The organism is Caulobacter sp. 10L414 (assembly GCF_056395525.1).
On record NZ_JBFTJR010000042.1, the window covers coordinates 1 to 49,992 of the forward strand.

General features: G+C 68.7%; 52 protein-coding genes. 27 read left to right on the forward strand and 25 right to left on the reverse strand.

Annotated elements, in window-relative coordinates:
* Positions 1-150: 150 nt before the first annotated feature.
* Entirely contained in the window at positions 151-609 is a 459-nt protein-coding gene (locus AC1DCG_RS16745; protein WP_477031006.1) for a DoxX family protein, read from the reverse strand.
* Positions 610-663: 54 nt separating this feature from the next.
* The gene (locus AC1DCG_RS16750) at positions 664-942 is read right to left on the reverse strand and encodes a BufA1 family periplasmic bufferin-type metallophore (RefSeq protein WP_477031007.1); all 279 of its coding nucleotides are present in this window, start codon (positions 940-942) and stop codon (positions 664-666) included.
* Between the two features lie 195 nt (positions 943-1,137).
* Between AC1DCG_RS16750 and AC1DCG_RS16755 the strand changes: the two genes are divergently transcribed.
* From AC1DCG_RS16755 to AC1DCG_RS16775, 5 genes are all read left to right on the forward strand, one after another.
* Positions 1,138-1,677 carry a sigma-70 family RNA polymerase sigma factor gene (locus tag AC1DCG_RS16755; RefSeq protein WP_477031008.1) on the forward strand — a complete coding sequence of 180 codons (540 nt, stop codon included), beginning with the start codon at positions 1,138-1,140 and terminating at the stop codon, positions 1,675-1,677.
* Positions 1,674-2,315 carry a DUF1109 domain-containing protein gene (locus AC1DCG_RS16760; RefSeq protein WP_477031009.1) on the forward strand — a complete coding sequence of 214 codons (642 nt, stop codon included), beginning with the start codon at positions 1,674-1,676 and terminating at the stop codon, positions 2,313-2,315. The genes AC1DCG_RS16755 and AC1DCG_RS16760 overlap by 4 nt, the downstream gene beginning before the upstream one ends.
* A gap of 80 nt (positions 2,316-2,395) precedes the next feature.
* On the forward strand, positions 2,396-2,665 hold the full coding sequence (bufA2, locus tag AC1DCG_RS16765) for a BufA2 family periplasmic bufferin-type metallophore (protein ID WP_101714470.1): 270 nt from the start codon (positions 2,396-2,398) through the stop codon (positions 2,663-2,665).
* Positions 2,666-2,723: 58 nt separating this feature from the next.
* On the forward strand, positions 2,724-3,554 hold the full coding sequence (gene bufB / locus AC1DCG_RS16770; protein WP_101714469.1) for an MNIO family bufferin maturase: 831 nt from the start codon (positions 2,724-2,726) through the stop codon (positions 3,552-3,554).
* Positions 3,551-4,303: an HvfC/BufC N-terminal domain-containing protein gene (locus AC1DCG_RS16775; protein ID WP_101714468.1), complete on the forward strand. Its 753-nt coding sequence runs from the start codon at positions 3,551-3,553 to the stop codon at positions 4,301-4,303. The genes bufB and AC1DCG_RS16775 overlap by 4 nt, the downstream gene beginning before the upstream one ends.
* 54 nt (positions 4,304-4,357) lie before the next feature.
* Here AC1DCG_RS16775 and AC1DCG_RS16780 read toward each other — a convergent pair whose 3' ends face one another.
* Genes AC1DCG_RS16780 through AC1DCG_RS16790 form a run of 3 tightly spaced genes read right to left on the reverse strand, consistent with a single transcriptional unit; the run spans position 4,358 to position 6,012 of the window.
* Entirely contained in the window at positions 4,358-5,134 is a 777-nt protein-coding gene (locus AC1DCG_RS16780; RefSeq protein WP_477031010.1) for a sulfite exporter TauE/SafE family protein, read from the reverse strand.
* Between the two features lie 4 nt (positions 5,135-5,138).
* Positions 5,139-5,684, reverse strand: coding sequence for a rhodanese family protein (locus tag AC1DCG_RS16785; protein ID WP_477031011.1), 546 nt, complete (start codon positions 5,682-5,684; stop codon positions 5,139-5,141).
* Positions 5,653-6,012: an ArsR/SmtB family transcription factor gene (locus tag AC1DCG_RS16790; RefSeq protein ID WP_180896950.1), complete on the reverse strand. Its 360-nt coding sequence runs from the start codon at positions 6,010-6,012 to the stop codon at positions 5,653-5,655. The genes AC1DCG_RS16785 and AC1DCG_RS16790 overlap by 32 nt, the downstream gene beginning before the upstream one ends.
* A 72-nt stretch (positions 6,013-6,084) precedes the next feature.
* Here AC1DCG_RS16790 and AC1DCG_RS16795 point away from each other — a divergent pair, with 72 nt between their 5' ends.
* From AC1DCG_RS16795 to AC1DCG_RS16805, 3 genes are all read left to right on the forward strand, one after another.
* Positions 6,085-6,939, forward strand: a complete 855-nt coding sequence (locus AC1DCG_RS16795) for an MBL fold metallo-hydrolase (RefSeq protein ID WP_101714464.1) — start codon at positions 6,085-6,087, stop codon at positions 6,937-6,939.
* A 318-nt stretch (positions 6,940-7,257) separates the two neighbouring features.
* Complete coding sequence (locus AC1DCG_RS16800) at positions 7,258-7,644, forward strand: response regulator (RefSeq protein ID WP_101714462.1); 387 nt, start codon at positions 7,258-7,260, stop codon at positions 7,642-7,644.
* Between the two features lie 181 nt (positions 7,645-7,825).
* Positions 7,826-8,032 (forward strand): hypothetical protein, encoded by a 207-nt coding sequence (locus tag AC1DCG_RS16805; protein ID WP_477036983.1) that lies wholly within the window; start codon positions 7,826-7,828, stop codon positions 8,030-8,032.
* On the opposite strand, the gene AC1DCG_RS16810 is transcribed toward AC1DCG_RS16805, so the two are convergent.
* The 7 genes from AC1DCG_RS16810 to otsB all read right to left on the reverse strand — a co-directional run bounded on the left by AC1DCG_RS16810 (position 8,029) and on the right by otsB (position 13,038).
* Complete coding sequence (locus AC1DCG_RS16810; protein ID WP_477031012.1) at positions 8,029-8,340, reverse strand: hypothetical protein; 312 nt, start codon at positions 8,338-8,340, stop codon at positions 8,029-8,031. The genes AC1DCG_RS16805 and AC1DCG_RS16810 overlap by 4 nt on opposite strands.
* Positions 8,337-9,689, reverse strand: a complete 1,353-nt coding sequence (locus tag AC1DCG_RS16815; RefSeq protein WP_477036984.1) for a chloride channel protein — start codon at positions 9,687-9,689, stop codon at positions 8,337-8,339. Before AC1DCG_RS16815 ends, AC1DCG_RS16810 begins: the two co-directional genes overlap by 4 nt.
* Positions 9,690-9,877: 188 nt before the next feature.
* A complete protein-coding gene (locus AC1DCG_RS16820; protein WP_477031014.1) occupies positions 9,878-10,294 on the reverse strand; it encodes a hypothetical protein in 417 nt (138 codons plus the stop codon).
* 2 nt (positions 10,295-10,296) lie between these two features.
* Positions 10,297-10,593: a hypothetical protein gene (locus AC1DCG_RS16825; RefSeq protein WP_180896941.1), complete on the reverse strand. Its 297-nt coding sequence runs from the start codon at positions 10,591-10,593 to the stop codon at positions 10,297-10,299.
* Positions 10,594-10,642: 49 nt separating this feature from the next.
* Positions 10,643-10,765: a hypothetical protein gene (locus AC1DCG_RS16830; protein ID WP_477031015.1), complete on the reverse strand. Its 123-nt coding sequence runs from the start codon at positions 10,763-10,765 to the stop codon at positions 10,643-10,645.
* A gap of 69 nt (positions 10,766-10,834) precedes the next feature.
* Positions 10,835-12,274, reverse strand: coding sequence for an alpha,alpha-trehalose-phosphate synthase (UDP-forming) (otsA, locus tag AC1DCG_RS16835; protein ID WP_477031016.1), 1,440 nt, complete (start codon positions 12,272-12,274; stop codon positions 10,835-10,837).
* The gene (gene otsB / locus AC1DCG_RS16840) at positions 12,271-13,038 is read right to left on the reverse strand and encodes a trehalose-phosphatase (protein WP_477031017.1); all 768 of its coding nucleotides are present in this window, start codon (positions 13,036-13,038) and stop codon (positions 12,271-12,273) included. Before otsB ends, otsA begins: the two co-directional genes overlap by 4 nt.
* A gap of 660 nt (positions 13,039-13,698) precedes the next feature.
* Between otsB and AC1DCG_RS16845 the strand changes: the two genes are divergently transcribed.
* Positions 13,699-14,091 (forward strand): MarR family transcriptional regulator, encoded by a 393-nt coding sequence (locus AC1DCG_RS16845; RefSeq protein WP_477036985.1) that lies wholly within the window; start codon positions 13,699-13,701, stop codon positions 14,089-14,091.
* Positions 14,092-14,100: 9 nt separating this feature from the next.
* Here the strand turns inward: AC1DCG_RS16845 and AC1DCG_RS16850 are convergent, their stop codons facing one another.
* Positions 14,101-14,865 carry a universal stress protein gene (locus tag AC1DCG_RS16850; RefSeq protein ID WP_477031019.1) on the reverse strand — a complete coding sequence of 255 codons (765 nt, stop codon included), beginning with the start codon at positions 14,863-14,865 and terminating at the stop codon, positions 14,101-14,103.
* Positions 14,853-15,707: a hypothetical protein gene (locus AC1DCG_RS16855; RefSeq protein WP_477036986.1), complete on the reverse strand. Its 855-nt coding sequence runs from the start codon at positions 15,705-15,707 to the stop codon at positions 14,853-14,855. Before AC1DCG_RS16855 ends, AC1DCG_RS16850 begins: the two co-directional genes overlap by 13 nt.
* 54 nt (positions 15,708-15,761) lie before the next feature.
* Here AC1DCG_RS16855 and AC1DCG_RS16860 point away from each other — a divergent pair, with 54 nt between their 5' ends.
* The 4 genes from AC1DCG_RS16860 to AC1DCG_RS16875 all read left to right on the forward strand — a co-directional run bounded on the left by AC1DCG_RS16860 (position 15,762) and on the right by AC1DCG_RS16875 (position 20,852).
* Positions 15,762-17,057 carry an SLC13 family permease gene (locus AC1DCG_RS16860; protein ID WP_477036987.1) on the forward strand — a complete coding sequence of 432 codons (1,296 nt, stop codon included), beginning with the start codon at positions 15,762-15,764 and terminating at the stop codon, positions 17,055-17,057.
* Positions 17,058-17,173: 116 nt separating this feature from the next.
* The gene (locus tag AC1DCG_RS16865; RefSeq protein ID WP_477031022.1) at positions 17,174-17,533 is read left to right on the forward strand and encodes a hypothetical protein; all 360 of its coding nucleotides are present in this window, start codon (positions 17,174-17,176) and stop codon (positions 17,531-17,533) included.
* 135 nt (positions 17,534-17,668) lie between these two features.
* Positions 17,669-18,844 carry a mechanosensitive ion channel family protein gene (locus AC1DCG_RS16870; RefSeq protein ID WP_477031023.1) on the forward strand — a complete coding sequence of 392 codons (1,176 nt, stop codon included), beginning with the start codon at positions 17,669-17,671 and terminating at the stop codon, positions 18,842-18,844.
* A gap of 103 nt (positions 18,845-18,947) precedes the next feature.
* Positions 18,948-20,852 carry a BCCT family transporter gene (locus AC1DCG_RS16875; protein ID WP_477036992.1) on the forward strand — a complete coding sequence of 635 codons (1,905 nt, stop codon included), beginning with the start codon at positions 18,948-18,950 and terminating at the stop codon, positions 20,850-20,852.
* Between the two features lie 14 nt (positions 20,853-20,866).
* Here AC1DCG_RS16875 and nhaA read toward each other — a convergent pair whose 3' ends face one another.
* Complete coding sequence (gene nhaA / locus AC1DCG_RS16880) at positions 20,867-22,045, reverse strand: Na+/H+ antiporter NhaA (RefSeq protein WP_477031024.1); 1,179 nt, start codon at positions 22,043-22,045, stop codon at positions 20,867-20,869.
* A gap of 263 nt (positions 22,046-22,308) precedes the next feature.
* Here nhaA and AC1DCG_RS16885 point away from each other — a divergent pair, with 263 nt between their 5' ends.
* The 3 genes from AC1DCG_RS16885 (at position 22,309) to AC1DCG_RS16895 (ending at position 23,833) form a co-directional block, all read left to right on the forward strand.
* A complete protein-coding gene (locus tag AC1DCG_RS16885; RefSeq protein WP_477041570.1) occupies positions 22,309-22,932 on the forward strand; it encodes a TetR/AcrR family transcriptional regulator in 624 nt (207 codons plus the stop codon).
* Positions 22,920-23,213 (forward strand): YciI family protein, encoded by a 294-nt coding sequence (locus AC1DCG_RS16890; RefSeq protein WP_477031026.1) that lies wholly within the window; start codon positions 22,920-22,922, stop codon positions 23,211-23,213. The genes AC1DCG_RS16885 and AC1DCG_RS16890 overlap by 13 nt, the downstream gene beginning before the upstream one ends.
* Positions 23,214-23,452: 239 nt before the next feature.
* On the forward strand, positions 23,453-23,833 hold the full coding sequence (locus AC1DCG_RS16895; RefSeq protein ID WP_477031048.1) for an NAD(P)/FAD-dependent oxidoreductase: 381 nt from the start codon (positions 23,453-23,455) through the stop codon (positions 23,831-23,833).
* Positions 23,834-23,878: 45 nt separating this feature from the next.
* Here the strand turns inward: AC1DCG_RS16895 and AC1DCG_RS16900 are convergent, their stop codons facing one another.
* Positions 23,879-24,112 carry a hypothetical protein gene (locus AC1DCG_RS16900; RefSeq protein ID WP_477031027.1) on the reverse strand — a complete coding sequence of 78 codons (234 nt, stop codon included), beginning with the start codon at positions 24,110-24,112 and terminating at the stop codon, positions 23,879-23,881.
* 73 nt (positions 24,113-24,185) lie between these two features.
* A complete protein-coding gene (locus tag AC1DCG_RS16905; RefSeq protein ID WP_477031028.1) occupies positions 24,186-24,470 on the reverse strand; it encodes a hypothetical protein in 285 nt (94 codons plus the stop codon).
* Between the two features lie 238 nt (positions 24,471-24,708).
* Between AC1DCG_RS16905 and AC1DCG_RS16910 the strand changes: the two genes are divergently transcribed.
* Positions 24,709-25,254: a hemerythrin domain-containing protein gene (locus AC1DCG_RS16910; protein WP_477031029.1), complete on the forward strand. Its 546-nt coding sequence runs from the start codon at positions 24,709-24,711 to the stop codon at positions 25,252-25,254.
* 77 nt (positions 25,255-25,331) lie between these two features.
* On the opposite strand, the gene AC1DCG_RS16915 is transcribed toward AC1DCG_RS16910, so the two are convergent.
* On the reverse strand, positions 25,332-25,511 hold the full coding sequence (locus tag AC1DCG_RS16915) for a DUF3008 family protein (protein WP_477031030.1): 180 nt from the start codon (positions 25,509-25,511) through the stop codon (positions 25,332-25,334).
* 149 nt (positions 25,512-25,660) lie between these two features.
* Here AC1DCG_RS16915 and AC1DCG_RS16920 point away from each other — a divergent pair, with 149 nt between their 5' ends.
* Positions 25,661-27,754 carry a catalase gene (locus AC1DCG_RS16920; RefSeq protein WP_477031031.1) on the forward strand — a complete coding sequence of 698 codons (2,094 nt, stop codon included), beginning with the start codon at positions 25,661-25,663 and terminating at the stop codon, positions 27,752-27,754.
* A gap of 69 nt (positions 27,755-27,823) precedes the next feature.
* The gene (locus AC1DCG_RS16925) at positions 27,824-28,723 is read left to right on the forward strand and encodes an SDR family oxidoreductase (RefSeq protein WP_477031032.1); all 900 of its coding nucleotides are present in this window, start codon (positions 27,824-27,826) and stop codon (positions 28,721-28,723) included.
* 25 nt (positions 28,724-28,748) lie between these two features.
* On the opposite strand, the gene AC1DCG_RS16930 is transcribed toward AC1DCG_RS16925, so the two are convergent.
* Positions 28,749-29,231: a hypothetical protein gene (locus tag AC1DCG_RS16930; RefSeq protein ID WP_477031033.1), complete on the reverse strand. Its 483-nt coding sequence runs from the start codon at positions 29,229-29,231 to the stop codon at positions 28,749-28,751.
* A gap of 99 nt (positions 29,232-29,330) precedes the next feature.
* Here AC1DCG_RS16930 and AC1DCG_RS16935 point away from each other — a divergent pair, with 99 nt between their 5' ends.
* Positions 29,331-30,131, forward strand: coding sequence for a transglutaminase-like domain-containing protein (locus AC1DCG_RS16935; protein ID WP_477031034.1), 801 nt, complete (start codon positions 29,331-29,333; stop codon positions 30,129-30,131).
* A 74-nt stretch (positions 30,132-30,205) separates the two neighbouring features.
* Positions 30,206-31,420 (forward strand): NAD(P)/FAD-dependent oxidoreductase, encoded by a 1,215-nt coding sequence (locus AC1DCG_RS16940; RefSeq protein ID WP_477041571.1) that lies wholly within the window; start codon positions 30,206-30,208, stop codon positions 31,418-31,420.
* A gap of 746 nt (positions 31,421-32,166) precedes the next feature.
* On the opposite strand, the gene AC1DCG_RS16945 is transcribed toward AC1DCG_RS16940, so the two are convergent.
* The 4 genes from AC1DCG_RS16945 to AC1DCG_RS16960 all read right to left on the reverse strand — a co-directional run bounded on the left by AC1DCG_RS16945 (position 32,167) and on the right by AC1DCG_RS16960 (position 38,786).
* The gene (locus AC1DCG_RS16945; protein ID WP_477031036.1) at positions 32,167-33,558 is read right to left on the reverse strand and encodes an amidohydrolase; all 1,392 of its coding nucleotides are present in this window, start codon (positions 33,556-33,558) and stop codon (positions 32,167-32,169) included.
* Positions 33,559-33,578: 20 nt separating this feature from the next.
* Positions 33,579-36,872, reverse strand: a complete 3,294-nt coding sequence (locus tag AC1DCG_RS16950) for a TonB-dependent receptor (RefSeq protein WP_477041572.1) — start codon at positions 36,870-36,872, stop codon at positions 33,579-33,581.
* Between the two features lie 487 nt (positions 36,873-37,359).
* A complete protein-coding gene (locus tag AC1DCG_RS16955) occupies positions 37,360-37,992 on the reverse strand; it encodes a flavin reductase family protein (RefSeq protein WP_477031038.1) in 633 nt (210 codons plus the stop codon).
* 8 nt (positions 37,993-38,000) lie between these two features.
* Positions 38,001-38,786 (reverse strand): GntR family transcriptional regulator, encoded by a 786-nt coding sequence (locus AC1DCG_RS16960; RefSeq protein ID WP_165255031.1) that lies wholly within the window; start codon positions 38,784-38,786, stop codon positions 38,001-38,003.
* 273 nt (positions 38,787-39,059) lie between these two features.
* Between AC1DCG_RS16960 and AC1DCG_RS16965 the strand changes: the two genes are divergently transcribed.
* The 6 genes from AC1DCG_RS16965 (at position 39,060) to AC1DCG_RS16990 (ending at position 48,147) form a co-directional block, all read left to right on the forward strand.
* Positions 39,060-40,238, forward strand: a complete 1,179-nt coding sequence (locus AC1DCG_RS16965; protein WP_477041573.1) for an ABC transporter substrate-binding protein — start codon at positions 39,060-39,062, stop codon at positions 40,236-40,238.
* A 3-nt stretch (positions 40,239-40,241) separates the two neighbouring features.
* Positions 40,242-41,120, forward strand: coding sequence for a branched-chain amino acid ABC transporter permease (locus AC1DCG_RS16970; RefSeq protein WP_477031040.1), 879 nt, complete (start codon positions 40,242-40,244; stop codon positions 41,118-41,120).
* Positions 41,117-43,588: an ATP-binding cassette domain-containing protein gene (locus AC1DCG_RS16975; protein WP_477031041.1), complete on the forward strand. Its 2,472-nt coding sequence runs from the start codon at positions 41,117-41,119 to the stop codon at positions 43,586-43,588. The genes AC1DCG_RS16970 and AC1DCG_RS16975 overlap by 4 nt, the downstream gene beginning before the upstream one ends.
* A gap of 73 nt (positions 43,589-43,661) precedes the next feature.
* Positions 43,662-46,382 (forward strand): ATP-binding protein, encoded by a 2,721-nt coding sequence (locus AC1DCG_RS16980; RefSeq protein ID WP_477036932.1) that lies wholly within the window; start codon positions 43,662-43,664, stop codon positions 46,380-46,382.
* 150 nt (positions 46,383-46,532) lie between these two features.
* The gene (locus AC1DCG_RS16985) at positions 46,533-47,135 is read left to right on the forward strand and encodes a helix-turn-helix transcriptional regulator (protein ID WP_477031043.1); all 603 of its coding nucleotides are present in this window, start codon (positions 46,533-46,535) and stop codon (positions 47,133-47,135) included.
* 10 nt (positions 47,136-47,145) lie between these two features.
* Positions 47,146-48,147: an alpha/beta hydrolase gene (locus tag AC1DCG_RS16990; protein ID WP_477031044.1), complete on the forward strand. Its 1,002-nt coding sequence runs from the start codon at positions 47,146-47,148 to the stop codon at positions 48,145-48,147.
* Here AC1DCG_RS16990 and AC1DCG_RS16995 read toward each other — a convergent pair.
* Both AC1DCG_RS16995 and AC1DCG_RS17000 read right to left on the reverse strand, forming a co-directional pair.
* Complete coding sequence (locus tag AC1DCG_RS16995) at positions 48,144-49,598, reverse strand: OprO/OprP family phosphate-selective porin (protein WP_477041574.1); 1,455 nt, start codon at positions 49,596-49,598, stop codon at positions 48,144-48,146. The two genes, AC1DCG_RS16990 and AC1DCG_RS16995, sit on opposite strands and share 4 nt — an antisense overlap.
* 94 nt (positions 49,599-49,692) lie before the next feature.
* The coding region (locus AC1DCG_RS17000) for a cation:dicarboxylate symporter family transporter (protein ID WP_477031046.1) at positions 49,693-49,992 on the reverse strand (300 nt) is incomplete at its 5' end.

Consider the following 49,992-nt stretch of genomic DNA (forward strand, 5'->3'; position numbering starts at 1 on the left):
CCTCCGGGCAGCTGAATCTCACGCGGCTCACCCGGCGGCGACGCGCTGCGCTAGCTGATGGCTACGCGCCTCGCCGCCAGCCCAGGACAACCAACAGAGGGGTCAATTTTGGACGCCGATAGGGGGTCAATTTTCAACGCCGTTTGACACCTAGGGCTGGCAACCCGGTCTGCCGCGCATCCAGATGCGGTCCGCCGACCAGGCGCCGCCGCCGCGCGCGACCAGAGGCAAAAGGATCGCCGCCCAGCTGAGATGGGTTGGCCAGGCGTCGGGATAGACAAAGATCTCGATCACCAACGTCATGCCCAGCAGGGCCGCGGCCGAAAGACGGGTCAGAAGTCCCATCACCAGCAGGATTGAGAAGACATGCTCAGACAGCGTCGCGGCGACCGCGGCGATCTGGGGCGGAATCAGCGGCAAGGCGTATTCGGTTCGAAAGAGCTCGAAGGTCGCGTCGGTGATGTGGAAGACGCCATCGACCTTGGTTCGGCCCGAGGTGAAGAAAACGGCGGCCGCGCCGAGCCGTGCGACCAGCAGCAGCAAAGCGTCGGGCGCCAGGCGATCGAGACCGCGGACCAGACGCGTGTGGACAAAGCTCAAGGATGACATGCCAGTCTCCAGCCATGATCTGACCGGGGCGTGGCCGCCCCGGCCACAGCGACATCACGTCTTGGGGGTCAGGGACCCGGCCCCCTTGGGCGTCTTGATCCCGGTGCAGGTTCCAGCCTTCACCAGCTTCCAGGCATTGCCCTGGTAGTCGACCTTCGAGGTGCCGGCGCAACTGGTGCCCGCGCCCGCCTTGCAGTCGTTCTTGCCGGCCAGCGCGACGCCGTAGCATTTTTCCATGGCCGGCTTGGCCTCGTCGGCGGCCGCGGCGTCGGCGAGCACGGTGGCGGCGGCGATGGCCAGGGTCGCGGCCAGGACGGCGTGGGTGTTGCGCATAGACTTCCTCCTTGGGATGGGCGCCTCGACAGACCGCGCGCGAAGCGACGGTCACGGCCCGGAACGAGGCGAATAGCCCGGGCCATGGCGCCAGTTCGGCGCCGTCCGCGATCCGGTTACAGCCGTCGCAAAATATCGGATCATGCCGCTGTAACCTTCCGGTCAGCTTCGCCGAACCCTTGTCGAGGAGCATGAATGCGGGCGGACGAGGACGTATTGCACAGCTTGATGGTCGATGGGCTGGACGGCGACGCCGCCGCCCACGCCGCCCTGCTGCGCCTGCTGGTTCCGCTGCTGCGCGGTTTCTACCGGCGCCGCGCCCGCGGCTCCGATGACGATATCGAGGACCTGGTGCAAGAAACCCTGATCGCGGTGCACACGCGGCGCGCCAGCTATGACCGCACCCGGACCTTCACGGCCTGGCTGTTCGCGATCGCGCGCTACAAGATGATCGACCATTTCCGCCGGGTCAGCCGCTTGAGGCCCATAGAGGGGCTGGAGGACATGCTGATGGCCGAAGGCGAGGAAGACGCCGTGGCCGCCCGCCTCGACGTCGACCGCCTGCTGGCCCTGCTGCCCGCCAAGCAGGCCCGCATGATCCGCGCCACGCGTGTCGAAGGGCTCAGCATGGCCGAAGCCGCCGAGGCCGGCGGCATCGGGGAGTCCGACGCGAAGGTGTCGGTGCACCGCGGCCTCAAGGCGCTGATGGCGCGCATCGTCGGAGATGCGCGATGAACACAGACGAGCTGATCACGACGCTGAGCCAGGAGGTTCGTCCCGTGCGGCGCGGCGCAATCGGGCGCCGCCTGCTGGTCGGCCTGGGTCTGGGCGCGATGGTGTCGACTGGCGTTCTGGCGCTGTGGACCGGTATTCGCCCGGACCTGCTGGCGGCCATGGCGGGTTTCACCTTCTGGATGAAATGGGCCTACACCCTGTCGCTGGCCCTGGCCGCCCTGACGATCTCCGTGCAGCTGGCGCGGCCGGACAGCGCCAAGCTGCATGGACTTTGGCTGGCGGCGATCCCGGTTCTGCTCCTGGCCGGGGTCGGCGTCCTCGATCTGCTGCGCACCCCGCCCGGGGAGTGGCTGGCCATGTGGCTGGGGCACAGCTGGAAGAGCTGCCCCTGGCGCGTCCTGGCCCTGGCCATGCCGATCTTCGCCGGCCTGCTATGGTCGTTCCGCCGCCTGGCCCCCACCCGACTGCGCGCGGCCGGCGCGGCGGCCGGGCTCCTGGCGGGAGCCTTCGCCGCCGCCGTCTACTGCCTGCACTGCCCCGAGACCTCGGCGATCTTCGTGCTGATCTGGTACTCGCTGGGGATCCTGGCGACGAGTCTGCTGGGCGCTCTGCTGGGGCCGCGCCTTCTGCGCTGGTGAGATGCGCGGGCTGTAACCGATCGCCCGCGCGCCGCGAACAGGCAAGGCCATACTGGCTGAACCCTGATCGGAGATCCCCCATGACCATCGCCCGCACCGGCCTGAGCCTTGCCGCCTCCGCCGCCGTCGTGGCCATCGCCGCGGCCTCGACGCCCACCTTCGCGGCCGAAGACGGCGCCAAGGCCGAGGTCGTCCACTGCTACGGCGTCAACAGCTGCAAGGGCACGTCCGACTGCAAGTCGGCCAAGCATGACTGCAAGGGCCAGAACGACTGCAAGGGCCAGGGCTTCAAGGCCATGACCCTGAAGGCCTGCAAGGCCGCCGGCGGCGCCACGACCGAACCCAAGTAACCCAGCCTGGCCCGGCGCGCCGACGCCGGGCCGTATCCTCCMCGCGGGAGAGCAAGACATGACCGCTCCATTCGCCGGCTTCGGGCTTGGCCTGCGCAAACCCCACTACGCCGCATTCCTGGAGGGCGATGTCGCCGTCGATTTCGTCGAGGTGATCTCGGAGAATTTCATGGTCGACGGCGGACGCCCGCGAGAGATCCTGCGCCAGGTTCGCGCCAGATATCCCGTCGCCCTGCATGGGGTGTCGATGTCGCTGGGCTCGGCCGACGGGTTGGACGATCGCTATCTGGCTCGGCTGCGCGATCTGATTGACGAAATCGATCCTCTGTTCGTCTCCGATCACCTCAGCTGGTCAAGGATCGAGGGCTTCAACGCCCACGATCTGCTGCCCCTGCCCTATACCCTTGAGGCGCTCGACATCGTCTGCGCCAATATCGACCGCGCCCAGAGGGCGCTGGGCCGCTGCCTGCTGGTCGAAAACCCGTCGAGCTATATCGACGTCAGGCCAGCCGACATGAGCGAATGGCAATTCCTGGAGGCGATATGCTCAAGGACAGGATGTCAGCTCCTGCTTGACCTCAACAATGTCTTCGTCAGCGCCAGCAACCACGGCTTCGACGCCCTGACCTATCTGGACGCCCTACCTCTGGACCGGGTGCGCCAGATCCATCTGGCGGGGCACAGCCAAGGCCGCGCCATGCTGATCGACACCCATGATCAGCCGGTCCCCGACGCCGTCTGGCGGCTCTACGCCCATGTCGCGCCCAGGCTTGGGGCCGTGGCGACCATGATCGAGCGCGATGACGACATCCCTCCGCTGGCCGAACTGCTGGCGGAACTGCAGACCGCGCGGGCCATCGCCGCGCAGGCGCCCCGGGTGGCGGCATGAGCCTCCTGTCGCTGCAGCGTGACATGCACGCCTGGCTGACGGCGCAAGACGCGCAGGCGGCCGGACGGATCGGTCGGAACGCCAGTCCGGGTCTGCTGATCTACCAGAACAATTATCGCGCCCAGTTATCGGCCTGCCTGGAGGCGATCTTCGAGCAGACACGCAAGTGGATGGGTCACGACGCTTTTCTGGCCGCCGCCGCCGTTCATATCGAACGCGTGCCGCCCAGCAGCTGGACGCTGGACGCCTACGGCGCCGGGTTTCCGCAGACCCTGGCCCGCCTCCATCCTGAGGATCCGGAAATCGCCGAACTGGCCTGGATCGACCTGGCGCTCGACCAGGCGTTCGTCGCGATCGACGCCGAGCCCCTTTCGCCTGCGGCGCTGACGGACGTGGATTGGGACAGGGCCGTGCTGCGCCTCAGCCCAAGCCTTTTCCTCGCAAACCAGACCACGAACGCGGCGGCCATATGGTCGGCCTTGGCGGCGCACGCGCCCCCGCCCCCCGTCGAGACCGCGGCCGCGCTTGGCGGGCCTAGGGTCTGGCGCTCGCGTCAGGGTCCCCTGGTCCGCGCCATCGAGGCGGACGAAGCGTGCGCCCTGCAGCAAACGCGCGCCGGGGCGCGCTTCGCCACGATCTGTGAAGACGCTGTCGACCGGCTGGGCGCGGACGAAGGCGTCCGTCGCGCCGGAGGTTGGCTGGAGTCCTGGCTCAGGGACGACCTGATCGTCGGCGTCTCCTTGGCCTGATCAAAGCGCCGAGCCCGGTCGGACCGGTCGTCCGGCCAAGGCTCGCCTGGGACCTCAGTTCCCAGCGGTCCACGCCCGCCACAGCACGTAGGCGGCGGTCGCCACCACCATCACCGCGAACAGCCGGCGCGCCAGCAGGACGCGCGAGGCCAGCCGCGGCGCCAGACGCACGCCCGCCGCCACCCCGACGGCGCCGCCCGCGACCAGAGCCAGGAACAATCGCCCGTCCACCAGGCCCGAGGCGGCGTAGCTGACGCTGGTCGCCGCGCCGAACAGCGCCACCGACACCAGGGACGAGGCCGCCGCATTGGCCAGGGTCATGCCGGCCGCCGCCATCAGTCCCGGCGCGATCAGGAAGCCGCCGCCGATACCGAAGAACCCCGCAGCCAGCCCCGTCGCCGCGCCGGCGGGAACCAGCCGCGCGGCCCTGCCCAGGTCGATGCGCACGTCCGGGTCGCCGGGCGAGCGCGGGGCGCGGAACATCGACAGCCCGACGGCGGCCATGGCCAGGGCGAACCAGGCCAGCAGATGCCCGGCCGGCAGGGCCTTGGCGACGTGCGCCCCGACCAGGGAGCCGACGAGGCCCGGCGCGCCAAAGGTCAGGGCGCAGGGCCACTTCACCCGCCCGGCCCGCGCCTGGGCGGCCAGGCCGACGGCGGCGTTGACCGCCACGGCCGCCGCCGAGGTGCCGATCGCCACATGGGCGTCGCTCACCCCGACCACATAGAGCAGCAGCGGCGTCGCCAGCACCGAACCGCCGCCGCCGAACAGCGTCAGCAGCAGCGCGACCACCGCCCCGCTGAGGGCGGCGGCGACCAGGCTCGCATCCATGGCCTCAGGCCCGCGCCGGACGGTTCCAGGGCGCCAGGGCCAGCAGCCTGGCCATGCCGCAGAAGCCGGTGACCCCGGCGAAGGTCAGCCCCGCCCCGACGAAGCCGGCCACGCCCAGGAACCAGGGCGAAACGGCCAGGCCCAGGATCACGCCGGTCAGCACCAGCAGTCCGGCGACGATCTGCACCTGACGCATCATCTCCAGCGGCGCCTTGGCGTCGGTCTCGACGGGGAGGCCGGCCCGGTCCCAGGCGTCGAGCCCGCCCTCGAGCACGTGCGCCGGCCCTTCGCAGGCTGCCGCCAGCCGCGCCCCGTTGGCCCCGGTGCGCATGCCCGAGCGGCAGGTGAAGATCACCTCAAGCGCGTCGGGGCGCCCGCCCTCCAGGTTCAGCCCGCCGGCGTCCAGGCTCGACAGCGGCCGCGACCGCGCGCCCCTGGCCCGCCGCCGGGCGAACTCGTCGGCTTCGCGGATGTCGATCATTACGGCGCGGCCCTCGGCAAGGCACCGGGCCGCCTCGTCAGGCGTCAGGGGATTGAGGATTTTGGTCATGGGCGGCGGTCTCCACTGGAGGGCAGAAGATCTCCGCGAGCGTGCCCACCACCTTGAGGGCGGCCGGATCGGCGATCCGGTACCACAGGCTCGTGGCTTCGCGGCGCGTAGCCACGATCCCCTCCTCGCGCAGCACCGCCAGGTGTTGCGAGAGGGCCGACTGCGACAGGCCGACCAGGGGCTGGATCTGCCCCACCGACCGTTCACCGTCCGCGAGCTGGCACAGGATCATCAGCCGTCGCTCGTTGGCCAGGGCGCGCAGGAGCTTGGCGGCCTGCGCGGCGCTGGCCTCGAACTGGCTGACGTCGAAACGCGAGAGATCGAACATGATCGCCATATATTAGCTTGATCTAATTTAACAAGACCTAATATATAGATCCCGCCACCGGAGGCTCCGGCCATGCGCCCCGACGTTCAAGCGTTTTTCGATCCCGCCACCTTCACGGTCAGCTACGTCGTCGCCGACCCGGCCACGCGCACGGCCGCGATCATCGACCCCGTGCTCGACTACGAACCCAAGGCCGGCAAGCTCTCGACCCGCTCGGCCGACGCCCTGCTGGCCGCCGTCGAGGCCCGGGGCCTGACCCTTGCCTATGTGCTGGAGACCCACGCCCACGCCGACCACCTGTCGGCCGCCGACTACATCCGCGGCAAGAGCGGCGCGAAGATCGTCATCGGCGCGCGGATCGTCGAGGTGCAGAAGACCTTCGTCCCGGTGTTCGAGGCAGACCTCGCCGCCGACGGCGCGGTCTTCGACGTGCTGATGAACGAGGGCGACGCCCTGCCCCTGGGCGAGCTTTCGATCGGCGCCCTGCACACGCCCGGCCACACCCCGGCCTGCCTGACCTATCTGATCGGCGACGCCGCCTTCGTCGGCGACACCCTGTTCATGCCCGACTACGGCACCGCCCGCGCCGACTTCCCCGGCGGCGACGCGCGCACCCTCTACCGCTCGATCCGCAAGGTGCTGGCCCTGCCGCCGCAAACCCGCCTCTTCGTCGGCCACGACTACCTGCCGCAGGGCCGGTCGGACTATCGCTGGGAGACCACCGTCGCCGAGCAGCGGGCCGGCAACATCCACGTGCGCGACGGCCGGGCCGAAGACGACTTCGTCGCCCTGCGCACGGCGCGCGACGCGACCCTGCCGGCCCCGACCCTGATCCTGCCGTCCCTGCAGGTGAACATCCGCGCCGGCGCCCTGCCCGCGCCGACGCCGGCGGGAGGCGTGTTCCTGAAGATCCCGATCAGCGCCTGAGCGTCGGGCGTCCAAGTCCGCAATATCCTTCTCTTCCGCTGCGAGCCTCAGGGCTGCGATGCAGGTTGAGGCGCTCCAGCGGGAGCCTCCTCTCACGCCCACCGGCCGCCTCGCCCTTCGCTTTATCCTCGCTGACCGGGCCGCCGCCGTCTCGACCTTCACGGGCCGCGGGTCGCTTGCGCCGATGGGTGAAACGACCGAGCGGATGCCGACCCGGCCCGTCCCGTCTTGCGGCGAGATGTCTCGACGCCAGCCAGGCCAGGTCACGCTAGACTTCTTGCCCCATAAACCTGCCTCGTGAACCCTACGAGCCCCGCCATGAAAGTTATTGTCGTCGACGACGACCCCTTCGTGCGTGAAGTCGCCGGCATCTTCCTGCAAGGCGCTAGACTTGAACCCGTCGAGGCCGCCGACGGCGATGAAGCCATCGCCGCTTTCGAAAAAGGCCCGTTTGCGATCGCGCTGATCGATCTGTTGATGCCCAACCGGGAAGGGCTGGAAACGATCGCCGAAATCAAGCGCCGATGGCCAGCCACGCGGATCATCGCCATGAGCGGCGGTTCCAAGCTGATCGACAAGGCCCAGGCCCTGGACTGGGCGCAAGGCTTTGGCGCCGACGCGATAATCGGCAAACCGTTCGACCCGCGGAGCTTGATCGAACAGGTCGACGCCCAACGGCGTGCGGCGCCGGTCGCGACTACCTGATCTCCAGCCAGGCCGACCATCGCCGCCGCCGAGTCAGGATAGACTTGGCCCCATCGGCCGCGCACGGCATGCTGGCGCGCGATGGGACGTCACGGAGACGGGCTTGGCCACGACAGCGCGCCTTAGCGGAGACGGCGTTCTTATCGCCCCGGGGCTTAACCTTCCGGTCGCCTATACCCTTGTGCTGACGCTGGGCGGCCGCCGCCGGGCCGCCAGCGGGGTCATCGACGCGCCCGAAGCCATGCTGGGACAGGCGCTCAGCGCGCGTTCGCCAAGGCTGCGCCTGGAGGACGGCGCCGAACTGTCCGTCGCCCTGCGTCGAAAAATCCCCACAGGACCAGTGCTGATCCAGTCCGTCGGCTCCCTACGGCGGCTGCCGAGCGCCTAGGGGCGTCCAGACGGGAGATTTCCGCTCCGCCCGGAGGGACTGTCGGCTTCCACCAGCCCGGTCAGACCCATTTCGTGAGGCAGGATATCGACGCCGCCCCCCCTTCCCCCACCTTGTCTGGCGGCCTTGCGCAATCCCGCCGCCAGGAGGAGCAACACGCCGATCGCCGCGCCGACAGCGCTGAAGGCGCTTACCGCATGAGCGGCAAGCAGCCAGGCGTCCTGGGTCATGACGCTGACGGCGATCGCCGTCAAAAGCAGCATGGCGCTGGCGACCAGCAATCGCCGCGCCCAGGTCAGAAGGCTCATCGCTCGGGCTCGCTGGCGGGATGGGCCGCGGTTCGCCGGCGCGGCCGCGTCCAGGCGCGCGCCAGAGCATGATAGAGCGGCACGGGCGCGACGGCTTCGGAACAGCGGCGCGCGACCAGGGTGCAGAGCAGCAGCGGTCCCACCAGTCCTGGATCGCGAGTCATTTCCATAAGGATCACCGCGCTGGTCAGGGGCGCCTGGACGACGCCGGCCAGATAGCCCGCCATGCCGAGCGTCACCGCTTCGCGACCGCCCGCCCAAGGCGCGATATGGGCGAAGAGCGCGCCAAGACCCGCGCCCGTGGCCAGGGAGGGCGCGAAGATGCCGCCGGGCGCGCCGCTGGCGGCGGCGGCCAGCGTGGCCAGCCACTTACCCGCCGCCAAGCCCCAGCCCGAAGCGAAGCGGCCAAAGAGCAACGACTTGGCTTCGTCGTAGCCTGCGCCGTAGGACGCCCCGCCGCTGAGCACGGCCGCGCCCGCGGCCACCAGTCCGCATAGACCGGCGAACAGGACTGGGCGGGCGTCCTTCCAGCGCCGGACGGGGTTGTCGCCAACCAGGACCGCGGCCATCAGGCGCGAGAACAATCCGCCCATCAGGCCTGAGACGACCCCGATCTGCGCCGCGCTGATCCAGGCGTTCCAGCCCGCCGAACCGGACATGTCGCCGAAATAGGCGTAGTTTCCGCCCAGCCCATAGGCGGCCACACCCGCCGAGACCACGGCCAGGATCACCACGGTGTTGGCGCGCTTGTCGAAGCCGCGCGCCAGTTCCTCGACGGCGAAGACGATGCCGGCGATGGGGGTATTGAACGCCGCCGAAACGCCGGCCGCGCCGCCGGCGATCAGCAGGGTGCGCCGCCCGGGTCCGCCCCGCAGCCAGCCGGTCAGGAAGACCATAACCGCGGCCACCACCTGCACGGTCGGCCCTTCGCGGCCGATCGACCCGCCGCAGAACAGGAGCAGCGCCGCCAAGGCGACCTTGACCAGCGCCGTGCGGATCGACACCCGCTCGTCATGGATTTTTTCACCGCCGACGTCGCGCCCGCGTCCGATCTCGCCCGCGGCGATGACCTGGGGGATGCCGCTGCCGGCCGCGGCCGGCGCCAGCCGGCGCATCAGCGCCACGCAAAGCGGCAGGCCGACCACCAGCAGCAAGGGACCAAGCCAGGCTCTTCCACCGATCAACCGGGCATGGAGGCCCATGGCCGCATCGCACAGCTTGGCGAAACCGACCGCCGCCGCCCCCGCCCCGACCGCCGCGGCCACGACCGCGGCGGTGCGCATCGAGCGCCGGGCCCGTAGACGAACCAGCTTGCGCTGCCGGCCGAGCGCTTCCAGAGGCGAGGACATGGACAAGAACTTTTCGCCTCGAGGGCGCGCTTTGAAGGCCAGAACTTGAGCGAGAGAATATACATCGCTACACGATATATATGGCCCTAACCTTGCCCGTGCCCGGGGTCAAGACGGAGGGCTCGCGCCCATCTGCCGCGGCAGATGGGCGGCATGGCGGGCAAGCCCATCTTGGACCCTTGGGCGTCCTAAGGCGGAGCGTCGGCGAGTTCATCCAGCCTTGCCCGCCCGCGGCCCATCAAACTGGCCATGGCCAAAGGCCTCTGACGATAGGCCACCTCCACCCTTGCGCAGAGGTCTTTGATCGCGGCTGAAGAGGGCCGGTAAAGCCAGCCCTTTCCGTTCTCCACGATCAGGCCCAGGGCGCAAAGACGGCGTACGATCTCGTCGACCATGTCGGGATCGACCTGCAGAGCGTTGGCCAGGCTGGATGTCGACCAGGTGCGATTGGCCGCTCCGCGCATCAGCAACAGAAGCTGCAGAGCCTCCTCGGTCCACAGCTGCATGACCACGAATTGCGAAACATCGTCATCGAAACCTGGATTACCCCCTCGCTGCGTCACGTAGTCCCCCAGCGCGCCAAACCCTCCCCCTTTGACGGTCATGCCTAAGACCGACTCAGATCCATGCCCAGGGTAGGGCCAATGCCGTCCGGATGGTCGCCGAACGGCCCACTCTCCGCCCGCCGCCGGGCCAGAGCGTCCAGACGCGCGCGAAGGCCATCGTCCAGACCCGCGGCCGCGTCCGTCGAAGACAGCGGCTCACGCTCGGCCGAAGGCGCGGCGGCCAGCACGCGCATGAGGGCCTCGTCAAAGACCTTGCCCTGCGGCGTGTTCGGCGCGGGTGGGTCGCCCAGGAAACCGACGACCGTTTCCAGCGCCTCTTCCCAATCGGTCTGGTTCATCGAGGCTCTCCTCAAACTCAGGCGCCCCTCAAACACAGGCGCCGGGCCCTCAGCTGGTCAGGCGCTGAGAGACGACCAGGACGCAGATCAGAACCGTTGCGGCCACCAGCATGACCTCGAGCGGCAGCCCGCCCCAGTTGGGTCCCCGGCCCCGGCGACGGCTCGGTTTCATGACGCGTCTCCTCCCCGCGTCGGCCCTTTCGTCCGATCGCATCGATCATGGTTCAGCCATAGGATCGTATCACGATGTTTTTCGATTGTCGCTGTCTTCCGCCGTCACGAGCCTGCTGTCGCTGTCCAAATCCCTATCCACCGGGCCGCGTAGGGCCGCCACGAACCGGTCTCGCCAGGCCGAGACGTCGTCGGCCAGCACCCCGTCCATCAAGCTTCGCCAACGCCGCCGCCGCTCGGCAAACGGCATGGCCAGCGCCTGGGCCAGAGCCTCGGACATCTCTTCGCGGCTGAACGGGTTGACGATCAGCGCTTCGTCCATCTGCTCGGCCGCGCCGGCGTAGCGCGAGAGCACCAGCACGCCAGGATCCAGCGGGTCCTGGGCGGCGACATATTCCTTGGCCACCAGGTTCATGCCGTCGCGTAGCGGCGTAACCAGGCCCACGTGGGCGGCGCGATAGAGGCCCGCCAGTTCGTCACGGCGGTGGGCGCGGTTGACATAGCGGATCGGCACCCAGTCGACCGTGGCGTAGGCGCCATTGATGCGACCCGATATGGCGTCGAGGCGCGCGCGGATTTCCTGGTAGGCCTGAACTCCATCGCGGCTGGGCGTGGCGATCTGCAGGAGGAACACCTGTTCGGCCAAGTCCGGATGGTCGCAGAGCATCTGCTCGTAGGCGAGGAACCGCTCTTCAAGCCCTTTGGAGTAATCCAGCCGGTCGACGCCGATGATCAAGCTTCGCCCAGCTTGGCTCTGGCGCATACGTTCGAAACTTGAGCGCGCGACAGATCCGGCGGCCAACTCGGCGAAGGCCCGCCCTTCGATGCCGATGGGAAAGGCTCCCACGCAAACGGAGCGCCCCTTGTGAAGAACCACGCCGTCGGCCACCGCCTCGCCAAGTTCGCGCGCTATATACTCGCCAAAGGCCGCCAGGGCGTCTTGGCTTTGAAAGCCGATCAGATCGTAGGCCAGCAGGGTTTCGACCAACCTGCGATGTTGCGGCAGCGTCGTGAGCGTTCGAGGGCCAGGCCAGGGAGTATGGAGGAAGAACCCTATCCTGTTGGCGACGCCGAGCGCGCGAAGCGCCTGAGCAAGGGGGATGAGATGGTAGTCGTGGACCCAGACGAGATCGTCAGGACCGATGAGCGGCGCCAGGGTCTGGGCGAACCTCTTATTGACCCTTTCGTAGCCCGCGTCGAACGAGCGTTCATAGGCCGCAAGATCGGTGCGCGAGTGGAATAGCGGCCAGAGGGTGCGATTGGCGTAGCCATCGTAGTACTCTTCCCGATCCTGCTCCTCCAGGTCCATCAGCGCGACGGTGACCCCGCCCGCCTTCTGCATGGAAATCTGGCCGGTGAACGCTGGCGCGGTCTCACCGCTCCAGCCAAACCAGACACCGGAATACTCCCTCAAGGCTGCAGCCAGCGCCATGGCCAGCCCTCCGGCGGTCCCCACCCCGGCGTCCGTTGGCGGATTGACCCGGTTGGAAACAACGATCAGGCGGCTCATCGGCTGGCCCGCAGGCAAGCGTCCAGCCAGTTGAGAACGGCGTCGGGATCGTCCAAGCGATATCGCGCGACCGTTTCGCGACCAGGACCGACCAGAACACCAAATCCACCGGCCAAGTTGGCGGCCATAAATCCGTTTTCATCGGTGAGATCATCGCCGACGAAAACCGGTCGCGCGCCGAGAAATGGCGGCTCGGCGAGAAATCGCGCTACGGCCTTGGACTTGTCGTCGCCGGGCGTACGCATTTCCGCGACCATGTCCCCCTCCTGCAAAATGAGATTGGTCGATGCTTCCAGGCGCCGGGCTGCGTCGCGCACGGCCTCGCAGGCCCCCGGTCTTCCGCGATAATGCAACGTAATGCTCAAGCCCTTCTCTTCGACCAGCAGGCCAGGCTGCGCGGCGGCCAGAGCCTCGAACACATCACGCGCGATCGCCAGATCGGGGTCGGGAGAGACCGCGCTCCGCGCGCCATGGACGTCTCTGCGCTGCAGACCGTGGACCCCTGCCAAGGCCGGCACGGCGTCTTGGGTGATGGCGATGATCTCATCTAGGGGACGACCACTGATGATCGCCACGCGGCGGTCGAAACATTCTACCAGCGCCTTGAGCAGCGCCGTGCGTCGCGGGTCCGCATGGACGTCCTGGGGACGCTCGACGATCCTGGCCAGCGTGCCGTCGAGGTCGAGAAAAAGCGCCTGACCCTTGGCCTTAATAGGTTCGGGCGGCCCCAGGCGCTCAGGAGAAGTGATGCTCTTGGCCGTCATTGACGCCTCCACGAGAAACAAAACGCCTGATCGGTCGTCGTGGCCCAGCGCCAGCAGCGCGCCGGCCGGCAGCGACGAGGCGAAACTCTGGAGGGGCCAAGGGAGGACAGGCCCTTGCGCGAGACCACCGCCGGCTCGGCGCCCCTGCCCAGCGCGCGAGCGCTTGGCCGCCCGCCGCCCTCCAGGGTGAGCCTTTGGGACTCCAACGCCTTCAAGGCTGCGTTCGCCGCGATGGCTCGACAGGTTCGGCATGGACGCTCGAGACCCGCAACCGGGGTCCCCGCAACGCCGGATAATCAATTCCATCGAGCGCCATATGCGCGCCCGCCGCGCCGCCGGCGAGCGCCATCAGGATCGCCCCGCCGATGACGACGAGACGCCGACGCCTCGCAGGCTGCGCCGGCGCTGTGCGATCTTCGTTCGCCCGCGCCGGCGCGCCACCCCCAAGCCCCCTCGCCCCAGACATACGGCGAGAAATATCGCCCCACGATCCATTCGTCAAATTTTCGGCCAGCAAACCGGCGTCGACCGACTCGCGGCGCATGCTAGATAAGCAGGTATCGTCGCTCCTTCCGATGTGACGCTGGATGCCTCGCCGTGCCCCCCTCCTCCGTTTCCCAACCCAGCTTGGCAGCGCTCTCCCAATCCGATTACCAGGCCTTGGGCGACTTTCGCCGCGCCATACGTCAGTTCCTCGCCTTCAGCGAACAAGGCGCAAAGGATTACGGCCTGACCAGTCAGCAGCATCAGGCCCTGTTGGCGATCAAGGCCCATCCAGGACCCGATCCGATTTCGATCGGCGAGCTGGCTCAAAGCCTGTTGATCAAGAACCATAGCGCTGTGGAACTGGTTTCACGGCTGGTCGAGCGTGATCTCGTCGGCCGCCGGGATTCAGACACCGACCGGCGACGGGTGATCCTGGCGTTGCGTCCTCGCGGCGCTGAAATTCTCGAGGCGATATCCCGCCGCAACCTTACCCGACTGCACGAAGGGGCCGACATCCTGAGCGGGATCATTGAAGCCGCACGCCGGGCTGCGGGGCCGCGCCCCTGAGCCGGAAGCTCAGCAGACCAGCACCGAGGCGCGGGCGCTCCATAGGCCTCCGGAGCGCACTTGCCGCAGATCCGTCTCGCCGCTCGAAAGCAGCACCGCGCGGGAAATCACGATGAGGTCGGCCGGGCGTTCGGCCAGATACCGCCAAACCGCTTCCCCCAGTCGTTCGGCATGAATGGCGAAGGCCCTTGCTCGCCCGTCCAGAGCCCGGCGTGCGATCCCAAGCTTGTCTTCGGCCGCCTCCTGACTGGCCGAGACAACCACCAGATCAAGCTCGACCTCGGCGAAGCCGGGATGATTTGCCACCAGATCCAGCACCGCGCGCTTTGCCGGGTCGGCGTCGGTGACCGCCAGCACCCGGTGAATGGGCAGATAGATCTTCGACACGAGGCAGAGGGGCGTATCGAGCGCTGCTATCGCGGGCGCAACGTTGTTTCCCAATCGCTCCGGCACGTCGGACGCCCCTCGCTTGCCCATCACCAGAAGATCTGCGCGGGCCGTCATGGCCGCGGCGGCGACTTCCCCCTCAAAAAGCTCCAGATCCGGTGCAGGCGCGCCTTGATCGACAAGCGCCGCGCCCAGGTCTTCCAAGAGCCGGCGCGCCTGCGCGGGCGTCTCCTGCGGCTCGCGCGCGTGTAGCAATCGCAGGCTGGCCCCCGCCCGGCCCGCAAGAAAGGCACCGTGTTCGGCCACGCTGGCCCCGTAGGCCGAGCCATCGACCAAGGCGACGACAACAGGATGCTTCATCGGTTCACGGCCCGTCAGGTCGGCCACTGAGCAAGGACGCCTCCCCGAGTGTCCTCGAACGCGACCCTGTCGAGCTCGACGGCGTAAAGACACACCGGACGATGATCGGCGGACTCGCTCCAGCAACGTACCGGCGTCCGGTCGGCAAAGCCCGTGATGCGCCCCTCCAGAAGCAGCGTGAAGGACATCGACTGAGCATCACCAAGCTCGGGCAGCTTCAACACGTACTCGTAGGGACGGTCACCGCGCCGCTGCGCACGAGAGGCGTCCGCGTCATGAAACATGGCCACGCCCAGGCTGGGAGCCTCTACAGGCGTGGGCGCGGCCGGCGGATCCACCGCGCGTCGATGCGGACACCCTTCGCCCCGCGACCAGGGTCTCGGAATCCAAAAGCCCTCAACCACCTCCGCGGCCGCCTCTGGCCCGCCGGCGCGCACCAGGGGCAGGTCGGTCCAGACCGCTGGCCTGGCGACCAGCCGGACCGACTTGGCGACGGGGTCGAGCTGGTAGTAGGCCTGCTGGGGCCCCGGATCGACCGCGGGTCCGGCGCAACCGAAGGCCAGACGCAGCGCGAACTTTCGTCCCAGCAGGCTCGCGGCCGACGAAGGCGCGTCGGCCGCGTAGGCGCTGGCGGCGGCTTGCGCCGCCTCGATCAGTTCGGCCCGCGAGATCGGATCGGCAGGCGCGGGTATGGCCGGCGCCGACGCCGGCGCGGGCTGAACCTGCGGTCGATCAGGGACCGGCGCGGGCCCAGGGCCGTCCGGACGCAACAACAGCACGACCACGACGCCGATCGCCGCCAGGCCGATGGCGAACGGCGCGATCAGGGCCAGCTTGCGGTCGGTGGTCTGGGCCTTATTGTCGCTCATGCGCCTAGCCTAGCAGAAGATGGGGCCCCGATTGCAACTGCGCTCGTCCCGGTCATGACGCCCGCTCAGATCATCGCTCTTGGCGTTCTAGCGGCCGTGGTCGGCGTCCTGATCCATGGCAAGCTGCGTTCGGACGTCGCGGCCCTGGCCGGCGCGGCGGTGCTTTTGGGCACGCGCACGGTGCGGCCCGTAGAGGTTCAAGGCGCTTTCGCCAGCCCCGCCATCATCGCTCTGGCCTCGCTTTTCGTGATCGCCTACGCCATGGAGCTGTCTGGCCTTCTGGGGCTTTTGATCCGCGGCGCCACACGTCTTTGCGCGCGCCTCGGGTCGGCGGGGTTATGGCTGGTGATCGGGCTCTGCGGTCTGGCTTCCGCCTTCCTCAACAATACGCCGATCGTGGTTCTGGGCGCCCCCGTCGTGCGCGACGTCGCCCAGAGCCTGGGCCAATCGCCAAAGCGCTTTCTCATCCCATTATCCTACGTCACCATCCTGGGGGGCGCATGCACGCTGATCGGCACATCGACCAACCTTCTGGTCAACGACATGGCCCGCAGCGCCGGCCAACCCGCGCTCGGACTATTCGAGATCACGCCAGTGGCGTTGGTGGTGGCGCTGGCGGGCGGCCTTTATCTGCTCGTGGCCGGCCCTGTGTTGCTGTCGGCTTCAAGCACGCACGCGGCCGAGCCGTTGTCCGCGCCCGCCGGCCTGACCCCCGCTGGCGATGATCCAGCGATCTATCCGCAAAACGCGCCGTTCGCCCCTCTTCGGGCTCTTACGGCGCTTGGCGTCTTCGCCGCCGTCGTCACGGTCGCGGCCATGGGTCTCCTGCCGATCGCAGCGGCGGCCTTCGCCGGCGCCGTTGGCCTTGTCGTCACCCGCGTGATCAGCGCCGAGGACGCCTACAAGGGCTTGAGACCGGATATTCTGCTTCTGATCGCCGGCATGGTGGTGATCGGACTGTCGCTGGAGGTCACCGGGCTTGCGGCTCTGGCCTCCGAGCGCCTGGTTGGATGGCTGCGCGGTCTTGGCCCGCTTTACGCTCTGGCGCTAATCTACGGGGCGACTTTGCTGCTGACGGAGATACTCTCGAACGCGGCCGTGGCGGTGCTGCTTACGCCAATCGCGGTGGCTCTGGCCGAGAACCTCGGCGTCAGCCCCCGGCCGTTCCTGGTGGCGGTGATGATGGCCGCGAGCGCCGCCTTCGCCACCCCCTTCGGCTACCAGACGAACGTCCTGGTCTACCAGATGGGGGGCTATCGCTATCTCGACTTCGTTCGCATCGGCGCTCCCCTCAACCTGATAACCTGGGCGGCGGGCATGGCCGCCATCCCCTTGTTCTTCCCGTTCTGAAGCCGCTCGCCAGATATCGGTCACGTTTTCGTCAGGCCGAAGTGTGCAACACGCAACTTGCATCGTGATACGATGCTTTTAGGGCCGACACTTCGGCTCGAGGCAAGCGGGGAACCATGCACGACATCGACAAGGAAACCGTCCTCCTGATCTGCGGCGAGGGCGCCGACGCCGCGCAGATCATGTCCAATCTCTACGACGCCCAGATCCGCGTCGTGGGCCCTCTGCAGACAGCTAAGATGGCCCTGGCGATCACCGCTCAGACAGGCGCCACCGTCGCGCTCCTGGCTGGAGAGCCGACCGGCGAGCGCAAGACCTCCCAACTGGCGAGCACCCTGCTGGAGACCTGGGGCGTGCGTTCGATGCTGCTGGACAAGACCCAACACGATGCGCTTGGCGACGTCGCTTGGCGCGCGCCCGACATTCAGGTCGCGCGCATTCGCAGCGCGCTGTCGCGCGGCCAGGCCAGCGCCTGACACCAAGCTTGGCGCAGCCTGAGCCGGACGTAACCCCACACGTGCGACACGATCGGCGCGATCGGCGCGATCGGCGCGATCTATCGGGCCTTCACACACCTCCACATCGCCACAGCCTATAAGGAGGGCCTGTCCTTGACGGCCAGCGAACGCATCATGGCGGCCCTGCGCGGCCTGCCGGCGCACTTCTCATCCCTCAGTCCGCTCGCCTGGCTGGTCAATCTGGGGCTCACCCTGGCCGTGCTGACGATAGCCTGGTCAGCCGGTCGTTTGGTCAAGCGCCTGGCTCTGATGGGCGCCCAGCGCCTGCCTGGTCCGGCAGATGCAGAAAGGACGGTCCGCAGCCACCGCCTGGCCCGGCTCGCCAGTTGGTCCGCCCAATGGCTGGCCAACCTCGTGGCGGCACTGACGATCTTCAATATCTGGGGCCTGGACCTGCTCGCCTGGACCGCGACGCCTGCGGGCGGACAGATGCTGGCCGGATTTCTGCGCCTGCTCATGCTGCTCGTTCTGGCCGTTGCGGCCTTCGAGTTGGCCGGCCTGGCGATTGGGCGGGCTCTTGGACGGTTCGCCGACCGGGCCGACGAGCCTCGCCGGCGCGCTCAGTTGTCGACCCTGGCGCCCATCCTTCGAGGGCTCACGCAGTCGGCGATCGTGATTCTCGCCGTGTTGATGGCTCTGTCGGAACTTGGCGTGAAGATCGGCCCACTGCTGGCGGGGGCGGGCGTGATCGGCGTGGCGCTCGGCTTTGGGGCTCAGACTCTGGTCAAGGACTTCCTGACCGGCATCTTCCTCATCGTGGAGGACATCGTCTCGGTCGGCGACATCGTGCGTATCGGCGACAGCGGCGGGCTCGTCGAACAAATGACCCTGCGCACGATCAGGCTACGGGATTTCGACGGCACCGTGCACGTCTTTCCCTATAGCGAGGCGCAGGTCGTCCATAACCTGACCAAGAGTTTCTCCTACTATGTGTTCGAGCTTCGGGTCTCCTACGGCTCGGACCTGGACGCGGCCTTGTCGATCATGAAGCGCGTGGGCGCGCGCTTGAAATCGGATCCGGATTTCACCGACCGGATTCTCGATCCCATCGAGGTGGTCGGTGTCGACAGCCTGGCCGAGAGCGGTGTTGTGCTAAAAGCCCGCATCAAGACCCTGCCGTTGCAGCAATGGACCGTCGGCCGCGAGTACAACCGGCGTGTGAAGCTGGCCTTCGACGAAGCGGGGGTGGAAATCCCCTTCCCTCATCTGAAGGTCGTCATGCCCGACCAGCAACTGGCGCAACTGGCCGCGGCGCGAGCCGGCGCCTAGCGACCCAGACCCAAAACGCGCGGTTCAAGGCCGCGCGTCACCCCACCTCAATGAACATCGGCCAGACCGAGGAACCAGACAGGAACTGCAACGCTTGAAGACGATGCTGTCGACGAAGATGAACCCACGCGTGTTCTGGGGCTCGAGCCTGATCATCGGGCTGCTTCTGGTGATCGCCATGGCCGCGCCGGGCCAGTCTGACCGAATGTTCCAAGCCGCCCAGGCCTGGGTCATCGAAACTTTCAGCTGGTTCTACATCGCCGTCGTCGCGGGTTTTCTGGGCCTGGTGCTGTTCCTCGCGCTCGGCCCGACCGGCGCGCTGAAACTGGGTCCCGACGACGCCGAACCCGACTTTCCGTACGCATCATGGCTGGCGATGCTGTTTGCGGCAGGCATGGGCATTGGCCTGATGTACTTCGGCGTGGCCGAGCCCATCCAGCACTACATCAGCCCGCCAGAGGCCGATGCCGGCTCATTCCAGGCCGCTCGCGAAGCGATGGGCATAACCTTCTTCCACTACGGCGCGCACGCATGGGCGATCTACGCCCTCGTCGGGCTCAGCCTGGCCTTCTTCGCCCACCGCAAGGGCCTGCCCCTGACCCTGCGCTCGGGCCTTTCGCCGCTGCTGGGCAAACGCATCGACGGACCTATCGGCGACGCCGTCGACATCTTCGCCATCTGGGGCACGGCCTTCGGCATCGCCACCTCACTGGGCTTCGGCGTGGCGCAGATGAACAGCGGGCTGAACTACCTCCTGGGCGTGCCCAACACCCCTTGGGTTCAGGTCGGTCTCATCGTCGTGGTCATGGCGGCCGCGACGCTTTCGGTGCTGAGCGGCGTGGGCAAGGGGGTCAGGCGCCTCTCCGAGTTGAACCTGACCCTGGCGATCCTCTTGATGCTGTTCGTGCTCGTTGTTGGTCCGACAGGGTTTCTGCTGAAAGCGCTCGTGCAGAACTTCGGCTTCTACCTGGAACATTTCGTCGGCCGCACCTTCACGCTCTACGCTTACGAGCCGCGTGCCTGGATGGCCAACTGGACGCTTTTCTATTGGGCCTGGTGGATCGCCTGGTCGCCGTTCGTGGGCATGTTCATCGCTCGCATCTCGCGCGGCCGCACGGTGCGCGAGTTCGTGCTCAACGTGCTTCTTGTTCCGGCCGGCTTTACCTTCCTGTGGATGACCGTGTTTGGAAACACCGCCATCAGCCTAGACATGGGCTCGGCCGCCGGCGCCATTTCCAAGGCCGTGAGCGCCGACCTCTCCACCGCCCTCTTCCACTTCTTCGAGCAGCTTCCCGGCGCTACGATAACCTCGACCTTGGCGATCCTGCTGGTGGCGGTGTTCTTCGTTACCTCAGCCGACTCCGGCGCATTGGTGATCGACACGATCGCATCGGGCGGCGCGGATGACACGCCCCGGTGGCAGCGCCTTTACTGGTGCCTGTTGCTTGGCCTGGCCGCGGCGCTCCTGCTATTGGCGGGCGGTCTTGGCGCACTGCAGGCCGCCACCCTGGTCGCCGCGCTTCCCTTCGCGGTAATCATGATCCTGCTGGCGATCGGACTGGTGCGGCAGATGAACGCCGATCTGCGCGGCCGCACGCTGGAGACCGAAGCCCCGCCGCTGGCCGAGCAACTCAAACGGATTCTCGCTCCGGCCAGCCGCCGCGAAATCGAGCGTCAGATCGAGCGCGCCGGACGTCCCGCCCTGGAAACGGTTCACGCGGCCCTAAGCGCCGAGGGCTTGTTGGCGCAAATCAAGCATGATGAGGCTGGATTGACGCTTACCGCGCCCTCGTCCTCGGGGCGCGACTTTCATTACCGCCTGACGGCGCGCGAGCGCCCCCGCCCCGCCCTCACCGCGCTCGATGCGCCTGAGAGACGCCGCCAGATGGAGTGGCGCCTCTCGGCGTCCTCCGACGACGCCGGGCGGCCACGCGACGTCACCGGCTTTACGCAGGAACAACTGGTCAATGACGTGCTGGCCCATCTTGAGCGATGGCGCGCGCAATAAGGACCGTGAAGCCTTCACTCCGGGGCTGGCAAGCGCCGTTTGGCGAGCAGGAGCAGAGCCGCCCCGGCGAGCGCGGAGACCAATGAGCCCGCCAGAACGCCAACCTTGACCTCGTCCTGCAGCGCCGGATCCGGAAAGGCCAGGAGACCGATGAACAGGCTCATGGTGAAGCCGATCCCGCAAAGCAGGCTCACGCCATAGAGCTGGGCCCAGGACGCCGCGACCGGAAGACGCGCAAGGCCAAGCCGGATGGCCAGCCACGAGGCGGCGAACACCCCCGTCTGCTTGCCCAGGAACAGCCCTAGAGCGACGCCTAGCGTGACGGGCTCGATCATCACCGACGGCGCCATCCCTGCGAACGCAACACCGGCGTTGGCGAAGCCGAAGACGGGTACGATCACGAAGGAAACCCAGGGCGACAGCGCGTGCTCCAGCCGATGCAAAGGCGACTCGAGATTGTCGGGCGCGCCCTTGGAGGCCCTCAGAGGAATGGTCAGCGCCAGGACGACGCCGGCGATCGTGGCATGCACCCCCGACAGCAGAACAAGCGCCCACAAGGCCAGACCAAGCACGAGGTAAGGCGCAAGCCTTGCGACCTTGAGTTTGTTGAGGGCCAGGAGCAGCAGGCTGGCGATCGCCGCCCCCGCCAGCGCGGCGAGATTGATCTTGGCGGTGTAGAAAACGGCGATGACGAGCACGGCGACGAGGTCATCGACGATGGCCAACGTCGCCAGAAACACTTTCAGGCTGGTTGGAACACGCGATCCCAACAGAGACAGCACACCCAGCGCAAACGCGATATCTGTGGCGGTCGGGATCGCCCAGCCGCGGACGGTATCGGGGCTCCCGGCGTTGATCGCCGCGAAGATCAAGCCAGGGACGATCACCCCACCGGCTGCGGCGATGCAGGGCAAGGCGCGGTTCGACCAGGTCGCCAGCTGCCCATCCAGGAACTCGCGCTTGATCTCAAGTCCGACGAACAGGAAGAAGACCGCCATCAGGCCGTCGTTGATCCAATGCAGCAGATCAAGGCCGGCGACGGGCGTGTGGAGAGCCGAGAAGTATCCGTCGGCAAGACTGGAATTGGCGACGAACAGCGCCAGGATGGCGGCGGCCATCAGCAGAAGACCGCCGGCGGCGCCGCTATCGAGAAATTCACGCAGGACGGAAGGCTTGCGGCCAGATGGCGCCATGACACAGGTCTCCGCGCTGGCGGCCCGACCAGCGTTAAGACCTGAGCGGCCACGAACGGCCGCGCACCCAGGCGCCGCTATCGCACCTTGGCCACAGCCCGGCAAGGCCTCTATTGGCGCCACATGGCCTCAAGGCCGCGCTTTCACCCACGCTGCGCAACATCCTCTCGCCAAACGGTTTGCCGACTAGGACAAACGCCCTAGACTCACTAAGACAATCGTCCTGGACAATCTCTACCGCAATTGGCGCAAAGGCCGCTCTCATGGATGCTGCTGACACACGATTGCGAATTGCTGAGGCCGCTGATCGCCTGTTCTATGAGCGAGGTTTCGAGGCGACTTCATTCGCTGATATCGCCAAGGCCGTTGGCCTGTCTCGGGGCAATTTCTACTATCATTTCGAGAGCAAGGATCAGATCCTTCAGGCCGTGCTATCCCGGCGCCTGGAAGCCACAAGCGCTTTACTGCAAAGCTGGAACKACCAAACCGACGATCCCGCAGAACGTATCGTCGCGTTCACCAAGATCCTGATTACCAACCAGTCGCAAATCATGGCTTTCGGGTGCCCGGTCGGCAGCCTGGCGAATGAGCTCGCCAAGCTCGCGCACTCACTTMGCGATGAGGCCGCGGGGCTCTTTGGCGTGTTCGCCGATTGGCTGACCGAGCAATTCGCCGCGCTTGATCGGCCTTATGACGCCAGGAAGCTGGCCCTCCACGTTCTCATGCGCAGCCAGGGGGTGGCGACGCTGGCTACCGCATTCAAGGACGAGGCCTTCCTGCGCCGAGAGGTCGACGACATCGAAGACTGGATCAAGGCCCTGCCCCATCAGGCCAAGAAGCCCCCCCCCCATCACCTCTCCCTTAGTGAGGCATTATGTTCGTCATAACCCTGCGCTTCATCGACAAGTCACAGGCTCCGACCTGGATGAGCGGTCATAACACCTGGCTGGCCCGGGGCTTCGAGGAGGGCGCATTCTTGCTCGCCGGCGGCCTTGAAGGCGGCGCTGGCGGGATCATCGTGGCCCGCGGGCTCGCCCGCGACGAGCTTGAGGTGCGATTGGCGGCTGATCCCTTCGTGATGCACGGGGTTGTCGAAACGGACGTCCAACAGCTCGCGCTAGGCCGAACCGATCCCCGGCTGGCCTTCCTCAAGACCCAAGATGCATAAGTACGCCAAGGTCGGAAAGGCCCAACCCAGAACTCTAGATCAGGCCAACGCTCATTGGCGTGCGACCGGACGCGACCGGTTGTCGGCATGGAGCTAACCCGGCGCTGTCGAACGGAACTCGACACCCGCTTCGGGAGCTAAGCCTCGCTCAGGCGGAGTTTCCATGACCTTTGCGACGAAGAAGCGTGATCTGAGGACGGGTCGGTCGCCAGAACTTCCCGCGCTGGCTGCGCGAGACACTGGTCTGGGAGGCCTCCGATCCGTACTTCTATTTCCGGATGGGCGGCGACGGCCGCCTGATCGTGGGCGGGGAAGACGAGCCATCGGCCAGCGCGCACGAGGATGGGGGCAAGCTCAAGCACAAGTGCGAAATCCTCACCGCCAAGCTCAGGATCCTGCTGCCCGATGTCTCCTTCGAGATCGACTACGGCTGGGCGGGCGCGTTCGGCTCCAGCGAAACCGGCTTGCCAAGCATCGACCCCATCGATGGCATGGACCACGCCTGGGCCGTCATGGGCTTTGGCGGCAACGGCATCACCTATTCGGCCATCGCTTCCCAGATCGTCTCTACCGAGGTGCGCGGCGGGCTCGACCCGGACGCGGACCTCTATCGAGGATGAGGCGACCAGATAGAAAAGGCCTCTGCGGCGAGCAAGCCTGAATTCCTAGAGCCCCGCCGTGAACGCCTCAAGCGGCCACTCCGCTTTCAGCTCCTGACAGAAATCATGGGTCTCGATCCGCACATCGCCGTCCGTGCCGTCGCCGCCGGCGTGGGCAGCCAGACGGCGCGCCTCGCACTCGGCCTCTTGGCGCGACGCGAAGAAAAGGACTTCGCCGGTCTCCCAAAGCTTCACCGCCCACCCGCCTTCGAAGCGGGAAATCTCAAGCACGCTATTCAAAGCTAATCTCCAGACGCATCGATCGGGCGTCGCAGGAAGAAAGGCCGACCCGAAGGCCGGCCTCGACGAACACTCAGCGTTCCACGTCGTCCTGGCCGGTGCGGCCCGGCTGGATGCCGCCCGTGTCGACGCCGCTGGCGAGGCCATCGCCCTCGCCTTCAATGTCGCGCCCTTCCTGGCGCTCGCCCGGACGACGCTCGCCCTGCTGGTTCTGCTGATCCGGCTGGGCCTGCTGGGGGTTGTTCTGCTGTTGCTGCGGCTGGCGGGTGTCGCCCTGCTGGTTCTGCTGGCCGACTTGCTGGCGCTGCGCGTCGCTCGACTGCTGCTGCATGCGATCGTTGTTGGCGTTCTCGCCCATGGCCGTCTCCCTTGAATGGCTGCTCGCCGGTTGCTCCGGCTCAGCACAAATGCGGGCGCATCGAACCCGTTCCTATGTCGAAAACCCGACCAACAACTTGCCATAACCGACTGATTTTTAGCGGGTAATGGCTCCATGCCGCTGCGTGACTGAAATCGTCTCTCAACTAGCATCGCCATAGGAACCACCATCCAGGGTGCGGGCTTCAAGCGGCGATCAACTCACAGGGAGAGTCGCCATGGCCACCGCCAAAGCCGCCACCAAAACCGCCTCGAAATCGGGAAAATCCGCCAAGGCGCGCCGCACGCGCCGGACCGGCCAGCGCGATCCCCTGGCGATCCGCCTGCTCAAGGCCGATCACCGCGAGGTGGAGGCCATGTTCGACGAGTACGAACAGCTGGAGAGCGATCGCGAAAAGCAGGTGCTGTTCGACAAGATCGCTCTGGCCCTGAAGGTCCACACCCAGATCGAGGAAGAGATCCTCTATCCCGAAAGCCGCGGCGAGGTGGAGGACGACCTGATCGACGAGGCCTATGTCGAGCACGACGGCGCCAAGAAGCTGATCGCCGAGATCGAGGCGATGAAGCCGGGCGAAGAATTCTACGACGCCAAGGTCAAGGTGCTGGGCGAATACATCAAGCATCACGTCAAGGAAGAGGAACAACCCGGCGGCTTCTTCGCCCAGGCCAAGAAGGGCGACGAGGACCTCGAAGCCATGGGCGAGCGCATGGCGGCGCGGAAGGAAGAGCTGATGGCGGAGTTCTCCAAGCAGCCCTCACACTAGATCAGCAAGCCCGACTGGGCGGCGATCGCTCCCTTCAGGAGTGGGTCGTCGCCCAGCCCGTCCGGCGTTCCAAGAGGTCAGCGCTTATGCTCGGGCATGCCCTTGCGCTTGGTGTGCGCGAACTCTTCCAGCTGCTTCTCGCTCATCGACAGCATCGACTTGGACGCGCCCTTGAGCTTGCTCTTGGGCGTGTCGCCGCGCTTGGCCGACAGGGCGGCTCCGGCGGCTTTCTGCTGGGCGGCGGACTTGGCGGGCATCGGCGATCTCCTCTGGGATGGCTTGAGCTCAACGCCCAGCCGCTCCGCCCAGCTTCATTACCAACACCTTCACCAGCCGCCTCCGGCCAAGCTCGGAACCGGCTTCGGGGCTCCCGGATTGCCCCACGATCCCCTCCCAGGAGACTGACATGGCCAAGGGCATGACCACCGAACGCGGCGTCAGCGACGAGACCCACCAGCGCGTTCCTGAGGGCGGGCCGCATACGCCGGACGGCCACCTGACCACCAACCAGGGCGTGCGGATCTCCGACAACCAGAACCAGCTGAAGGCGGGCCCGCGGGGGCCGGTGCTGCTGGAAGACTTCGTGCTGCGCGAGAAGATCTTCCACTTCGATCACGAGCGCATTCCAGAGCGCATCGTCCACGCTCGCGGCTCGGCCGCACACGGCTATTTCGAGGCCTACGAGGCCGCCGCCAAGCTCAGCGAGGCCGACCTCTTCCAGCGCCCTGGCGAGAAGACGCCGGTATTCGTGCGCTTCTCGACCGTCGCGGGCGGCGCCGGCAGCGTCGACACCCCGCGCGACGTGCGCGGCTTTGCGGTGAAGTTCTACACCCAGGAGGGCAACTGGGACCTCGTGGGCAACAACATCCCGGTGTTCTTCATCCAGGACGCCATCAAGTTCCCCGACCTGATCCACTCGGTGAAGATGGAGGCCGACCGTGGCTATCCGCAGTCCGCCAGCGCCCACGACACCTTCTGGGACTTCATCAGCCTGATGCCCGAAGCCACCCACATGATCATGTGGGCGATGAGCGACCGGACGATCCCGCGCTCGCTGCGCACCATGGAAGGGTTCGGCATCCACACCTTCCGGCTGGTCGACGCCAAGGGCAAGGCGACCTTCGTCAAGTTCCACTGGAAGCCCAAGCAGGGCGTGGCCTCGACCCTGTGGGACGAGGCGGTGAAGCTGGCCGGCGCCGATCCCGACTTCCAGCGCCGCGACCTCTTCGAAGCCATCGATCGCGGCGACTTCCCCGAGTGGGAGCTCGGCGTGCAGGCCTTCGACCAGGCCTTCGCCGACGCCCTGCCCTACGACGTGCTCGATCCAACCAAGATCATTCCCGAAGAGGTGCTGCCGGTCACGCCGATCGGCCGGATGGTGCTGGATCGCAACCCCGACAACTTCTTCGCCGAGACCGAGCAGGTCGCCTACTGCCCAGCCAACATCGTGCCGGGCATCGACTTCACCGACGATCCGCTGCTGCAGGGGCGATTGTTCTCCTACCTAGACACCCAGAAGAGCCGGCTGGGCACCGCCAATTTCAACCAGCTGCCGATCAACGCGCCCAAGTGCCCGGTGATGAACTTCCAGCGCGACGGCATGATGCAGATGCAGGTCCACAAGGGCCGCGCCAACTACGAGCCCAACAGCCTGGCGGAAACGGCTGGCGAGGACGGTGGGCCGCGCGAGTGCCCGGTGACGGGTTTCCGCACGACGCAGGACGGCGCCGACATCGTCGCCGAGAAGCTGCGTGTTCGGCCCGAAAGCTTCGCCGACCACTACAGCCAGGCGCGGATGTTCTTCCGCTCGCTGGATCCGGCCGAGCAGGCGCACCTGGCCTCGGCCTTGGTCTTCGAGCTTTCGAAGGTCGCCATAGAGGCGATCCGCACGCGGATGATCTCGAACCTGGTCAATGTCGATCCAGAGCTCGCCAAGCGGGTCGCCGGGGGCCTGGCCATGGACCTGCCCAAGGCCTCCAAGATCGCCGCGCCCGTCCAGGACCTCGAGCTGTCACCGTCCCTGAGGATCGTGGAAGGTCCGCGCGCACCCAAGGACATCAAGGGCCATGCGATCGGCATCCTGGTCGCCGACGGCTCGGACGCCAAGGCGGTCGAGAAGCTTAAAGCCGCGATCAAGAAGGCCGGCGCCGTCGCCAAGGTCATCGCCCCCAAGATCGGCGGGGCCAAGGGCGCTGACGGAACCCTGATCCCCGCCGACGGCCAGCTGGCCGGCACGCCCTCGGTGACGGTCGATGCGATCGCGCTTGTTCTGTCCGACGATGGCTGCGCGGCCCTGCTCAAGGAGGCGGCGGCCGTCCAGTTCGTCATGGACGCCTTCGGTCATTTGAAGGCGATCGGCGCGACCGAGGCGGCAAAGCCCCTGCTCGACAAGGCCGGCGTCGAGCCGGACGAGGGCGTCACGGATCTCGGCGCGGACTTCCTCGCCGCGGCCTCCAAGCGCTTCTGGGACCGCGAACCGAAGGTGCGGATGCTGGCCTGACGGTCGGCGCGCTTCCTTCCCTCCCGGCGGCGCGCCCGGCGCGCCGCCTTCCCCACACCGGAGACGACGATGAGCCAGGACGATCGCCTGCGCATGCAGGACCCGCGCGAGCAGTACCCCAAGCCGCCCTTCCCAGCCCAACCACAGCCCGCGCCGGGCCTCGCCGCCAAGATGCATCCCAAGCCCGACCACGGCGAGGAAAGCTATCGGGGGTCAGGCAAGCTCGTCGGCCGCAAGGCGCTGATCACGGGCGCCGACTCCGGCATCGGCCGCGCCGCCGCCATCGCCTACGCCCGCGAGGGCGCCGACGTAGCCATCGGCTACCTGCCGAGCGAGGAGAGCGACGCGCGCGAAGTCATCGCCCTGATCGAGGCGGAGGGTCGTAAAGCCATCGCCCTGCCCGGCGACATCAAGGACGAGGCCTTCTGCCGCGAGCTGGTGGCCAAGGCGGTCGAGGGCCTGGGCGGGCTCGACATCCTGGTCAACAACGCCGGCAAGCAGGTCAGTCGCCCCGACATCGCCGCCATCGACAGCGAGCAGTTCGACCACACGCTGAAGACCAATCTCTACGCGATGTTCTGGATCACCCAGGCGGCGCGGCCTCACCTTAGGCCGGGGGCGGCGGTGATCAACACCGCCTCGGTCCAGGCTTACGAGCCGTCCGAGAACCTGCTCGACTACGCCACCACCAAGGCCGGCATCGTCGCCTTCACCAAGGCCCTGGCCAAGCAGTTGATCAAGGACGGCGTGCGGGCCAATGCGGTGGCGCCCGGCCCGTTCTGGACCGTGCTGCAGCCCAGCGGCGGCCAGACCCAGGAGAAGGTCCAGCACTTCGGCGAGCACAGCCAGTTCGGCCGTCCCGGCCAGCCGGTGGAGATCGCGCCGGTCTATGTGCTGCTGGCCTCGCAGGAAGCCAGCTTCACGACCGGAGAGGTCTATGGCGTCACCGGCGGCGCAGGCATCGCCTGACACCGCTAGTCCGGCGGGCGCTCTGTCAGGCCCGGACGCCCCACTGCTGGTGCGTGAAGAAGGCGATGGTCGCGACGCCCGCGGCGACGACCAGGGCGTCCTCGACGAGACCGCTGGGCGTCTGGCCGAACTTGGCCATCGCCCGCTTGCGTCCCGCCAGTGTCAGATAGGCGAGCGGCACGGCGGTCGCGATCGCAACACCCGCCCCGGCCTTCTCACGGCCGCGCGGGGCCAGGGCCGCGCCGGCGATGCCAGCGCTGGCGATCCGGGCCAGCAGGCCCAGGAAGACCGTACGGTCGGGCGCGGTCTTCATCTTGTCGCCCAGAAGCTCGCCGATGCCCATGGCCAGGGCGCCGAACTTGAACAGCGGATGGTCGAGCAAAACGAGCTTGCCGGGCGTCGAGCGGCCGGCCAGCCGCGCCGAGGCGATAGTGGCCATCGGGGTCATCGACCGGGCGCTGGCGACGGCGCCGATGAGGGCGGAGGGGATCAGGGCAGTGTTGGTCATGTCGGCTGAACACGCCACGCGCCCTGAGGTTCAGAGCCTCGCCGCGGAACGTCCTCTCCCCCGCCGGTGTTGTCGCACCAAGCTTCGGTGGAGAGTTGGATGCGCCATGGAGACCTGCCTTCCACGTTCGACGTCGAAGCATCGCTGACATACGATTTCGCCGATCCCTGCGAAGTGCTTCTCCTGGTCGAAGCCGCTCGCGGACCGGACCAGTCGGTTCGGTCCGAAGCCTTGACATTTTCACCGAACGTCGACGCCGTGGGCGTCGATGATCCCGCGGCTCAGGAACGCATGACGGTCTTCTCCGCCGCGGGCCGCGTGAGCGTGACCTATCAGGCCCGGGTCGAAGTCGCTCCGCGGGATCACGAGCTTGACGACGCGCCCGCCATCGCAATCCGTGATCTGCCTGGACAGGTGCTGCCGTTCCTGCGCGCCAGCCGATATAGCCCCTCCGACCGCTTGGAGCGGTTCGCCGATCGCCAATTCGGCGAGCTTTCGGGCGGACGTCGGGTGATGGCGATCCTCGACTGGATCACCGCCAACATCGATTATGAGGCCGGCGTCAGCCACGGCGCGACCACGGCGGTGGAGACTTTCATCGACCGCGCCGGCGTCTGTCGCGACTTCAGTCATCTCCTTATCGCGCTGTGCCGCGCCGCCGACATCCCGGCCCGGGCGGTCAGCGCCTATGCCTGGGGCCTGGATCCGCCGGACCTGCATGCGATCGCCGAAGTCTATCTGGGCGGGCGATGGCGCCTGGTCGACGCCACCGGCAAGGCGCCGATCAGTGGCCTTGTGCGGGTGGCGACCGGCCGCGACGCCGCCGACATCGCCTTCATGACGATCTTCGGCGAGGCGAAGTTGGTCGAGCAGAGCTTCCGGATAGACTGGGTCGGTTGAGTTTTGCGCCTACCGCGATCGAAGCGGAACCCCGCACCGCTTCGGGTGCTTAGCCTCGCTCAGGCGGAGGACCCATGGCCGGCGCGACCAGGAAACGTGACCTCAGAACCGGAAAATCGCTGTGGGCCGACAGCCATGGCCTTGGCGTGCCGACACGCCCTCTGACCCAAGCGATCAGCGTCGACGTCGCCATTGTGGGGGCCGGGATCAGCGGCGCGTTCATGGCCCACGAACTGTCGAAAGATCATTCGGTCGCCGTCCTGGACCGTCGCCCTCCTCTAACTGGCTCCACCCTGGCCTCGACCGCGCTGCTGCAATGGGAGATCGATCTCCCACTCACCGCGCTGAGCGACCGGATAGGCGCCGCCAAGGCCAGGCGCGCCTATCTGCGATCGCACAGGGCCGTGGAGGATCTACGCCGGATCGTCGCGGAGGAGCGGATCGTGTGCGGACTTCGCCCCAAGTCCTCGCTCTATCTCGCCGGTGACGCCTACGGCTCGCGCGCGCTCGAAGCGGAAGCTCATGCCCGCTCGCAGGTCGGCCTCGACAGCCGCTACTTAGGCAAGGTCGAGCTTCGAGATCGCTTCGGCCTGGATCGAACGGGCGCGATCCTTTCGACAGGGTCGGCGGCCGGCGATCCAGCGCGCCTGGCGGCGGGCCTCCTGCGGCGCGCCCACGCTCGCGGCGCCAGGATATGGTCGCCGGTGGAGGTGACGCAGGTCATCAGCGATCCCGACGGCGTGACCCTGGTGACGGACACTGGCCATGCGGTGCGCGCCAGACAGGTCGTGTTCTGCTGCGGCTACGAATTTCCGAAGGGCCTGCCGACGCCGGGCACAAGCGTCGTGTCGACCTGGGCCATGGCTTCCAAGCCTGGCAAGCGCCGGCCCGACTGGCTGACCGAGACGCTGATCTGGGAGGCGTCCGATCCGTACCTCTATCTACGCGTAGACCGTGAGGGCCGGATCATCGCCGGCGGTGAGGACGAGGCCGACGCCGCCGCGCATGAGGATCCGAAGAAGCTCGAACGCAAAAGCGCAACCTTGAGCGTCAAGCTGCAGCGCCTCTTGCCCGATGTCGATTTCACCATCGACTACGTCTGGGCGGGGGCGTTCGGATCCAGCGAGACGGGCATGCCGAAGATCGGGCGCGTAGAGGGCATCGATCACACCTGGGCCGTCATGGGGTTCGGCGGCAACGGCATCACATATTCCGCCATCGCCGCCCAGATCGTGTCGACGGAGGTGCGCGGCAAAGCAGATCCCGATGCGGATCTATATAAGGGCTGAGCCTGGAGCGATCCGTCGCCAGCAACGGTATTCGATCCGCATCAGCTCGCTCCTGACCCCGCCGGTTCAGGACTGGGCGATAAAGCTATTTCTCGCGCTCTGGACGAACAGGCGCTGAAGAGCGGCGAAGTCTCCCGCGGAGAACCGTCGCAAGCCAATGGCTTCTTCCCGTAGCTCAAAGTGGCCGGCGCTTTGCTTCGCCACAACCGCCTGCTCTTTTACATCTAAGGGCTCGACCAGAAGACGGTCGGCGATCTGACGACGGTTCTGACGCGTGAGAACGGCGCCTTCACCGTGGCGGCCAGGCGGTCATCGCTCACGGCACAGGGCAGTTAGATGAGTACCTGAGAGTAGTCGCTCGCAGCCCCAAGGACAGGACCGCACCACAAGGCGAGCTAGCGCGCAACCTCAGCAGATTTCGCACCCAGGAGAGGACAAGAGAATGCGAGCGCTGGGCACATTTATCGCACACAAATTTATATAAGTATTTGATATTTAATAGCTTATTTCTTACTCCATCATCGGCGCGACGGAAAATCTATGCGGTTGGAACTGGGTCATTCTTCTACTGGGATCGAAGCGCCAGGGCGCGGATCCGGCCGGCGAAATTTCGTATGTGAGGGCCAATCTTCGGCGTCGGCGTCCCGCCGGCGCCGTTTTCGCGCCCGACAGGCCGGTCCGCCTTCATGTTGCCGCGCCCCTTCGACCCGCCCCGTCGTCGCGACGGAGCGGGTCGGCCCGGGGCTCTAGGCGCGGGCCGTCTTGAAGCCGCCGGCGGCGACCACGCCGCGGTGCAGGACCACCTGGCGAGGGGTCAGGCGGGCCACGGCCTCGGCCGAGCTGGCGGCGTCGACGAACACGCAGTCGGCCGCATCGCCCGCCTTGGGCCACTGCTGCTGCCCCGTGGGCGACAGCGGCGTGATCCCGCCGGTGGGGATCTTCAGGGCCTGGCCGATGGCCTGCTCGTCCGACCAGCCGTAGAGCTGGCAGGCCAGCTTGGCCTTCTCGAGCACGTCGCCGCTGCCGAACACCGACCAGTGGTCGATGACGCTGTCGGTGCCGGTGAACACCTTGACGCCCGCCGCCTGCAGGGCGGGGATCGGCATCATCCGGCCGCCGAACGGCACGGTGGAGGCCACCGACACGCCCGCCGCCGCCATGCGGGCGGCCAGCTCCGTCAGGGCCGGCTTTTCCAGCGACATCAGCGAGAAGCCGTGGCTGATCGTCACCCGGTCCTTCAGCACCGGGTTACGAGCGGTGATGTCGGTGATGCGCGAGATGGCGGCCACGCCGCTCTCGCCCGGCTCGTGGATGTGGATGTCGACGCCGGCCTTCTCGTCCAGCGCCACCTGCATCATCAGGTCGACCGAGCGCTCCATGCCGCCGTCGACGGTGGTGGGATCGATGCCGCCGACATAGGCCGCGCCCGCCCGCACCGCCTGGCGCATCTGCTGCTCCAGGCCGATGCTGGCGAAGCCGTGCTGCGGGAAGGCGACGATCTCGTAGCCGAAGTCGGGCTGGTGGCGGTCGAGCGCCGCTTTCAGCTTCTCGACATGCTTGGTCCCGATCACCGGGTCGACGTTGCACTGGCTGCGGGCGAAGGTCGTGCCATAGCCCTGCAGCAGGGCCACCAGGGCCTCGGCGCGGGGTTCCAGCGTCGGCAGGAGCTCGGGCAGCAGCTTCTGCTCCAGCTTGATCTGGCCGGCGATGCCGCCCTTGCGCTTGCGCGGCGCCTGCCAGGGACCGCCGTAGAAGGTCTTGTCGAGGTGGATGTGCATGTCGCGGAACGACGGCAGCATCAGAAGGCCGCCGGCGTCGTGCACCACCGCGCCGGGCGGGATCGCCGCGCCGGCCGGCAGGACGGCGGCGATGACGCCTTTTTCGATCTTGAGGGTCGCAAGCGCGGTGCGGGTGGCGATGACTTCGTCGCCCTCGCGCTCGTAGCCGGTCTCCAGGCGCACGTTGCGCAGGAAGTACGTCGCGCCCGCCGCCGGCGCCTTGGCCGGGGCGGCGGCGGAGGCCGGCGCGGCCGAAGCGGCGAGGCCCAGAGCCCCCGCCGCCAGGCCGCCCGCGCCCAGCAGGGCGCGGCGGGAAAGATCGGCCGCCGGGGCGGCGGAAGCGGAGGGTTGGTTGAACATGCGATCGCTCATATCGGCCTCTAGAACTTGTAGCGGACGCCGAGCTTCACCTGCCAGACGGACTGGGTGTTGAAGCTGGTGGCGGCCTTCGAGGTGAACTTGTCGAACTGGTAGAAATTCCCCTGCCCCGCGGCGCAGCCGACGCCGGTGAACTGGCAGTTGCGGGCCACGATGTTCGACGAGACGTAGGGGTTGGGCACCTGCTGGATCACGCCCCACTTGTTGTTGAGCATGTTCCCCAGGTTCTCGATGTCGACATAGATCTCGGCCTTGGCCGCCTGCGGGAAGAAGGCCGGGGCCTCCTGGCTGATGCGGATGTCGACGGTGGTGACCTCGGGCGACTTGAAGGCGTTGCGCGGCGTGATCTTGCCGGCGTAGTCGATCAGGCCGGTCTTCTGCAGGAAGGCGTTGAAGGCGGCGAAGTCGAAGCCCGGCGCGTAGGAGATGATCGGGTCGCTTGTGGCGGTGACCAGGCCGTTCTGGGTCTTGGGCACGTAAAGCAGCTGGCGATTGCGCGAGGCGTTCGAGCCGTTCTCGCCGACCAGCACGTCGCCGGCCTGGGCGGCGTTGGCGCCGACGTCGAAGGTGTAGCTGAACGGCAGGCCCGAGCGGCGCTGGGCGAACAGGCTGATCCCCGTGCGATAGCCCGAGAAGAACTCGCGGCGATAGCTCAGCGACAGCTTGGAGAGGTTGCGGAACTCGTAGTTCGAGGTCGCCAGGGCCGGATCGTTGGGATCGTCGGTCGCCACGCCGTTGTAGTTGGCCGCCGCCACCGTGCTGATGCCCGGATTGACGTCCTTGGAGTTGATGTAGGTGTGCGAGACCTGGGCGTCCAAGCCGTCCAGCCAGCCGTCGGACCAGCGCTTGCCCAGCGCCACGCCCAGCTGGTCGGTGTGGCCCTTGCCGGTGTTGGTGACGAAGATGTCGTAGCGGTTGTCGCGACCGCGCAGGAAGGTCGGGCGGCCGTCCGGCGCTGCGGGACCGGGATTGGCCTCGCTGTAGAGGTCGCGCCAGGTGACTGCGTCCTTGACCTCGGTGCGGATGTACTCGGCGCTGACGCGCCAGTCGTCGCCGCCGAAGCGTCCCAGGTCGAAGTACTTCTGGACGCCGATCGAGGCCTTCCACGACGACTGCGGCTTGAAGTCGGGGTCGAGAATGTTGGTCAGCCCCTGCCCCGTCGCCGCGCTGGCGGTGTTGAGCTGCTGGACGGCGGGATTGACGGTCTTGGCGTCGACGTTGTTCAGCCCCGCCAGGCAGGCGGCGCTGGCCGTGGCGGTGCGGGCGCAGTTGACGTTACCGAGCACGATGCCGGTGTTGTAGAAGGTGTTGGCCGTCCACACGGTGGGCGAGCCGCCGCCGAACAGGCCCACGCCCCCGTAGACGGTCAGGGTCTGATCGGGCTGCCAGTTGAAGCCGAAGCGCGGCTGCAGCAGGCGCTTGCCGTCGAGGTTGGCGCTGTTGTCCAGGCCGTAGCGGGCCAGGATCACGGGGTTGGCCTGCGGGCTGTCGCTTTGCTCGAACCAGTCGTAGCGCAGGCCCGCCTTCAGGGTCAGGTTCGGCAGGATCGCCCACTCGTCCTGCAGGTAGACGGTGTTCATGGCCGAGTGGATCGTGGCCCCGCCGTGCGCCTTGATGTTGTCGCCGGCGTTGGCGTAGGCCAGCGACGAGGCGCGGCGCGCCTCGAGGTCGGCGATGGAGTCGAAGACATAGGCGCCGTTGGCGTTCTGGACGAAGACGTCCCAGATCTTCAGCGCCTCGCGCTCGTAGCCGCCGGTGATCTTGTGGGCGCCCAGGGTGTAGACGCCCTTGGCCCGGTACTGCTGCAGATAGGTGGTCAGCTCGTTGGCCTGGTAGGAGGCGTCGGTGCCGGCATAGATGCTGGGGCCCGCGCCCGTCCCGTTCACGAACACCCGGAACTGGGCGTAGTCCGTGCCCGCCAGCGGCGTCGAGGGGTTGTCCATCTTCTTGTAGGAGGCCGACAGCTCGGTGGTGAAGTTGTCGGTCCAGTTAGAGAACAGCTGGGCCTTGTAGACGTCGAGATTGTTCTCGCGCTCGATCCACTTCGACAGCAGGCCAAGCGAGGTCGAGGCGCCCGTCAGGGTGTTGCCCGAGGCGTTGAGGTTGGAGCCGTAGGTGCGCTGGTAGGAGACGGTGGCGCGGTGGCGCTCGCTGATGTTCCAGTCCAGCTTGATGAAGTACTTCTCGTCGAGATTGCGGAACTGCGAGGCCGAATAGCCCAGCGGGTCGTAGCCGTAGACGCGCTTGATAATCTCGCGCACCTGCTCGGCCTGGGCGACGGTGATCCCGGGAACCTCGTTGGGCATGCCCGAACCGACGGGCCCCGTCAGCGACGGCTCGACGCGCTCGAACTTCTCGTAGTTGGCGGTGAAGAACAGGCGGTCCTTGATGATCGGGCCGGTCAGGGTGGCGCCCCAGGTCTTTTCCGAGAACTTGCCGCCCAGGGTGCGCTTCTGGCGCGAACCGTCCTGGAAGTCGTCATACTCGAACTTCTTGCCCTGCAGGTTCTGGTTGGTGTTCTCGAAGAACACCATGCCGTGGAAGGCGTTGCCGCCCGACTTGGTCGTGGCGTTCATGGTGCAGCCGCCGAACGAGCCGTAGTTGACGTCGTATGGCGCCAGCTCGACGCCCAGGGTCTCGACCACGTCCATCGAGATCGGCGAGCGCTGGGTCGGATAGCCGTTGGCCTGCAGGCCGAAGTCGTCGTTCTGGCGCACGCCGTCGATGGTCAGCGAGTTGGAGCGGTTGTTGGCCCCGCCGCAGATCAGCGCCTTGCTGTTGGTGGAGTCGATGGCCACGAACGGGTTCATCCGCGCCAGGTCCTTGAGGTCGCGGCTGATCGAGGGGGCCAGCTGGATCTGGGCGGCGCTGAAGTTGGAGCTGGGACCGGTCTTGAGGTCCTTGGCACCGACCGAGGCGGCGGTGACCACCACCGCGTCGACCGCGCCGCCGTCGAGGGCGAAGTTCAGCTGGAAGGCGTCGCCGGTGTTGACCGAAGGCACCTCGACGGTCTTGGCGCCGTAGGTCTCGGAGCTGGCCGTCACCCGATAGGGACCGCCCGGACGCAGGTTGCGGGCCGAGAAGACGCCGTCGGCGCTGGTGGTCGCCGTCGTGGTCGTGCCCGAGGGGGCGTGGACGATGGTGACCTGGGCGCCGGCCACGGGCGCGCCGGCCTCGTCGGTCAGCCGCCCCTGGATCGCGCCGGTGATCACCTGGGCCTGGACCACCGCGGGCGCGACCGCCATCGCGATCACCCCGATCGCGGCGCCGGCCGAAAGCCTTCTCATGAACGTCATCGCCATATCCCCTGTTGCGAGTGCGGCGCGCGTATCCCCACGCGGCCGTGTCCTCGGCGGCGGGATCGGCATGGTCGCCGGGCCGCCAGGGACGACTTCAGGGAAACTGGAATTTCGTCGATGATCTAAAACTAAATCGTCGACGATTTGATAAATGAGTGTCGACGTTATGTCTGCCGGTTTTTTTGGCCACGCGGCGGGTCGAGGCGCCCGCCCTTGGGGCGCCGCGGGTCGTCGACTGTGGTTCTGGAGAGGATCGGGAGGCGAAGGATCGTCGACGATCCTTCCGAGGCGGATGAGCTGGACAGGATCGACACCCGGCGACGCCAACCATCACCCCCGAGCTTCCCCGCGCAGGCGGGGATCCAAACTGCTTTTCAGGAACAGGCGCGGCCGTAGACGATCCGCAGATTCCGCTTGGGTCCCCGCCTTCGCGGGGAAGGACGGATTTGGGGGAATGGCAGGGGCAGGAAAGCCCCGCCCCACCCTAGATGCGGTCGATCTCTGTCTCGCGCACCTTGCCCGCCTCGTCTTCAAGCGAGAAGCGGTCGCGGGTGGTGACATAGAAGCTGGCCCCGAAGCGGCCGACGGGGAAATAGTCCTGCAGGCTCACCCGCCAGGCCTTGGTGTCGATCAGCCCCTCGCGGGCGTGCAGGTGCAGCACCTTGCCGAAGAAGATCAGCCGGCTGTCGGTGCGGATCGTCTCCCACAGGGCGCATTCGAAGGCGACCGGGGCCTCGGCGATGCGCGGCGGGGCGATCTCGACCGAGGGCGCGGTGGTCAGGCCCACCTTGTCGAGCTCGCTCTGGTGGGCGGGCAGCGCCTCGCCGCAGGCGTGCATCTTGGCGGCGATGGCCTCGTCGGCCAGGTGAACGACGAACTGGCCGGACGCGACGATGTTGGCGGCCGTGTCCTTCAGCCCGCCCGAGGCCAGGAGGTTGATGCTGATCATCACCAGCGGCGGCTCCTCGCCCAGCATGTTGAACATGCTGAAGGGAGCGGCGTTGACCACGCCGTCGGCGTTGATCGTGGTCACCAGGGCGATGGGCCGAGGCACGATCAGGCTCGCCATCAGCTTGTAGCGTTGATAGGCGGTGATGCTGGCGAAATCGACGTGCATGGCGCGGCTCAGGCCAGGTTCAGCATCTGGGCCAGGGTCTTCACCGAGGACGGCCGCTCCAGGCAGATCCGCTCCTCCAGTCCGACCAGGTGGGCGTTCATCGCCGCCACGGCGCGCTTGGCGTCGCCCTTGGAGATGGCGTCGACGATGTCGCAATGCTCCTCGTGCTCGCAGGCGGCGTTGCCGGCCGGCTCGTACAGGGCCACGATCAGCGAGCAGCGCGAGATCAGTTCGGTCAGATAGGCCAAGAGGATCGGGTTGCCACCCAGGGCCGCCACCCGCAGGTGGAAGTTGCGCGCCGTCTGGGCCCAGGCCGGCTGGTAGGCGTTGGCCATGGCCTCTTCCTCCTGGTGCAGCAGGGCGTGCAGCTCCTCGATGTCCTTGCCGCTGTGGCGCTGGACGGCCAGCTCGACCAGCGCGGCTTCCAGCGCGCGGCGGGCCTCGAAGATCTTGCGGGTCTCCTCAGGCGTCGGGGCGGCGACGACGGCGCCGCGGTTGGGACGCAGCTCGACGATGCGGTCGTGTTCCAGCCGCTGCAGCACCTTGCGCACCACCGCCCGGCTGACGCCGAACAGCGAGCACAGAGCCGGCTCGGGCAGCTTGGTGCCGGGCGGCAGGCGCTGGTTCAGCACGCCGTCGAACACCGACTGGTAGATCCGCTGCTCGACGTCGGCCCCGCCGTCGACGGCGGCGATGCCGGCCATGTCGGTCCGGGCCGGACCGCGGCCGGCCTTGCGCGCGCCGGCGGCGGTCGAGGCGGTCTTGCGCGGCTTGGCCGAAGGCTTCTGGGTCATGAAATCCGCCGAAACTGGTGATTGCGGTTGTAGGCGCCCGCATCGAGCCCGATGCAACCGGGGATCCGCGCCAATCCACCGCCTCAGGGCCACGATGCCGCGATCGCGAGCAGATTTGCAACGACGAATGTCGACTTTCTGCACAGTCAGAATGTCGACGTACATTTATTCAAATCGTCGACGATTTTATGATCCGATCCGCGAGCGACGCGATTAACTCGCCTTCGAACACGGCCCGCCGCCCACGCGCCGCGCCAGCTCAAGAGGTGTCTCGTGTCGAATCCGTCCCGCCGCATGTTCGCCGTCGGAAGCCTCGCCGTCCTGCTGGCCGCCTGCAAGGGCCAGGGCGGTGCGGGGCCGGTGAAGATCGGCCTGGTCACCGCCCTCTCCGGACAGTCGGCGCGCTCGGGCGAGGCCATCACCCGGGGCCTCACGGTCGCCATCGACGAGATCAACGCCGCCGGCGGCGTGCTGGGCGGGCGCAGGCTGGAACTGGTCCGCCGCGACGACGAGAGCAACCCGGCCCGCGGCGTCACCGCCGCTCGCGAACTGATCCACCGCGAGAAGGTGGCCGTGCTGTTCGGCGGGCTCGACACCCCGGTGGCCCGGGCCATCGTGCCGATCGCCAGCCAGGCCAAGGTTCCCTTCATGGTGCCGTGGGCGGCCGGCACCGCCATCACCCAGAACGGGACCAGCCCCAATTTCGTGTTCCGCGTCTCGGCCGTCGACGAGGAGGTCGACAAGGCCATGGTCGCCTACGCCCGACAGACCTTCGCCGCCAAGCGTCCGGGCCTGATCCTGCTCAACAACCCCTGGGGCGAGTCCAACGAGAAGGGCCTGAAGGCGGCCCTGGCCGCGGTCGGCTCGCCCCTCGCCGGCGCCGAACGCTTCGAGCCGTCCGACGTCGACGTCACGCCCCAGCTGGGCCGGCTGCGCGCGGCCGGCGCCGACGCGCTGCTGCTGGTCGGCACGGTCGGCCCGTCGGCCCAGGTGGTGCGCTCGCTCGACCGCATGGGCTGGAGCGTGCCGGTGGTCTCGCACTGGGGCCCGGCCGGCGGCCGCTTCGGCGAACTGGCCGGCCCCAACGCCGGCCGCGTCACCTTCGTCCAGACCTACAGCTTCGCCGGGCCGATCACGCCGGCGCGCGACAAGGTGCTGGCTGCGCTGATGGCCAAGTACCCCGACGTCAAGTCGCCGGCCGACATCTMGCCGGCCGTGGGCGTGGCCAACGCCTACGACGCCCTGCGGCTGACGGCGCTGGCCATCGACAAGGCCGGCTCGACCGACGGCGACGCCGTGCGCAAGGGCTTTTCCGCCATCGACCGCTACGAGGGCCTGATCAAGACCTACGAGCGCCCGTTCGCCGATGGCCGCCACGACGCCCTGACGCAGAACGACTATGTCTGGGCCCGCTTCGAGGGCGACGCCATCGTGCCGGTCCAGCGCGGCTAGGCCATGGATCTCCTGGCTCCCCTCCTCAGCGGCCTGGCGCTCGGCAGCATGTACGGGCTGATCGCGCTGGGCTTCCACATCACCTTCTCGGTCTGCGGCGCGCTGAATTTCGCGCAAGGGACCAGCGCCATGCTGGGCGCGGTGCTGCTGTTCACGCTGGAACGCACGCTGGGCTGGCCCGTCCTGCTGGCCGCGCCGGCGACCATCGCGCTGTGCGGCCTGTATGGCCTGCTGGTCGAGGGGCTGGCGGTGCGACCGTTCCTCAAGCGCAGGTCCGACGCCTGGCTGATGGCCACCGTCGCCCTGGGCCTGGTCACCGACAACGCCACGCTGTTCCTGTTCGGCACCGAGCCGCGCAGCCTGAGCTCGATCCTGACGGCCTCGTCGGTCAGCGTCGGCGGCGCGTCGCTGGGCGTCTATCCGCTGCACCTGCTGATCCCCGTCGTGGGCCTGGCCATCGCCGGCGCCCTGCACTGGGTCAGCCGCAAGACCCTGCTGGGCACGGCGGTCCTGGCCGTGGCCCAGAACCGCGACGCCGCCAGCCTGATGGGGATCCCCGTGAGCGCGATGATCGCGGCGGCCTTCGCCGTCTCCTCGGCGCTGGCCGGCATGGCCGGCGCCCTGGTCGCGCCGCTGTTCACCATCCAGCCCGACATGGGCGTGGTCCTGGGCCTCAAGGCCTTCGCCGTGGCCATCCTCGGCGGCCTGAAGAACCCGTGGGGGATCATGACCGCGGGCGTCCTGTTCGGCGTGGTCGAGGCCGCGTCCGCCAGCGTGCTGGGCTCGGGCTACACCCAGATGCTGACCTTCGGCCTGGTGATCCTGGCCCTGGCCCTGCGCCCCGACGGCCTGCTCGGCCGGGCCGAGGTGCGAAAGGTATGAGTATGCGTTCCTTCGGCTCCACCCTGGCCGCGCTGGGCGCGGTCGTCGTCGCCCTCGTGCTGGCCGGCGTGCTCGACAGCTACTACGCCTTCGTCCTGGGCCAGATCGCGCTGCTGACCATCGTCGGCGTGGGCCTGAACATCCTGGTGGGCCTGAGCGGCCAGATGTCGTTCGGCCATGCCGGCGTCTACGCCATCGGCGCCTATGCGGTGGCGGTGCTGACCACGCGGCTCGGTGTCAGCTTCTGGATCGCCTGGCCGCTGGGCGCGCTTCTGGCCGGGGGCGTCGGCGCTCTGATGGCCATTCCCGCCCTGCGCCTGAAGGGGCCGTACCTGGCGATGGTGACCATCGCCTTTGGCCTGATCGTCGAGCATGGCCTGGTGGAGCTGCGCGAGATCACCGGCGGCCAGAACGGCATTCTCGACATCGCCCCGCCCAGTCTCTTCGGCGCCGCCCTGGACGCCAACGGCATGGCCATGCTGGCGGTGGCCGTGGCGGCCGCCTCGCTTGCGATCTTCGCGCGCCTGTCGGCCGGCGGCTGGGGTGCGGCCATGCGGGCCGTGCGCGACACCGACGTCGCCGCCGCCTCGGTGGGACTGAACCCCACCGTCATCCGCACCCTGGCCTTCGCCCTCTCGGCTCTGTTCGCCGGCGCCGCCGGCGGCCTCTTCGCGCCGATGGCCGGCTTCGTCACGCCCCAGACCTTCAACCTGACCCAGTCGATCCTGTTCGTGCTGGTGGTGGTGCTGGGCGGATCGGGCGGGCGGCTGGGTCCGCTGCTGGGCGCGCTGGTCGTGGGCCTGCTGCCCGAGCTGCTGTCGGGGTTCGAGGCCTATCGCATCCTGGTGTTCGGAGCGCTGCTGATGGTGGTGCTGTGGCTGGTGCCGCGAGGGCTGGCCGGCCTCTGGGAGGCCCTGCCCTTCAAACGAAGGCCCGCCGCCGCCCTGATCCCCGGAAGCACGACGACGCTCGCCGACCTGCTGGCCGATCGCCCCCGCGCCGCCCTGCAGGCCGAAGACCTGGGCATGCGCTTCGGCGGCCTGCGCGCGCTGGACGGCGCCCGCTTCTCGCTGCCGCCGGGCCGGGTGACGGCCCTGATCGGCCCCAACGGCGCGGGCAAGTCGACGGTGATGAACCTGCTCAGCGGGTTCTATCGCCCCACCGACGGCCGCTGCCTGCTGGGCGCGGCGCCCCTGCCCCGCCAGGCCTTCGCCGCCGCGCGCGCCGGGGTGGCGCGCTCCTACCAGACCTCGCAGGTGTTCCAGAGCCTCAGCGTCGAGGACAACGTGCTGCTGGCCACCCGCCGGGGCCGCCTCGGCGCGCCCCTGGCCCGCTTCGCCGCCAAGGCCCAGCGTGACCGCGCCCGCGCCCTGCTGGCCGCCTGCGGCTACGCCGGCGACCCGACGATCCCCGCCGGGGACCTGGCCCATGTCGATCGCCGCCTCGTCGAGATCGCCCGCGCCCTGGCGCTGGATCCCGACGTGCTGCTGCTGGACGAACCAGCCGCCGGCCTGTCGCAGGAGGACAAGCGCCTCCTGGCCATGCTGCTGAAGGACATCGCGCGCGCCGGCGTCGCCGTCGGCCTGATCGAGCACGACATGGGCCTGGTCATGGGCGTGTCCGACGCCGTCGTCGTGCTGAACGCCGGCGTGCAGATCGCGCAGGGAACGCCGGGCGACATCCAGGCCGATCCGGCGGTGCGCGCGGCCTATCTCGGCGCGGCCCCGGCCTCGGCGCCCGTCGACCGCGGCCCCGTCAGCCGCCTGGACGCCCTGCGCGTGGTCAACCTGACCGCCGGCTATGGCGCCGCCCCCGTGCTGTCGGGCGTCGAGATCGAGGTCCGCCAGGGCGAGGCCGTGGCCCTGCTGGGCGCCAACGGCGCGGGCAAGTCGACCCTGATGCGGGTGATCGCCGGCCTGCACCCCGCCGCCGAGGGCCAGGTCGCCTTCGAGGGCGGTCTGCTGAACGGCCTTTCCGCCAACGAGCGCGTGCGCCGCGGCGTGGTGCTGTCGCCCGAGGGCCGGCAGGTGTTCCCCGAACTGACGGTGCGCGACAACATCCGCCTGGGCGCCTTCCTCGACCGCCGCGACCTGGAAGCCCGCACCCAGGAGATGCTGGCCCGCTTCCCGCGCCTCTCCGAACGCCTGCACCAGCGGGCGGGCCTGCTTTCCGGCGGCGAACAGCAGATGCTGGCCCTGGCCCGGGCCCTGATGAGCCGGCCCAAGGTGCTGCTGCTGGACGAGCCGTCGCTGGGCCTAGCCCCACGCGTCATCGACGAGATCTTCGCCGCCTTCCGCGACCTGCGCGACCAGGACCTGACGCTGCTGATCGTCGACCAGATGGCCGGGCTGGCGCTGTCGGTCTCCGACCGGGCCTATGTGCTCAGCGGCGGCCGGATCGTGGCTCAGGGGACCGCCGCGCAGATCGCCGCCGATCCAGCGGTGAACGCGGCCTATCTCGGCGGCTGACGGCGGCCTTCGTCGCGCCTTCGCGCAAGATTAGTTCTATCGGCGCCAAACGAATCCGCGCGAAACCGCCCGCATGCCGTCCACGATCTCCGCCGCCTGCTCCCTCGCCTTCGGCCCGTTCACGCTCGATCGCGAACGGCGCCTGCTGAGCGCGGGCGGCCAGCCGGTGGCGATCGGCAGCCGGGCGCTGGACATCCTGCTGGCCCTGATCGACGCCGACGGCGGCCTCCTGAGCAAGGACCAGCTGCTGGCGCGGGTCTGGGCCGACGTCGTGGTCGACGAGAGCACCCTTCGCGTCCACATCGCGGGCCTGCGCAAGGCGCTGGGCGACGGCCGCGACGGCGCCCGCTACGTGCTCAACGAGCAGGGGCGCGGCTATCGCTTCGTCGCCCCCGTCACCCGTCCCGACGCGGCAACGGCCGCGTCGCCGCTCCCGCCGCCCGCCACGGCCCGCCCCCGGAGCGCCGCACGGCGCATCGTCGGGCGCGACGCCATCGTCGACAGCCTGGTCCAGCTGCTGCCCGAGCGCGGCTTCATGACGGTGATCGGGCCCGGCGGCATCGGCAAGACGACGGTGGCGACCGCCGTCGCCGAGCGCGTGGCCCAGGCCCAGGGCCTGCCCTGGGTGTTCGTCGACCTGGCACCCGTCGCCCAGTCCGAGCTCGTGGCCGGAACCTGCGCGGCCGCCCTCGACCTGCCCGGCTCGGGCCGCGAGGCCCTGGCCGCCGTCGTCGCGCGGCTATCGCAGGCTCCTGCGGTTTTGGTGCTGGACAACTGCGAGCACGTGGTCGACGCCGCCGCCGACCTCGCCCAGGCCATCCACCAGGCCGCGCCCGAAACCCTGCTGCTGGCCACCAGCCGCGAGGCCCTGCGGGCCGAGGGCGAGTGGGTGCACCGCCTGCAGACCCTGCCCGCGCCGACGGACGAAACGGTCGACGCACGCACCGCCGCCGGCTTCGCGGCCGTGCAGCTGTTCGTGGAGCGCGCCCGCGCCAGCGACGACGCCTTCGCCCTGACCGACGCCAACGCCGGCGCCGTGGCCGAGATCTGCCGCCGGCTGGACGGCATGCCGCTGGCGCTGGAACTGGCCGCCGCCCGCATCGACATGATGAGCGCCGCCGAGCTGGCCGCCAATCTCGACGACCGCTTCGACCTGCTGACCAAGGGCCGGCGCACCGCCCTGCCCCGCCAGCAGACCCTGCGCGCCACGCTGGACTGGAGCTACGGCCTGCTGCCGGCCGACGGCCGCGCGGTGCTGGACCGCCTCAGCCTGTTCGCCGGCGGTTTCCCGATGGAGGCCGCCCGCGAGGTCGCCGCCGACGATAGCCTGGACCGTCACGCCGTGCTCGACGTCGTCACCGCCCTGGCGCGCAAGTCGTTGCTGGCCGTCGACGCCTCGGGGCCGGCCACCCTCTATCGCCTGCTCGACACCACGCGGGCCTATGCCCGCGAGACCCTGGCCGCGCGCCCGGACGCCGGCGAGACCGCCCGACGCCACGCCGAATACTGCTGCGCGCAGCTGGCCGACACCGACAGCGCCTGGGAGGGCCGCGCCCGCCGCGAATGGCTGGCCGAGAAGAGCCGGCTGGTCGACGACGTGCGCGCCGCCCTCGCCTGGGCCTTCTCGCCGGCCGGCGACCTGCCGCTGGCCATCCGCCTGACCGTGGTCTCGGCGGCGCTCTGGTTCCATCTCAGCTTGCCGCGCGAGTTCCTGACCCTGGTCGAGACGGCGCTGAAGAGGATCGCCGACACCGGCCTGGCCGGCTCGGCCGACGAGGTCGAGTTGCTGACCGCGCAAGGCCACGCCCTGTGGCACACCCATGGCCCGACGACGGCCATGGAGACGGCCTTCGCCCGCGCCCTGACGATCGCCGAGGCGCTGGACGATCCGGGCCTGAGGCTGCGGGCCGGCTGGGGCCGCTGGGCCCAGGCCATCCTGGCCGGCCGCTACGCCGACTGCGCCGTGTTCGCCGACAGCTTCCAGGACATCGCCCGGGCCGTCGGGGATCCGGCCGCCCTGCAGACCGCCGACCACATGCAGGCCCTGCGCCACCACTTCTCGGGCGACCAGAGCACGGCCCTGGCGCTGGTCGAGCGGGTGATCGCCACCCACACCGGCCCGGTGGTGGCCAACCAGGCCAACCACGCCCAGGTCAACGACACGGTCGCGGCCCATGCCCTGAAGATGCGGATCCTGTGGCTGCGCGGCGAGTCCGCGCAGGCCCTGCGCCTGGCCCAGGAGACGGCCGACGCCGCCCTGGCCACCGACCACGACCTGACCATCTGCTACGGCCTGGCCGTGGGCGCCGTGCCCGTCGCCCTGTGGACCGGGCGGGCCGACCTGGCCCGTCACTGGACGGATCGCCTGCTGGAGCGGGCGCGCGGCCGCGGCGTGCGGTTCTGGGAGCTTTGGGGCCAGGGCTATCTGGCCGCCCTCGATCCTTCGGCGCGCGCGCCGGCCGAGGCCTTCCCGATGCAGGTCGAGTGCTTCGCCGCCTCGGACGCGGGGCTGGTCGACGCCGCCATGCTGGCCAGGCTGGACGACGAGCCCGCCACCTGGGTCAGGCCCGAGCTGATGCGCCTTTCGGCCATGACCGGCGATCCGGCGCGGCGCGAGGATCGGCTGCACGCGGCCCTCGACCTGGCCCGCGCCCAGAACGCCGGCGCCTGGACCCTGCGGACCGCTATCTCCCTGGCCGAGCCGGGCCGAGTGCGCGAGGCGCTGGAGGCCCTGCCCGACGTTCCCGGCTGTCCCGATCGCCAGGCCGCCCGGGCGCTGCTGGGCGCCACCTGAACGCACCTCGCAACACTTCTACAGAAGACTGATTTTCCTGACGTTTTCCCGCTTAACAACTCTACACAAGGCTTAACTCACGCTCAGCGGAGGACCTTGGCATCGTAGTTTCACACCGGCGGCGAGCCGGGCGCTGAAAGGAACGTCGCCATGTCTTTCGAACCCATGATCCCCGTCGCCGCCGCGTCCGGCTTCGATCGCGTCATCGACCTGCAGGCCGGCGCCCTGCCCGACCTGATCGCCGGCCTGCTGGCCGACGCCCGCGCCGCCGCCCGCGACGACCGGCTGGCCGCCGAGCGCCGGGTGCGCGAGGCGATCGAGCTGGTGCAGCGCGAGGGCAAGCGCCTGCTGAACGACGCGCGCCCCGCGCCCGTCACCGGCGGCCTGGCCCCCTGGCAGGTCCGCCGCGTCGACGCCCACCTCGCCGCCAATCTGGACGCGCCGGTCAAGGTGTCGGACCTGGCCGCCCTGGTCCGCCTCAGCGTCAGCCACTTCTCGCGCGCGTTCGCCGTCAGCTACGGCGGCGGGGCTCGCGAGCACATCATCCAGCGCCGCCTGGAACGCGCCCGCCAGATGATGGTCGAGACCGACGAGCCGCTGGGCCAGATCGCCGCCGCCTGCGGCTTCGCCGACCAGGCCCACTTCTCCAACCGCTTCCGCCGGGCCTTCGAGACCAGCCCGCTGGTCTGGCGGCGGATGCACCAGCGCGACCAGGCGACCTCGATCGGCCTGGCCGACGCGGCCCTGGCCTGAGGACCCCGCCTTGTCCCGCAACGCCCCCTCCGCCGGCCCGGTGCTGACCCCCGGCTCGGCTCATCCGGTGCTGGATCCCGTCACCCAGCAGTTCGTCGACGAGCGCCAGGACCGCGGCGCGCCGCCCCTGCGCGACCAGCCGCTGGCGACCGTGCGCGAAGCCTTCGCCCTGGCCCAGGCCCCGCAGTCGGACCTGCCCGAGGCGGAGGTCCTCGACCTGGTGCTGCATCTTGCCGACGGCCAGCAGCTGCCGGTCCGCATCCTGCGTCCGCCGGGCCACGCCGGCGCCCTGCCGGTCGTGCTCTATCTGCACGGCGGCGGCTGGATCATGGGCGGCGCAAGCACGCACGAGCGGCTGATGCGACGCCTGGCGCTGGGCGCCGCKGCCGCCGTCGTGCAGGTCGGCTACGCCCTGGCGCCCGAGGCCAGGCATCCGGCCCAGGTCGAGCAGGCCCACGCCGCGCTGCTGGCGCTCATTGAGCGCGCCGCAAGCCTGGGCCTCGACACCGGCCGCCTGGCCCTGGCCGGCGACGGCGCGGGCGGCACGATCGCCGCGGTCCTGGCGCTGAGGCTGGGGATCGCCGGCGGCCCGGCGCTGGCGGGCCAGGCCCTGCTGTGCCCGATCACCGCGCCGGTCGGCCAAAGCGCCTCCAGCCAGGCCTTCGCCGAAGGGCCCGGGCCCACCGCCGACGACCTGCGCTACTGCGAGGCCTGCCTGGCGGCGAGCCCCGACGACGAGACGCCGGCCTTCGTGCTCGACACGCCGCTGCGCCGCCTTTCGGCCCTGCCGCCCACGCTGGTGATCACCGCCGAGGCCGACGTCACCCGCGACGACGCCGAGGCCTACGCCCGCAAGCTGATGCGGGCCGGCGTCGAGGTCACGGCGCTGCGGATGGTCGGCGCCATCCACGACTTCATGGTGCTGGAAGCCCTGCGCGAGGCCCCGCCCGCCCAGGCGGCGGTGGGCGCGACGATCGGCTTCCTGCGAACGGTGCTGGCCGCTCGCCGCTAGAACTCCAGCTGCAGCCGCGCCTGGGCGACGGTGACGTCGGCGTCGAGCTGCGCGCCGGCGACCGGGCGGTTGTCGATCCTGGCGCGCGTCAGGTTCCCGCTCAGCCGGACATAGGCGTAGGGGTACCAGTTGGCGCCCAGCGTCACCGCCCGATAGGTCCCGGCGGTGGCCAGGCCCGTCTGCGCGCTCAGCGCGGCGACGCCGTTGGCGCCCATGTCGCTGAAGTCGGCGTAGTCGTAGCGGGCGGCGAACTCCAGCGCGCCGAAGCCGCCGCGGTCGAGCGGATGGGCCACCCGGATGCGCCCGAACGAGCCGTTGGGGTTGTAGGGCCGGGTCTCGCCCGTCGCGAACCAGCTGGCCGAGCCGTAGGCCGTGACGATGTCGAAGTTGGGTCCGCCCAGGGTTTGGCTGACGTCGGTCCCGATACGGTCGACCCGGATCCTGGCCGCCTCGCTCTGCAGCGACAGGGCGTGATGCACCCAGGCCGCCTCGAGGCCCAGCGTGGTGTCGCCGTCGCCGACCGCGCCGGTCGAGAACAGGGTCGCGCCGCTCGACGCCTGCGGGCGGAAGGCGGTGTTGGCCGCCGCCGAATAGGTGAAGCCGGTCTCCCCGCCCCGGTCGCGTCGCCGCACCCAGGCCCCCAGGTGCAGGCGGTCGTCCGGCGACAGCTGCGGCGACCAGGTGGCGCGCACCGTGGCCCCCAGGYGCTCGACCGCCTGGTTGGGATCATAGCCGCCGACGGCGTCGGTGCGGTTGATGTTGTCGCCCTGCAGCGCGCCCCACAGCGACCAGTTCGTCCCGGTCCGCACCGCCTGCAGCGACAGCGCGTAGCCGGCGTCGATCACGTCGCCGAAGGCGCCGCGCTCCATGAAGGTCATCGACTTGAACGAGGTCAGCCCCTCCAGCGAGGCGGCCTTCTGGTTGCCGATCAGGAGACTGGTCTGCTTGTCGAGACGATAGTCGATGATGGCGTCGTCCCAGCCCCAGGCGCCGCCGCTGACCGCGCCGCCCTCCAGGCGATAGCCCCAGCGGCCGTTCTGCCCCTCGACGCCGAGGAACAGCTGCCGGGCCTTGAACTGGCGGGCGTGATAGTCGGCCAGGCCGTCGCGCCGGGCGGTGGCGTCGACGGCGTCCAGCAGGATCCGGCCGCGCAGCTTGAAGGTCGCGCCCGAGGGATCGGTGAAGCGCGGCGCGTTCTCCCACCGCATCGGCTCGGGCTTGGGCGGTGCGGCGGGCGTGGGCGCGGCAAGCGGTTGGGGGGCGGGCTGGGCCATGGGCTGGACGACCGCGGGGGGCGCGGTCGGAACGGCGGCCTGGCGTTCCAGGACGTCGATCCGCGCCTGCATGGCCTGGATCTGGGCCTTCAGGAGCGCCAGGTCGGCGTCCTCGGCGTGGGCCGCGCCGGCGGCGCTGACGGCCGCGAGGGCCGTGGTGGCGAAAAGCATGCGCATGGGCGTGTTCTCCCCGCCTCCCGCGCATGGCGCGGGAGGGAGACGAAGGGACGGAAGGGCCGCCGCCTGCGGGCGGCCCCGTTGCGGGAGGGGTCTATTCGGCCGGCGCCGGAGCCGGCAGCGGCTCGGCGTCCAGCGGGGCGGCGCGCCCGGCCAGGGCGGCGTCCAGCTGCTCCTTGTCCAGCGCCTTGTCCCAGCGGGCGACGACGACGGTGGCGACGGCGTTGCCGATGAAGTTGGTCAGCGAGCGGCACTCGCTCATGAAGCGGTCGACGCCGAGGATCAGGGCCATGCCGGCGACGGGGACGCTGGGGACGACCGAGAGGGTTGCGGCCAGGGTGATGAAGCCCGCGCCGGTGACGCCGGCCGCGCCCTTGGACGACAGCATGGCCAC

Bases quoted from the DNA above. Each gene is read 5' to 3' on its own strand.
- AC1DCG_RS16920 (WP_477031031.1), top strand. From the start codon at position 25,661: ATGGCCAAGGGCATGACCACCGAACGCGGCGTCAGCGACGAGACCCAC.
- AC1DCG_RS16975 (WP_477031041.1), top strand. From the start codon at position 41,117: ATGAGTATGCGTTCCTTCGGCTCCACCCTGGCCGCGCTGGGCGCGGTC.
- AC1DCG_RS16780 (WP_477031010.1), bottom strand. From the start codon at position 5,134: ATGGATGCGAGCCTGGTCGCCGCCGCCCTCAGCGGGGCGGTGGTCGCG.
- AC1DCG_RS16950 (WP_477041572.1), bottom strand. From the start codon at position 36,872: ATGACGTTCATGAGAAGGCTTTCGGCCGGCGCCGCGATCGGGGTGATC.
- AC1DCG_RS16815 (WP_477036984.1), bottom strand. From the start codon at position 9,689: ATGTCCTCGCCTCTGGAAGCGCTCGGCCGGCAGCGCAAGCTGGTTCGT.
- AC1DCG_RS16890 (WP_477031026.1), top strand. From the start codon at position 22,920: ATGTTCGTCATAACCCTGCGCTTCATCGACAAGTCACAGGCTCCGACC.
- AC1DCG_RS16760 (WP_477031009.1), top strand. From the start codon at position 1,674: ATGAACACAGACGAGCTGATCACGACGCTGAGCCAGGAGGTTCGTCCC.
- AC1DCG_RS16825 (WP_180896941.1), bottom strand. From the start codon at position 10,593: ATGAACCAGACCGATTGGGAAGAGGCGCTGGAAACGGTCGTCGGTTTC.
- AC1DCG_RS16955 (WP_477031038.1), bottom strand. From the start codon at position 37,992: ATGCACGTCGATTTCGCCAGCATCACCGCCTATCAACGCTACAAGCTG.
- AC1DCG_RS16810 (WP_477031012.1), bottom strand. From the start codon at position 8,340: ATGAGCCTTCTGACCTGGGCGCGGCGATTGCTGGTCGCCAGCGCCATG.
- AC1DCG_RS16830 (WP_477031015.1), bottom strand. From the start codon at position 10,765: ATGAAACCGAGCCGTCGCCGGGGCCGGGGACCCAACTGGGGCGGGCTG.
- AC1DCG_RS16875 (WP_477036992.1), top strand. From the start codon at position 18,948: ATGCTGTCGACGAAGATGAACCCACGCGTGTTCTGGGGCTCGAGCCTG.
- AC1DCG_RS16935 (WP_477031034.1), top strand. From the start codon at position 29,331: ATGCGCCATGGAGACCTGCCTTCCACGTTCGACGTCGAAGCATCGCTG.
- bufB (WP_101714469.1), top strand. From the start codon at position 2,724: ATGACCGCTCCATTCGCCGGCTTCGGGCTTGGCCTGCGCAAACCCCAC.
- AC1DCG_RS16905 (WP_477031028.1), bottom strand. From the start codon at position 24,470: ATGGGCGAGAACGCCAACAACGATCGCATGCAGCAGCAGTCGAGCGAC.
- AC1DCG_RS16755 (WP_477031008.1), top strand. From the start codon at position 1,138: ATGCGGGCGGACGAGGACGTATTGCACAGCTTGATGGTCGATGGGCTG.
- AC1DCG_RS16985 (WP_477031043.1), top strand. From the start codon at position 46,533: ATGTCTTTCGAACCCATGATCCCCGTCGCCGCCGCGTCCGGCTTCGAT.
- AC1DCG_RS16940 (WP_477041571.1), top strand. From the start codon at position 30,206: ATGGCCGGCGCGACCAGGAAACGTGACCTCAGAACCGGAAAATCGCTG.
- AC1DCG_RS16800 (WP_101714462.1), top strand. From the start codon at position 7,258: ATGAAAGTTATTGTCGTCGACGACGACCCCTTCGTGCGTGAAGTCGCC.
- AC1DCG_RS16750 (WP_477031007.1), bottom strand. From the start codon at position 942: ATGCGCAACACCCACGCCGTCCTGGCCGCGACCCTGGCCATCGCCGCC.
- AC1DCG_RS16960 (WP_165255031.1), bottom strand. From the start codon at position 38,786: ATGACCCAGAAGCCTTCGGCCAAGCCGCGCAAGACCGCCTCGACCGCC.
- AC1DCG_RS16910 (WP_477031029.1), top strand. From the start codon at position 24,709: ATGGCCACCGCCAAAGCCGCCACCAAAACCGCCTCGAAATCGGGAAAA.
- AC1DCG_RS16795 (WP_101714464.1), top strand. From the start codon at position 6,085: ATGCGCCCCGACGTTCAAGCGTTTTTCGATCCCGCCACCTTCACGGTC.
- otsB (WP_477031017.1), bottom strand. From the start codon at position 13,038: ATGACGGCCAAGAGCATCACTTCTCCTGAGCGCCTGGGGCCGCCCGAA.
- AC1DCG_RS16865 (WP_477031022.1), top strand. From the start codon at position 17,174: ATGCACGACATCGACAAGGAAACCGTCCTCCTGATCTGCGGCGAGGGC.
- AC1DCG_RS16915 (WP_477031030.1), bottom strand. From the start codon at position 25,511: ATGCCCGCCAAGTCCGCCGCCCAGCAGAAAGCCGCCGGAGCCGCCCTG.
- AC1DCG_RS16785 (WP_477031011.1), bottom strand. From the start codon at position 5,684: ATGACCAAAATCCTCAATCCCCTGACGCCTGACGAGGCGGCCCGGTGC.
- AC1DCG_RS16855 (WP_477036986.1), bottom strand. From the start codon at position 15,707: ATGAGCGACAATAAGGCCCAGACCACCGACCGCAAGCTGGCCCTGATC.
- bufA2 (WP_101714470.1), top strand. From the start codon at position 2,396: ATGACCATCGCCCGCACCGGCCTGAGCCTTGCCGCCTCCGCCGCCGTC.
- AC1DCG_RS16775 (WP_101714468.1), top strand. From the start codon at position 3,551: ATGAGCCTCCTGTCGCTGCAGCGTGACATGCACGCCTGGCTGACGGCG.
- nhaA (WP_477031024.1), bottom strand. From the start codon at position 22,045: ATGGCGCCATCTGGCCGCAAGCCTTCCGTCCTGCGTGAATTTCTCGAT.
- AC1DCG_RS16930 (WP_477031033.1), bottom strand. From the start codon at position 29,231: ATGACCAACACTGCCCTGATCCCCTCCGCCCTCATCGGCGCCGTCGCC.
- otsA (WP_477031016.1), bottom strand. From the start codon at position 12,274: ATGAGCCGCCTGATCGTTGTTTCCAACCGGGTCAATCCGCCAACGGAC.
- AC1DCG_RS16970 (WP_477031040.1), top strand. From the start codon at position 40,242: ATGGATCTCCTGGCTCCCCTCCTCAGCGGCCTGGCGCTCGGCAGCATG.
- AC1DCG_RS16820 (WP_477031014.1), bottom strand. From the start codon at position 10,294: ATGACCGTCAAAGGGGGAGGGTTTGGCGCGCTGGGGGACTACGTGACG.
- AC1DCG_RS16860 (WP_477036987.1), top strand. From the start codon at position 15,762: ATGACGCCCGCTCAGATCATCGCTCTTGGCGTTCTAGCGGCCGTGGTC.
- AC1DCG_RS16945 (WP_477031036.1), bottom strand. From the start codon at position 33,558: ATGTTCAACCAACCCTCCGCTTCCGCCGCCCCGGCGGCCGATCTTTCC.
- AC1DCG_RS16980 (WP_477036932.1), top strand. From the start codon at position 43,662: ATGCCGTCCACGATCTCCGCCGCCTGCTCCCTCGCCTTCGGCCCGTTC.
- AC1DCG_RS16925 (WP_477031032.1), top strand. From the start codon at position 27,824: ATGAGCCAGGACGATCGCCTGCGCATGCAGGACCCGCGCGAGCAGTAC.
- AC1DCG_RS16790 (WP_180896950.1), bottom strand. From the start codon at position 6,012: ATGTTCGATCTCTCGCGTTTCGACGTCAGCCAGTTCGAGGCCAGCGCC.
- AC1DCG_RS16745 (WP_477031006.1), bottom strand. From the start codon at position 609: ATGTCATCCTTGAGCTTTGTCCACACGCGTCTGGTCCGCGGTCTCGAT.